The 55,275-nt window shown below is 32.9% G+C and carries 43 protein-coding genes; 34 read left to right on the top strand and 9 right to left on the bottom strand.

Annotated features, from left to right (window positions below):
* Positions 1 to 143: 143 nt before the first annotated feature.
* Both AB671_RS02425 and AB671_RS02420 read left to right on the top strand, forming a co-directional pair.
* The gene (locus AB671_RS02425; protein WP_066676295.1) at positions 144 to 2,639 is read left to right on the top strand and encodes an ATP-dependent Clp protease ATP-binding subunit; all 2,496 of its coding nucleotides are present in this window, start codon (positions 144 to 146) and stop codon (positions 2,637 to 2,639) included.
* Between the two features lie 354 nt (positions 2,640 to 2,993).
* On the top strand, positions 2,994 to 3,842 hold the full coding sequence (locus tag AB671_RS02420) for a lytic transglycosylase domain-containing protein (protein ID WP_066676297.1): 849 nt from the start codon (positions 2,994 to 2,996) through the stop codon (positions 3,840 to 3,842).
* Between the two features lie 150 nt (positions 3,843 to 3,992).
* Here AB671_RS02420 and AB671_RS02415 read toward each other — a convergent pair whose 3' ends face one another.
* Entirely contained in the window at positions 3,993 to 6,275 is a 2,283-nt protein-coding gene (locus AB671_RS02415) for a cation:proton antiporter (protein ID WP_066676299.1), read from the bottom strand.
* Between the two features lie 224 nt (positions 6,276 to 6,499).
* The gene (locus AB671_RS02410; protein ID WP_066676301.1) at positions 6,500 to 7,462 is read right to left on the bottom strand and encodes a Gfo/Idh/MocA family protein; all 963 of its coding nucleotides are present in this window, start codon (positions 7,460 to 7,462) and stop codon (positions 6,500 to 6,502) included.
* A 122-nt stretch (positions 7,463 to 7,584) separates the two neighbouring features.
* On the opposite strand from AB671_RS02410, the gene AB671_RS02405 reads away from it, so the two are divergent.
* The 4 genes from AB671_RS02405 (at position 7,585) to AB671_RS02385 (ending at position 10,482) form a co-directional block, all read left to right on the top strand.
* Positions 7,585 to 8,235 carry a protein-L-isoaspartate(D-aspartate) O-methyltransferase gene (locus AB671_RS02405; protein WP_066676303.1) on the top strand — a complete coding sequence of 217 codons (651 nt, stop codon included), beginning with the start codon at positions 7,585 to 7,587 and terminating at the stop codon, positions 8,233 to 8,235.
* A 343-nt stretch (positions 8,236 to 8,578) separates the two neighbouring features.
* Positions 8,579 to 8,974 (top strand): DUF1801 domain-containing protein, encoded by a 396-nt coding sequence (locus AB671_RS02395; RefSeq protein WP_066676307.1) that lies wholly within the window; start codon positions 8,579 to 8,581, stop codon positions 8,972 to 8,974.
* A gap of 146 nt (positions 8,975 to 9,120) precedes the next feature.
* Positions 9,121 to 10,089, top strand: coding sequence for a 2-hydroxyacid dehydrogenase (locus AB671_RS02390; protein WP_066676309.1), 969 nt, complete (start codon positions 9,121 to 9,123; stop codon positions 10,087 to 10,089).
* A gap of 93 nt (positions 10,090 to 10,182) precedes the next feature.
* Positions 10,183 to 10,482 carry a hypothetical protein gene (locus AB671_RS02385; RefSeq protein ID WP_066676310.1) on the top strand — a complete coding sequence of 100 codons (300 nt, stop codon included), beginning with the start codon at positions 10,183 to 10,185 and terminating at the stop codon, positions 10,480 to 10,482.
* 66 nt (positions 10,483 to 10,548) lie between these two features.
* Here AB671_RS02385 and AB671_RS02380 read toward each other — a convergent pair whose 3' ends face one another.
* Positions 10,549 to 11,406, bottom strand: a complete 858-nt coding sequence (locus tag AB671_RS02380; protein WP_185114070.1) for an FN3 associated domain-containing protein — start codon at positions 11,404 to 11,406, stop codon at positions 10,549 to 10,551.
* 161 nt (positions 11,407 to 11,567) lie between these two features.
* Between AB671_RS02380 and AB671_RS02375 the strand changes: the two genes are divergently transcribed.
* The 3 genes from AB671_RS02375 (at position 11,568) to AB671_RS02365 (ending at position 14,963) form a co-directional block, all read left to right on the top strand.
* The gene (locus AB671_RS02375) at positions 11,568 to 13,562 is read left to right on the top strand and encodes a S9 family peptidase (protein ID WP_066676318.1); all 1,995 of its coding nucleotides are present in this window, start codon (positions 11,568 to 11,570) and stop codon (positions 13,560 to 13,562) included.
* Positions 13,563 to 13,739: 177 nt separating this feature from the next.
* A complete protein-coding gene (locus AB671_RS02370; protein ID WP_066676320.1) occupies positions 13,740 to 14,225 on the top strand; it encodes a DNA-deoxyinosine glycosylase in 486 nt (161 codons plus the stop codon).
* A 57-nt stretch (positions 14,226 to 14,282) separates the two neighbouring features.
* Complete coding sequence (locus AB671_RS02365) at positions 14,283 to 14,963, top strand: hypothetical protein (protein ID WP_066676322.1); 681 nt, start codon at positions 14,283 to 14,285, stop codon at positions 14,961 to 14,963.
* 33 nt (positions 14,964 to 14,996) lie between these two features.
* Here the strand turns inward: AB671_RS02365 and AB671_RS02360 are convergent, their stop codons facing one another.
* Positions 14,997 to 15,689, bottom strand: a complete 693-nt coding sequence (locus tag AB671_RS02360; protein ID WP_066676324.1) for an AIM24 family protein — start codon at positions 15,687 to 15,689, stop codon at positions 14,997 to 14,999.
* A 202-nt stretch (positions 15,690 to 15,891) separates the two neighbouring features.
* On the opposite strand from AB671_RS02360, the gene queA reads away from it, so the two are divergent.
* The 4 genes from queA (at position 15,892) to AB671_RS02335 (ending at position 20,844) form a co-directional block, all read left to right on the top strand.
* Positions 15,892 to 16,941: a tRNA preQ1(34) S-adenosylmethionine ribosyltransferase-isomerase QueA gene (gene queA, locus AB671_RS02355; protein WP_066676326.1), complete on the top strand. Its 1,050-nt coding sequence runs from the start codon at positions 15,892 to 15,894 to the stop codon at positions 16,939 to 16,941.
* Between the two features lie 71 nt (positions 16,942 to 17,012).
* The gene (gene rlmN / locus AB671_RS02350) at positions 17,013 to 18,047 is read left to right on the top strand and encodes a 23S rRNA (adenine(2503)-C(2))-methyltransferase RlmN (RefSeq protein WP_066676328.1); all 1,035 of its coding nucleotides are present in this window, start codon (positions 17,013 to 17,015) and stop codon (positions 18,045 to 18,047) included.
* A gap of 505 nt (positions 18,048 to 18,552) precedes the next feature.
* Positions 18,553 to 19,431 (top strand): hypothetical protein, encoded by an 879-nt coding sequence (locus AB671_RS02340; protein WP_066676331.1) that lies wholly within the window; start codon positions 18,553 to 18,555, stop codon positions 19,429 to 19,431.
* Between the two features lie 435 nt (positions 19,432 to 19,866).
* Positions 19,867 to 20,844 carry a polyprenyl synthetase family protein gene (locus AB671_RS02335; protein WP_066676334.1) on the top strand — a complete coding sequence of 326 codons (978 nt, stop codon included), beginning with the start codon at positions 19,867 to 19,869 and terminating at the stop codon, positions 20,842 to 20,844.
* A gap of 130 nt (positions 20,845 to 20,974) precedes the next feature.
* Here the strand turns inward: AB671_RS02335 and AB671_RS02330 are convergent, their stop codons facing one another.
* Complete coding sequence (locus AB671_RS02330) at positions 20,975 to 21,271, bottom strand: hypothetical protein (protein ID WP_066676336.1); 297 nt, start codon at positions 21,269 to 21,271, stop codon at positions 20,975 to 20,977.
* Between the two features lie 138 nt (positions 21,272 to 21,409).
* On the opposite strand from AB671_RS02330, the gene AB671_RS02325 reads away from it, so the two are divergent.
* On the top strand, positions 21,410 to 23,842 hold the full coding sequence (locus AB671_RS02325; protein ID WP_066676338.1) for a thiamine pyrophosphate-dependent enzyme: 2,433 nt from the start codon (positions 21,410 to 21,412) through the stop codon (positions 23,840 to 23,842).
* A 63-nt stretch (positions 23,843 to 23,905) separates the two neighbouring features.
* On the opposite strand, the gene AB671_RS02320 is transcribed toward AB671_RS02325, so the two are convergent.
* A complete protein-coding gene (locus AB671_RS02320) occupies positions 23,906 to 25,039 on the bottom strand; it encodes a hypothetical protein (protein ID WP_066676340.1) in 1,134 nt (377 codons plus the stop codon).
* Positions 25,040 to 25,165: 126 nt separating this feature from the next.
* Between AB671_RS02320 and AB671_RS02315 the strand changes: the two genes are divergently transcribed.
* Together AB671_RS02315 and AB671_RS02310 are read left to right on the top strand one after the other, a co-directional pair.
* The gene (locus AB671_RS02315; protein ID WP_066676342.1) at positions 25,166 to 25,900 is read left to right on the top strand and encodes a class I SAM-dependent methyltransferase; all 735 of its coding nucleotides are present in this window, start codon (positions 25,166 to 25,168) and stop codon (positions 25,898 to 25,900) included.
* 33 nt (positions 25,901 to 25,933) lie between these two features.
* Positions 25,934 to 26,275, top strand: a complete 342-nt coding sequence (locus tag AB671_RS02310) for a hypothetical protein (RefSeq protein WP_066676344.1) — start codon at positions 25,934 to 25,936, stop codon at positions 26,273 to 26,275.
* Here AB671_RS02310 and AB671_RS02305 read toward each other — a convergent pair.
* The gene (locus AB671_RS02305) at positions 26,265 to 26,654 is read right to left on the bottom strand and encodes a winged helix-turn-helix transcriptional regulator (protein ID WP_066676346.1); all 390 of its coding nucleotides are present in this window, start codon (positions 26,652 to 26,654) and stop codon (positions 26,265 to 26,267) included. The genes AB671_RS02310 and AB671_RS02305 overlap by 11 nt on opposite strands.
* A gap of 264 nt (positions 26,655 to 26,918) precedes the next feature.
* On the opposite strand from AB671_RS02305, the gene AB671_RS02300 reads away from it, so the two are divergent.
* Entirely contained in the window at positions 26,919 to 27,980 is a 1,062-nt protein-coding gene (locus AB671_RS02300) for an NADH:flavin oxidoreductase (RefSeq protein WP_066676348.1), read from the top strand.
* 449 nt (positions 27,981 to 28,429) lie between these two features.
* On the opposite strand, the gene AB671_RS02295 is transcribed toward AB671_RS02300, so the two are convergent.
* Both AB671_RS02295 and AB671_RS02290 read right to left on the bottom strand, forming a co-directional pair.
* The gene (locus AB671_RS02295) at positions 28,430 to 29,632 is read right to left on the bottom strand and encodes an aminopeptidase C (protein WP_066681376.1); all 1,203 of its coding nucleotides are present in this window, start codon (positions 29,630 to 29,632) and stop codon (positions 28,430 to 28,432) included.
* Between the two features lie 297 nt (positions 29,633 to 29,929).
* Complete coding sequence (locus AB671_RS02290) at positions 29,930 to 31,759, bottom strand: T9SS type A sorting domain-containing protein (protein WP_066676727.1); 1,830 nt, start codon at positions 31,757 to 31,759, stop codon at positions 29,930 to 29,932.
* Positions 31,760 to 32,157: 398 nt separating this feature from the next.
* Between AB671_RS02290 and AB671_RS02285 the strand changes: the two genes are divergently transcribed.
* From AB671_RS02285 to AB671_RS02205, 17 genes are all read left to right on the top strand, one after another.
* A complete protein-coding gene (locus tag AB671_RS02285; protein ID WP_066676729.1) occupies positions 32,158 to 32,676 on the top strand; it encodes an RNA polymerase sigma factor in 519 nt (172 codons plus the stop codon).
* Between the two features lie 11 nt (positions 32,677 to 32,687).
* Positions 32,688 to 35,219 carry a vWA domain-containing protein gene (locus AB671_RS02280; RefSeq protein WP_066676730.1) on the top strand — a complete coding sequence of 844 codons (2,532 nt, stop codon included), beginning with the start codon at positions 32,688 to 32,690 and terminating at the stop codon, positions 35,217 to 35,219.
* 67 nt (positions 35,220 to 35,286) lie between these two features.
* Positions 35,287 to 38,052: a hypothetical protein gene (locus AB671_RS02275; protein WP_066676731.1), complete on the top strand. Its 2,766-nt coding sequence runs from the start codon at positions 35,287 to 35,289 to the stop codon at positions 38,050 to 38,052.
* A 3-nt stretch (positions 38,053 to 38,055) separates the two neighbouring features.
* Positions 38,056 to 42,612, top strand: a complete 4,557-nt coding sequence (locus AB671_RS02270; protein WP_066676732.1) for a TonB-dependent receptor plug domain-containing protein — start codon at positions 38,056 to 38,058, stop codon at positions 42,610 to 42,612.
* A 210-nt stretch (positions 42,613 to 42,822) separates the two neighbouring features.
* The gene (locus AB671_RS02265) at positions 42,823 to 43,323 is read left to right on the top strand and encodes a GbsR/MarR family transcriptional regulator (protein ID WP_066676735.1); all 501 of its coding nucleotides are present in this window, start codon (positions 42,823 to 42,825) and stop codon (positions 43,321 to 43,323) included.
* A gap of 91 nt (positions 43,324 to 43,414) precedes the next feature.
* Complete coding sequence (locus AB671_RS02260) at positions 43,415 to 43,783, top strand: hypothetical protein (protein WP_066676739.1); 369 nt, start codon at positions 43,415 to 43,417, stop codon at positions 43,781 to 43,783.
* A 68-nt stretch (positions 43,784 to 43,851) separates the two neighbouring features.
* Positions 43,852 to 44,196, top strand: a complete 345-nt coding sequence (locus AB671_RS02255) for a hypothetical protein (protein WP_066676741.1) — start codon at positions 43,852 to 43,854, stop codon at positions 44,194 to 44,196.
* 6 nt (positions 44,197 to 44,202) lie between these two features.
* On the top strand, positions 44,203 to 44,604 hold the full coding sequence (locus AB671_RS02250) for a hypothetical protein (RefSeq protein WP_066676742.1): 402 nt from the start codon (positions 44,203 to 44,205) through the stop codon (positions 44,602 to 44,604).
* 152 nt (positions 44,605 to 44,756) lie between these two features.
* A complete protein-coding gene (locus AB671_RS02245; RefSeq protein ID WP_066676743.1) occupies positions 44,757 to 45,539 on the top strand; it encodes a fatty acid desaturase family protein in 783 nt (260 codons plus the stop codon).
* A 141-nt stretch (positions 45,540 to 45,680) separates the two neighbouring features.
* Complete coding sequence (locus AB671_RS02240; protein ID WP_066676744.1) at positions 45,681 to 46,139, top strand: SRPBCC family protein; 459 nt, start codon at positions 45,681 to 45,683, stop codon at positions 46,137 to 46,139.
* 80 nt (positions 46,140 to 46,219) lie between these two features.
* Complete coding sequence (locus AB671_RS02235; RefSeq protein ID WP_066676746.1) at positions 46,220 to 46,930, top strand: YqjF family protein; 711 nt, start codon at positions 46,220 to 46,222, stop codon at positions 46,928 to 46,930.
* Positions 46,931 to 47,120: 190 nt separating this feature from the next.
* Positions 47,121 to 48,014, top strand: coding sequence for a TIGR01777 family oxidoreductase (locus tag AB671_RS02230; RefSeq protein ID WP_082987214.1), 894 nt, complete (start codon positions 47,121 to 47,123; stop codon positions 48,012 to 48,014).
* 90 nt (positions 48,015 to 48,104) lie between these two features.
* A complete protein-coding gene (locus AB671_RS02225; RefSeq protein WP_066676748.1) occupies positions 48,105 to 49,544 on the top strand; it encodes an alpha-L-fucosidase in 1,440 nt (479 codons plus the stop codon).
* Positions 49,545 to 49,788: 244 nt separating this feature from the next.
* Positions 49,789 to 52,449 carry a glycoside hydrolase family 3 N-terminal domain-containing protein gene (locus AB671_RS02220; protein WP_066676749.1) on the top strand — a complete coding sequence of 887 codons (2,661 nt, stop codon included), beginning with the start codon at positions 49,789 to 49,791 and terminating at the stop codon, positions 52,447 to 52,449.
* Positions 52,450 to 52,535: 86 nt separating this feature from the next.
* Positions 52,536 to 52,799, top strand: coding sequence for a hypothetical protein (locus AB671_RS02215; RefSeq protein ID WP_066676750.1), 264 nt, complete (start codon positions 52,536 to 52,538; stop codon positions 52,797 to 52,799).
* A gap of 217 nt (positions 52,800 to 53,016) precedes the next feature.
* Positions 53,017 to 54,405, top strand: a complete 1,389-nt coding sequence (lpdA, locus tag AB671_RS02210; protein WP_066676752.1) for a dihydrolipoyl dehydrogenase — start codon at positions 53,017 to 53,019, stop codon at positions 54,403 to 54,405.
* A 154-nt stretch (positions 54,406 to 54,559) separates the two neighbouring features.
* Positions 54,560 to 55,174: a PH domain-containing protein gene (locus tag AB671_RS02205; protein ID WP_066676753.1), complete on the top strand. Its 615-nt coding sequence runs from the start codon at positions 54,560 to 54,562 to the stop codon at positions 55,172 to 55,174.
* Positions 55,175 to 55,275: the final 101 nt, after the last annotated feature.

Here is a 55,275-nt window from a genome sequence, read left to right as displayed (position 1 = left end):
AAATAATATCATTACAAACTTGATTTTTCAGATTTAATAAATCCCTGCAATTGTAAATAAACATCATTTAATTTTAGTGATTGACAAAAAAAACTTATTTTAGTTATACCAAAAAAGTCAAAAATATTAATATTAAAATATAAATGGGAGTACTTGTTACCAACGAGACTGTAAAACAATTGTTTCATATTGCACAGTCAATTGCCAGAGAAAATTACAACGCTACTTACGATGGTCCGCATATTTTGCAGGCTTTAATGCATAAAGATATCGGCTTAAATGAGTTTCTGAAAACCATAGATAAAGATCCTGGATATTTTTACGAATGGGCAGATGTGCGTATTGAAGATTATCCTAAAACGACTCATCTTCCAGCAGAAGTTGGTGAAGGCGAATTTGTAGATCAAATACTTGAAGAAGCAGATGATATACGTTTAAAACTTGGTTTAGATGAGATTACTCCAATCTGTATTCTTACAGCAATTGTAAAACCACAGGTTGCTTTTACATTACAACAGTTGAAGTCGCTTCCTTTAAGAGAGCACGAAATTTTTAATTTATACCGAAAAGATACTCCTTTTGCAGCTTCAGAAAATGGAGATATTTCATCTTTGTTTGGAGGTTCTTCAGACTTTTCAGATTCTTCTTTTCCGTCGATTAAAAGCTATTGCGTCGACCGAACCGCACAGGCGAGAAATGGCGATATAGAAAATATTATAGGTAGGGATAAAGAGCTTAGAATGTTAGTAGAAATTCTTTGTCGTAGAAGCAAGCCCAATGTAATTATCGTAGGCGAACCCGGAGTTGGTAAAACAGCTTTGGTAGAAGGTTTTGCGACAGAGATTATCAAAGGAAATGTTCCTGAAATGCTTAAAAATGCTACTTTATTAGAACTCGATACAGGAGCTTTATTGGCAGGAACTTCTTATAAAGGTGAAATTGAAGACCGTCTGAAAAAAGTAATCAATGAATGCAAGAAAATTGAAAAAGCAGTTTTATTTATTGATGAAATTCACACGCTTTTAGACCCAAAAGGGAGCATCGGAAATATCGGGAATATCCTTAAACCTGAATTGGCAAGAGGTGAAATTACTGTTATCGGAGCGACTACTCAAGAAGAATACAGAAAAATTATTGAACCAGAACAGGCTTTTAACCGTCGTTTTGAAGTTTTAACTGTGCTTGAACCGGACGAAAAAACATGTGTGAAAATGATTGATGTTTTATTGGATGGTTATAAAAAACATCACGGAATTGAAGTTGAAAAAAATGCAATTCCTGAATGTGTACGTTTAGCAAAACGTTATGCAAAAGGTAAAAAACTTCCCGATGCAGCGATTGATCTTTTAGACCGAACAATGGCAGCAATAAAAATGCTTGATGAACTTTCTGAAAAGGAATTGGAAAGCTGGAAAGAAATTTATGAAAATATTTTACAAGAAGAATATTTTGATGATAAAGATAAAGCCGATGAATTAATTTGGAATTACAATTTATTAAGAGATAAAATAAGCCCGATTTTGTGGGGTTCTCTGAGCGAACAGCCGCAAATCGACAATTCTATGCCGGTAGAGCATATTCAAAAAACTATTGAAGATACTTATGCTGAACTTTTGGAACATGCGGCCAAGAAAAGAGAAAAAGTTGACCGTCTGGAATTGGCGGCAGTAATGGCGGCAAAAACCAATATTCCGATTGGTAAAATTCAGGCTCAGGAAAAAGAGAAATTGCTGAATATGGAAGGTCTTCTGATGAACAGAGTTGTTGGTCAGGATCATGCTTTGAAAATACTTTCAGACGCTATAGTTGAAAACCGAAGCGGTTTGAACAAACCGGGACAACCCATTGGATCATTCTTCCTTTTGGGACCAACCGGAACCGGAAAAACAGAATTGGCAAAATCAATGGCAGAATTGCTTTTTAACGATGAAAAAGCAATGGTGCGTTTCGATATGTCAGAATTTAAAGAAGAGCATTCTGCAGCACTTTTATATGGTGCGCCTCCTGGTTATGTTGGTTACGAAGAAGGTGGAATGTTGGTGAATAAGATTAGACAGCAACCTTATACGGTCGTTTTATTTGATGAAATTGAAAAAGCGCATCATTCGGTTTTTGATGTGTTTTTACAGATCATGGACGAAGGAAAAGTTCATGATAAGCTTGGAAAAGAAGGCGATTTCAGCAATGCTTTGATCTTGTTTACTTCAAATATTGGAAGCGAAGAAATTGTAAAACAGTTTGAAGAAGGAAAAGTTCCTGAATCTAATTCATTGATGCAGATTATGTCGAATTCCGGAAAATTCAGACCAGAATTTTTGGCAAGAATTACTGAAATCATTCCTTTTGCACCGATTACAGAATCGATTGCTGAAAGAATTTTTAATATTCAGTTAAAATCGCTTCATAATTCATTAACGAGATTAGGAATGAGTTTGAAAATTAGTGATGAAGCCGTGAAAAATTTAGCTTTAAATGGATTCAGCAGTAAATATGGAGCTAGACAAATTTCAGGAGTGATCAGATCGCAATTGGCAAGACCGATCTCGAAAATGATTGTAAGAGAAGAAATAAAATCCGGACAAAACCTTTCAGTAGACTGGAACGCCGAAGAAGGAAAAATCAGCTGGAAAGTTGATTGATTTCAGAAGTCTGTATAAATTTTCTCGCAGATTTAGCTAATCAAGCTGATTTATTAAAATCTGCAAAATCTGTTTAATCTGCGAGAATATTAAAAAGTGTTGAGCTGTTGTCAAATATTTAACATTAAGAAGTTAAGACTTCAGTTCATATACTTAATGAAATTTAATCAAAATCAAATTATTGATTTCTTAAATTTATTGATTATTAAAGAACTTCTTAATTACTTAATGTTTTAAAATAAAGAATAAACAATGTTTATTTAAGTGAAGAAAATTAAGAATATGAATTTTAAACAGGTTTTAGAAATAATCAAAAGATAGTTATGATTTTTAGGCTATATTAGAAACATAAAAATGAAACCAAATTTCAAAAATATCATTTTAAGCGTCGTATTCCTAAGTTGTTCGCATTTTGCGAATGCTCAGTTTCTTGCAGCTTCTGATACTTCAGAAAGCAGCGTGAGGAAATACAAGAATATCATAGAAGCCAATAAAGAAATTGTCACTTTTATTGAATTTTCTATGGTTGAAAAAGGTTTGCCAAAGCATTTGAGGAATTTAGCTTTAATTGAATCTCATTTCAATAGAAATATTACTTCAAGCGCTGGGGCAGTGGGAGTTTGGCAGTTTATGACGGCTCACGCCAACCAATATGGTTTAACAGAAGACCGCAGAAGTGACCTATACAGAAGCACAAAAACAGCTGCCGTTTCGTTGAAAAATTTATATAAAAAATACAACAATTGGGTAACCGTAGTTGCAGCTTATAATTGTGGAGAAGGAAATATTGCTAAAGCAATGCAGGCTGCTAATTCTACACAGTATCATGTTTTTTCTAAATATTTGCCTGCAGAAACCATCAATCATGTGAAGAAATATCTCAATGCATGTTATGCAACAGGAGAATTAAATTCGGTATTATCCAATTACAATGATGCAAGAACCATCTCTCTTCTGAATTCGAGGAAGACAGATTCTCAGGAAATTGCTTTGTCGGAAACGGAAATTAATGCGGGATTTAAGCTGGGTATAATTGCTGAAGAATTAAAAATTGATATGAATGATCTCTTGAGTTGGAACCCCGAGATTGTAAGCATTTTAGAGAATGATGGGGAAAGCAAACTCTTTCTTCCCACCGATTTAATGCCCGATTTTTTAATGAAAAAAAATGCAATTCTTTCTAAGTCGATACGTACAAAATAATTTTAGATAAAAATCTTTCACGTTCTATTAAAGAAGGAAACAGAATTTTTTAATGATTCTATTTTCATTTAAATATAAAAAGCCCGAAACTCATCAAGTTTCGGGCTTTTTTAGTAAAATATCAATATCTAAATTTATGAAAATTATTTATCAAGGATTTGAGATAATCAACGTTGAAGGGATGTCTGACAACCAAAGACTTTTAGAGTCAATCAAACCTCTCCAGCTTTTTTTGCTGATCAGCATTAGATCCTGAGATTGTAAAAACTCTTTCTCGATTTGCTTTTCGTTATATAAAGTAATGTGATTGGGGGCAACCTGTTCGATGCTTCTAATCAGTTCTTTCACTTCAATATTATTTCTAATCTGTCCTGCAACATCCAAAATAATAATTTGTGAATTGTTATTGTTAATCAGTCTTTTTGCATATTCAAGCAAATAAAAATCACTTAAATTAAAGATGGGAATAAACACTCTGTCTGCAGAATTAAAATCTCTGTCTACCAAAACTCCCACAGGAATATTCGTGTTATCGAGGATTTGTAGTGTAGAATCATCAAATGGAGAATTGTTGAAAATATTACCTTTCCCTTTTACGGTATTTAACAATTTTTCAGGATTAATGATTTTGGTGGTGAAGCCTAAAAGCCTTCCCAGCAAACTTCCTTCGTACATCGATTTTCCGAGCATGATCAAAAGAAGATCATAATTTCCTTTGTTCGAAATATTCGTCAGATCATTTTCAATATCTGTGGAAGCTTTGAAAAGGGTAGTGACCTCAAGCTGAAGTTCCTGTGAAGTTTCGATCACGTTTTTAAACTGTTCTTTCTCAAAATTATCGATATCAAAGGCATGCAATTCGTCTACAGGAGCGATATTCATTGCGGTTACGTTTTTGTTGCCATTCATTTTATGCGTAAGATTATCGGCAAGTTTCAGTAATGTACTTCCTGATTCCGGAGTTTCAAAAGATAAAAGAACTCTGTATTTTGCATCGTTTTCATCATGCTCCTCTTCTTCCAGTGATGATTTTTTGCCTTTAAAGAAATAATTAATAATGTCAAGACAAGGTCCGGTCATAAAGGTGGTGAATAACGCCATGATGACCAACATTGTAAACAATTCAGGACCTAAAACTCCAAGGTCATAACCGATGTTCAAAACGATAAGTTCGGTTAAACCTCTTGTATTCATCAATGCACCAATGGTGAGACTGTCTTTCCAGCTTAGTTTTAAAAATTTAGCGGTCAATGCACTTCCTACAAATTTTCCGATAACGGCTGTAAGAATAATAAATCCTCCTATTTTCCAAAGATGTGGATCATTTAATAATCCCACTTGTGTTCTTAAACCTGTAAATACAAAGAAAAGCGGAAGTAATAAAACCAACGCAACATCCTCTATTTTTTCGATGAATAAGTTTCTGAATTTTACATTTTCAGGCATAATTGCTCCTGCCATAAAAGCTCCGAATAATGCGTGAATCCCTATAACTTCTGTTGCGTATGAAGAAATAATAAGGATTAAGAAGAATACAGCAACCAATGCTTTGCTGATAAAACCTTTTCCTTTCTGAGATTCTGCAATTCTATGTAAGAATGGTCTTACCGCTTTAATCATGATGAAAACATAAACAATCGCCATGATAATCACGAAAATTGATCCCGAAAAAGATCCTGCTTTTACCACTGCAATTACGGCCGCTAAAATACACCAGGCTGTAATATCATCGGCTGCAGCACAGGTAATAACTACGGTTCCTATTTTGGTTTTATGTAAATTTCTTTCCTGTACAATTCTGGCGAGAACCGGAAATGCGGTAATACTCATCGCAATCGCTATAAATAAAGCAAAGGAACTGAACTGAATTCCTTCCGGAGCAAATTCTTTATAAATGAAATAAGACAGCCCAACTCCCAAAGCAAAAGGAATGATGATACTTGCGTGGCTGATCACGATTGCATCGTGTGCCTTTTTTCTTAAAACACTTAAATCAAGCTCCATTCCGACAATATACATGAAGAGAATTAAACCAATCTGACTTAAAAACTGTAAGTTTCCTAATGATTCTTTCGGAAAAATAAACGCCGAAAGCTCAGGAAAGTATAATCCAAAAAGTGATGGCCCTAAAACAATTCCGGCAATCATTTCTCCAATTACTGAAGGCTGTTTTAGTTTCACGCAGATCCAGCCAAATAATTTTGCAACCAAAATAATGGTAACGATCTGTGCCAGTAAAAGAGCTAACGGATGATGCAGATTAGATAAAAAAGAATCGGTGAAATTTTCCCACATTGTATTCCCAGTAACTTTGCTTGGCGGAATATTTTCCCCTATCTCTAGGGTTTTTCCTTCCACAAAGAACCAGTACATTAATGCAGAAAAAAAGATAATTGTTGCTACATAAAAAATAATATTTCTGTATCTCCCCATAATCAATTGTCATTTATTTGAGTGTAAATTTCTAAAGAATAAACGGATGTAAAAACTTGTTTTTTTTGAAATGTAATGAATCTACAGAATAATGTAATGAAAAGAATAGATCTGTAATTTAACCTTGGTGATAAAAAATCCCTTTCAGAAACTAAAAGGGATTTGCAATGTTTTTATAATTATATTATCAAAATGATAAATGTAAATTGTAATCTGATTAAAAATTAAGAAATCAATTTCATAATTTCTAAAGCTACTTTCAACGCTTCGGTTCCGTCTTCCAAAGAAACTTCTACATTTTTATCTTCTAAAATAGCATCAGCAAAAGAATTTAATTCATCCAAAATCGCATTGTTTGCCTGAATATTTGGGTATTCAAATAAAATCTGATTTTTCTCACCTTCCGCATTTTCAATGATCATATCAAACGGAGTAGGATTTTCAGGAGCATCTTTCATTCTGATGACCTCAGCTTTTTTCTCTAAGAAATCAACAGAAATATAAGCGTCTTTCTGGAAAAAACGGCTTTTTCTCATCGCTTTCATAGAAATTCTTGATGTTGTTAAGTTGGCAACACAACCGTTTTCAAACTCAATTCTTGCATTGGTAATATCCGGAGTTTTGCTTACGACACAAACGCCACTAGCATGAATGTTTTTTACTTTTGATTTTACCACGCTCAACAAAATATCAAGATCGTGAATCATTAAGTCTAAAACTACAGAAACATCAGTTCCGCGAGGATTAAATTCTGCCAAACGGTGAATCTCAATAAACATCGGATTCTGAATATAATCTTTTGCTCCAATAAATGCAGGATTGTATCTTTCAACGTGACCAACTTGTGCTTTGATGCCGTTCTCACGACATTTTGAGAGAATTTCTTCAGCCTGTTCAAGGGTTTGAGTCACTGGTTTTTCAATGAAAAAATGAAGACCTTTTTCGATAGCTTTTAGAGCATAGTCGTAATGATAAAGTGTTGGAGTAACAATATCCAACATTTCGATCTGATCTAATAATTCATCAAAATTTTCAAAATATTTATATCCGAATTCAGCTTCTAGCTTTCTTCCGTTTTCTACATCTTTATCGTGGAAACCTACAAAATCGTATTTATCTGACTGATTAAGAAGTCTTAAATGTATTTTTCCCAAATGTCCGGCGCCTACCAAACCTGCTTTTAACATAGCGTTGTAATTTTTGTAAAGATAATAATTTTAGGTGTTAGGAAATAGATGATAGTTTTTAGGTTGATACGTATTGATTGTTTTTTTACTTTTGTAGCTACACTATCTAATAACTGTTGATGATGCATGATTCGTTTGTACATAAAGGGAAAAGAAAAAATTTGGTTGAATATCTCAGACACAAAATGGGAATTTCGGATGAAAATGTACTTTCTGCCATAAATGAAGTTCCGAGACATCTTTTTATTGAAAGCATTTTTGAAGATTATGCTTACGAAGACCGTGCTTTTCCGATATTGGCGCATCAGACGATTTCTCATCCTTCAACAGTGGCAGAGCAGTCTGAGCTTTTGCAGGTGAAACCAGGAGAAAAAGTGCTTGAAATAGGAACCGGTTGTGGTTACCAAACTGCAGTTTTATTAGCTATGAAAGCTTTAGTTTATACGGTGGAAAGACAGAAAGATCTTTTCGATTTTTCTAAAAAGAAATTGAGAGAAATGCATTTGTATCCCAAGTTTCAGAGTTTTGGTGATGGTTTTGCCGGACTTCCTACTTTTGCCCCTTTCGATAAAATTATCGTGACGTGTGGAGCATCGGTTTTGCCAACAGAGTTATTAAAACAATTAAAAGTTGGTGGGAAAATGGTCATTCCATTAGGTCCTACAGATGAACAGGTTTTATATCGATTTACCAAAATTTCTCCTACAGAAATTGAAAAAGAGGAATTTGGAGCGTATAAGTTTGTACCGATGTTGAATAATACGAATCAGTAAGCTGAAAGATTAGTTCTCATAACTTGTAAATATATATGAGTCAAGAAAAAAAGAATGCACTAAAATCAATAATGTTTTATTTAATAGCAATATTGACAATAATTGTAATAAATGTTTCTGGGAAATTTAAATCTGGGCCATGTACGCCAAACTTAGATGTTTTATTGGTTTTCATTTTAGCTATACTAAACGTTATTTTATTAATCATTAATGGAATAAAAGCATTTATAATGAAAAAAGAAACGAAACTTTCAACTATTGTACATCTTGCTGTTCTAATAATTTGGATTATTTACATTAATATAAAGTAGTTTGAAGCAAGCAAATTTTTAACCAAAATGATATGATTAACCCTGATATTTTTGATTATAACGAAAAACAATCAGATTCAGATAAAGAAATTTGCATAAAACTTTCTCAATTGATTGATGCTGGGCTGAATGATTCTGAGAATAAAATCTGGCATGCACATCCGGTCTGGTTTTTAGAAGGAAATCCGATTGTGGGTTACAGCAAACAGAAAAAGGGAATTCGCCTGATGTTTTGGAGCGGAAAATCTTTTAATGAAGAACAGTTGAATGTAGAAGGTGAAAAATTTCAGGATGCATCTGTATTTTATAAGAATGTGAATGAAATTAATGAAACTGATATTCTACGTTGGCTGAAAAAGTCTGTGGAAATTCAGTGGGATTATAGAAATATTGTAAAAAGAAAAGGCGAATTGATCAGATTAAAATAATTTATTTAAAACCATTAATCCGAACTTTTCGGAACGAAAATTGGACTTTAATTTGAATGAAATCAAAAAAAATAAGTCAATAATAATTAATAGGAGCCTCACTTGTAAAAGTAGTGAGGTTTTTTATTTGTCTAAAAAATAAAATAATGAAAGTTTTTATAAACAAAAGAATTCCCGAAACAGGAATTACAATGCTGAAAGAAGCCGGTTTGGAAGTTACCATTCCCGAAAACGATGATTTGTCACATGAAGAATGGTTAGAATACTGCAAAAATACCGATGCCATTTTAAATGTTGGTGGTAATAAATTTGATCAGGAATTTTTTGAGCAATGTCCCAATGTAAAAGCAATTGCATTGTTTAGTGTAGGTTTTGATCATGTTGATATTAAAGAAGCTACCAAAAGAAATATTCCGATAGGAAATACACCGGATGTTTTAAGTCGGGCGACTTCTGATATTGCATTTTTATTGATGCAATCGGTTTCCAGAAGAGCGAGTTTTTATTTTCAAAAAGTAAAAGATGGAAATTGGGGGAATTTTGATCCGCTTTATGAACTTGGACAGGAATTGTATGGTAAAACTTTGGGGGTGTTCGGTTTAGGTAGGATCGGTTTTGAAATGGCTGAAAAATGTAAGAAAGCTTTCGGTATGAATATCATTTATCACAACAGAAATCATAATGACGAAGCCGAAAAAGAACTTAATGCAAAATATGTTTCTTTCGATGAATTGATCGAGCAATCGGATGTTTTGAGTATTCATGCGAATTATAAACCTGAACAAATCAATCTTTTTAACGCTTCAGTTTTTGAAAGGATGAAAAAAAATGCAATTTTTGTGAATACGGCAAGAGGAGGTTTTCATGATCAAAAAGATTTGTATCAGGCTTTAGTTTCCAGACAAATTTGGGGAGCAGGTTTGGATGTTACTAATCCGGAACCTATTGAAGATAATGATCCTATTTTACAATTGTCGAATGTATGTGTTCTTCCACACATCGGTTCGGCCACGATAGAAGCCAGAAACGGAATGGCAAGACTCGCTGCAGAAAATATTATTGCTTTTTCTAAAGGTGAAAAAATGCCGCATATTGCAAATCCGGAAGTATATTAAATTTAAAACTTGAATCTTTCAACTTTTTCCTTGTCTCTTATCCAATTGGAACCATTTTTGTCTATTCTATATCAACACTAAAATAAAATTATTATGATCACTGAAGATAACAAAAACGAACAAGACAGAAAACTGGAGGAAATGGATTATAAGCCAAGTGAAGATATTTTCAACAAAGAGCAGCATATTCCTTTGGACGGAGACGGAAATCCCATAACCAATCCCGGTCACGTCAACGACGGAATGCCTTATGGTTTAGATATTCCTGGAGCAGAAGATGATGATAATTTCGAACAAATCACAGACCAGCTTCCAGATGAAGAAAATAATCTTTACAGCATCAGCGACAACGAAGATGATTATGAAGAAGAAAATGAAGATATCGTAAATTAAAATATAAATCCCAGCTAATATATAGTTGGGATTTTTTGATATTGATATTATGATTTGAAATTAAAACTACTTCTTTATAAATTTAACAAGAACAAAATCATTTTTGTTATCAATTAATTTCACAAAATAATTTCCAGAAATTAAATGATGAACAGCTATTGACTTTAAGAATTTTTCTTTTGAAATTACTCTTCCAGTTCCATCCAAAATTTCATATTCCACGAAATCTTTATCAGTATTGATTTGTAGAACATCTGCAACGGGATTCGGATAAACTTTAACTAAAGTAATATCTTTCTGTCTAACATCTTTTGTGCCTAATAAACAAGATGGAGGATTAGTGATAACTCCACTGCTAAAATCATAATAAATGCTACTTCCCATAGGAACTGGTGGAGTGTCTATATTACCAGGAAAATTTTGATATAAATAACAGTTAGTGAAACTTACATTTGCGGTTTCGAAACTTTTGGTGATTTTGTACCAGCCATTACATCCGGTGTTGTTCATAGAATATCCGGAACCAAAATTGTCTATAACAAAACCATCAATTGAATTCGGATTGAGCATTTCAACTCTTACACAAGCTCCGTTTGCCCATCCTGAAGGAGGTTTAAAGAAAATATGTGCATCAGGAATTGCTCCTGTAAAATATTTTTTGGTGAAAACAACAGAGGTATTTCCTGTACTGCTTACCAAAAAAGCTTTAATTTCTTTATTTTGATCAATTAAAATATTGACACTATTAACTGCTGAGCTTGAGCTTAAAGTTGGCGTAGTTCCATCTTGTGTGTAATATATTGTTCCGTTTCCCTGAATGTTCATTTGGTAAGGATTATAAAAATGGGTAGCCACTGACATATTTATCTGCGAAAAAAAGAAAGCAGATGAAAATATAGAAATAAAAAATAGAAGTTTTTTCATGGTTGTGAGATTTTTTTCGAACATAAAATTAAGCATTGTAATTTTAAACTCAACATTAAATTTGAAGTTTAATCACATTTACATAACTTTGGCAATCTTAGAATAATAAAAGAGCCGAGGTGATTTCAAAATCCCGAAAGTTCATAAAAATAGTACAGAATATGAAACTTAAGTACAGTCTGCTCGCTTTGGCAGCGCCTTTCTTAATGAATGCACAACAACTCATGACACCTGAAATTCTTTGGACTTTGAAAAAAGTTGGAGTACAGGCCGTTTCTCCCGATCAATCATCACTGATTTATAAAGTCGGACAGGTTGATCTGAAAACTGAAAAAACAAAAAACGAAAACTATTTCCTGAATGTTATCAATAATCAGTCTTCTAAAATTGATTTAGGTAAAAAAGCTCTTGTTCAGTGGGATAAAAACGGACTTTACGCTCAGGAAGGTGAGAAAATTTATCTTTCAAAAGACAGCGGAAAAACCTGGACAGAATTTTACACCATCGGTGAAGCAGATAATATCGTTATTTCTCCAGATGGAAAGAAAATTGCTTTCAGCAAACAGGTTTTAGTTGAAAAACTAATGGGGAAAGATAAATATGCAGATACTCCAAAAACGACTGCACAGGTTTACACAGATTTAAACCACAGACATTGGGATTATTTTAATGAAGGGAAATACAATCACGTTTTTGTGGTTGATACTTCTTCAACTGTAGATTCTGCAAAAGATTTATTGGAAGGGAAAACCTGGGATTCTCCACAGAGACCTTTCGGTGGAGCGGAAGATTTCGTTTTTAGCCCGGATTCTGCAAAGCTTTTATATGTTACCAAACCTAAAAGTGGTAAAGAATATTCTACAAGTACAAACACCGATATTTTCGCTTACGATTTAGCTTCAGCAACTACAAAAAATTTAACAGAAGGAATGATGGGTTACGATGTTAATCCAAAATTTTCTCCCGATGGAAAATGGTTGTTGTGGCAAAGTATGGAACACGAAGGATACGAAGCCGATAAAAATGATATTGTGGTAATGGACTGGAAGACCGGTGCAAAAAGCAATATGACAGGAAGCTGGGACGAAAGTGTGACCGGAACAACGTTTTGGAGCAGCGATTCTAAAAGTATTTATTTTAATGCAGCGTTTCGTGGAACCGTTCAGTTATTTTCTGTAGACCTTAAAAATGCAAAAGTAAGCCAAATTACGAAAGGGAATTTTGATGTAAATGATATTTTTGCACAAGGAAAAAAATCTCTTTTGGTTTCAAAAACAGATATTAATCATGGTGCAGAATTGTTCTCAGTAAATCTTAAAAATGGAGAATTAAGTCAGGTTACAGACGTCAATAAAGATACTTATGCAAAATTAGCACAAGGAAAGTCTGAATTAAAAATGGTGAAAACTTCAGATGGAAAAGAGATGGGAGTATGGTTTCATTATCCACCCAACTTCGACCCGAATAAAAAATATCCTACATTGGTATATTGCCAGGGAGGTCCACAATCTGGATTGACTCAGTTTTTCAGCACAAGATGGAATTTTGCTTTAATGGCAGCCAACGGTTACGTTGTTGTGGCACCAAACCGTCGCGGAATGCCAGGGTGGGGAACCAAATGGAATGAAGAGATTTCAAGAGATTGGGGTGGACAGCCAATGAGAGATTATTTGGCAGCAACAGATTATGCTAAAACTTTACCTTATGTAGATGGTGAAAGAGTTGCAGCTGTTGGAGCAAGTTACGGTGGTTACAGTGTATTTATGTTAGCTGGAATTCACGAGAATAGATTCAAAACGTTCATTGCTCACGACGGATTGTTTGATATGAAATCTTGGTATTTAACAACAGAAGAACTTTGGTTCGCGAACTGGGATTTAGGTTCTCCTTGGGAAAAACCACTTCCAAAAGCATATACAGAATTTAATCCAAGCAACTTTGTTGATAAATGGAATAAGCCAATTATGATTATTCAGGGAGGAATTGATTTTAGAGTTCCTTACGAGCAAGGTCAGGAAGCTTTCCAGGCTGCAAGATTAAAAGGTTTAAAATCTAAATTGGTTTATTTCCCGAACGAAAATCACTGGGTTCTTCATCCGCAAAACGGTTTAGTTTGGCAGAGAGAATTCTTTGATTGGTTAAAAGAAACTTTGTAGAAAAAAATTACCTCAAAAATTCCCCTCCTTTGGAGGGGTGGCGAAAATTCAAAGAATTTTTGACGGGGTGGTTTTAATATTCTCAATATTTATAATATATCAATAGAAGCGAGCTAAGGCTCGCTTTTTGTTTTTTAATATCATCAAGACTTTAGTCAAAATTTATATATTTGAATTATGCAAAACCGAATCTCATCATTCTCACCATTTATTGATAAAGGATCTAAAATTTTAATTTTAGGTTCAATTCCGGGTATAAAATCGCTCGAAAAGCAACAATATTATGCTCATCCACAAAATAAATTCTGGAAAATTATTTTTGAATTGTTTAGCGAAGAATTTACAGAAGATTATTCAGTACGAATTAATATTTTAAAGAAAAATCACATCGCAATTTGGGATGTCATCGATTCTTGTGAAAGAAAAGGAAGCCTAGATTCTGAAATTAAAAATGAAGAAGCCAATCAGATTGAAGAACTTTTGGAAAGCTATCCCAATATTCAGGCAATATTTTGTAATGGTGGAAAGTCATATAAAAATCTGCAAAAGTTATTAGGCAAAAACTTTAGAATCCCAATACATTTATTGCCTTCTACAAGTCCGCTTCACACGATTTCTTTTGAAAGAAAATTTGAGGAATGGAAAAAAATATTAGATTTTTGATAAACTTTAAATATTTCTAATAAAAAAGATATATTTGCCTTTCACAAATACTTTTATATGAAGAAAAATTTTTTGCTACTGTTTTGTTTTATTTCAAGCTTTGTTTTTTCGCAGGAATATCATTTTGATTATTTTATAAGAGAACAATCTATACGAGTAAAACCGGATAAACAAGAATGGATTAGCGAATCATTTTATGATTCCGTCAATAATAAAAGTTTAGTTTTAAGAACTCAAAATAATAAAATAATAGCTACGATTTATGAGAAAGAGAATCGTATAAGACATGTTTTTAAAGTGAATAAATCGAACGGTAATCTAACATTTGTTTATAAATATTCAAATCAATTTCCAGAGCCAAAGACAAAAGATTATGATAAAGGAAATGTAATTAAAGTCGAAAAAATAGATTCTTTACATTATAATATTATTGTTTTCAAAAATGCGAGATTAAAAAGAAAGAAAATCTCAGGAATTGTAAAAATTGAAAAATCTCAATTCGATTACGTGAACTTTAGTGCAGACTATAGTAGAACTGACGAAATTAATGAAAAAATAAAATCATTTCTAAATCCTAAATTCAAATACATTGTAAGTAGTCAGCAAACAAATTATTATACTTCTGGTTATGCTTTTGAAGAATCAACTCAAAAGATTGAGAAAACTGATTTAGGTATAGTTTTACCTGAAAAATTAATATTTAAAGAATATAATTATTGGTCAGATTTTGAAGAATAAAAAATGCGATTCTATTGAATCGCATTTTAATATTTATTTCTCAACTCTATAAACTTCTTCATAAGGTTGTATCAAAACCCATCCATTTCCGGAAAACTTCATCTGAAACTCTTCACCGCTTCCTCTTCCCATTAAACTTTTGAAAGAAACATTGGTTTTTAGTTCAGGGGTTAAATTTCCAGACCAGGCTACAGTAGCATTCGGGTCTGTAAAAACTGGTGAATCCGGGGTTACCATTAAAGTTAAAGGTTCGCCATGAGTAGTTATGGCGATATGCCCTGTTCCGGAAAGTTTTACCTGAAAAAGTCCTCCAGACATCATTCCTGCAATGCTTTTCAGCATGGTGATATCACTTTTTATGCTTTGTTCGTGAGCTAAAACATCATTTCCGTTTACACAAACTGTTTCATTATTTAGATATAAAATTCTCACTTTTTTTCCTGAATCGGCAACATATAGCTTTCCGGTTCCTTCGGCTTTCATCAGCTTAGAGCCTTCTCCACTAATGGCTTTTTTTAATAAATTTCCAAGTCCGCCAGAAAGCATTCCCTGTCTTTCAAAATTGATATTACCGACATAACCAACCATACTTCCTGTTTTTGTCCAGACCGCTTGGTTATTTAAGTTGATTTCTAAGAGGGCAGGCTTTTCAAGTTCGAAATAATCTCTCTCAAGAGGGTTTTCTTTTGTTTCATGTACAAAAGATTCAATAGAATATTTGCTCATCGTTTACTATTTTGATTAAGCCAAAATAATCATTTTTTCATTGATAATATAGTAAAAATAATAAAATTTAGGCTCTGTAACCACCATGAATAAAGTGGAGCGAAATAAAGACTTGACAAAGGGGTATAGAATGTTGTATATTTGCACCTCGAAAATTACACCATGTAATTTTACATAAATTTTTAAACCATAATTTAAAATAATGAAAACATCCGATTTTAATTTCGACCTTCCTGAAGAATTGTTGGCAGAATATCCTTCAGAGCATAGAGATGAAGCTAGATTAATGGTTCTTGACAGAAAAACGCAAACTATTGAGCACAAAATGTTCAAAGATGTAGTAGATTATTTTGATGAGAAAGATCTTTTCATCTTTAATAATACTAAAGTTTTTCCTGCTCGATTGTATGGAAATAAAGAAAAAACCGGAGCTAAAATTGAAGTTTTCTTATTAAGAGAGCTTGATAAAGAAACTCGTGTTTGGGATGTTTTGGTAGATCCTGCAAGAAAAATAAGAATTGGTAACAAATTATTCTTTACAGAAGATGAATCTTTGGTTGCTGAGGTAATTGATAATACAACTTCAAGAGGTAGAACTTTAAGATTCTTATTCGATGGTTCTTATGAAGAATTCAGATCTAAATTAAAAGATCTAGGAGAAACACCACTTCCAAAGTATATCAAAAGAGAAGTAGAGCCGGAAGATGCTGAAAGATATCAGACAATTTACGCAAAAGTAGAAGGAGCTGTTGCAGCACCTACTGCAGGTTTGCATTTCTCTAAGCATTTGATGAAGAGATTAGAAATCAAAGGAATCGATTTTGCAGAGGTTACCCTTCACGTAGGATTAGGAACTTTCAACCCAATCGAGGTAGAAGATTTATCTAAACATAAAATGGAATCTGAAGAAGTTATCATTGATGAGAAAAATGCTGAAATCATCAACAGAGCAGTTCAGGAAAACAGAAGAGTTTGTGCAGTAGGAACAACTACAATGAGAGCAATTGAAACGTCTGTTTCTTCAAACAGAAAAATTTCAGCTTTCGATGGTTGGACTAATAAATTCATCTATCCGCCACACGATTTTGGAATTGCTAACACAATGATTACCAATTTCCATACGCCAAAATCAACTTTAATGATGATGATTGCTGCATTTGCTGGAAAAGATTTCCTAATGCACGCCTATGAAGAAGCCGTAAAAGAAAAGTATAAATTTTATTCTTATGGTGACGCAATGCTAATTATTTAATTAAGATATAAGGTAAAAGGTTGCAGATAATAGTTATCTGCGACCTGAAACCTAAAATCTACAACCTTACAATGAAAGATATCCGTACATTATCACTCGACCAGCTTAAAGATTATTTTGGATCTTTAGGAGAAAAACCATTCCGTGCGAAACAGGTTTATGATTGGTTGTGGAGTAAAAATCTGCATTCAATAGAGGAGATGACGAATCTTTCAAAGCAGCTTCGAGATAAAATTTCCGAAGAATATACCATTAATCCAGTTTCTGTAGATCAGCTTCAGAAAAGTACAGACGGAACCATTAAAAATGGAGTGAAACTTCACGACGGTTTATTGGTAGAATCTGTTTTAATTCCTACAGAAACCAGAACAACAGCTTGCGTTTCTTCACAAGTGGGATGCTCTTTAAATTGTGAATTTTGTGCAACAGCAAGACTCAAGAGAATGAGAAATCTTGAAGTTGCAGAAATCGTAGATCAGGTTGCCTTAATCGACAGCCAAAGCAAAATGTATTTCAACAGACCGCTTACCAACATTGTCTTTATGGGAATGGGTGAGCCGATGATGAATTACAAAAATGTAGTTGAAGCCATCAGAAAAATTACTCAGCCAGAAGGTTTGGGAATGTCACCTAGAAGAATTACTGTTTCTACATCCGGACTTCCGAAGATGATCAAAATGCTTGCGGATGATGAGTTGCGTGTGAAATTAGCTTTATCACTTCACTCAGCAATTGAAGTGAAACGTAACGAAATTATGCCGTTCTCGGATAAATTTCCTTTGACTGATATTATGGAATCTCTTCAGTATTGGTATAAAAAAACAGGCTCAGTTATTACTTTCGAATATTGTGTCTGGAAAGGAATTAATGATGGAGATGAAGATATTAAAGCTTTGATCAAATATTGCAAACAAGTTCCTTCTAAAGTGAATTTGATTCAATACAACCCAATTGGTGACGGAAAATATGACCAGTGTAACAAAAAAGCAGAAGACAATTACGTTCGTCAGCTTGAAAATGCAGGAATTACGGTGATGATTCGTAAAAGCCGTGGTGGTGATATTGATGCAGCTTGTGGGCAGTTGGCCAATAAAGAGGCAGAATAGTGATATTTTTTTTGATATTTTTATTCTATTTCAGTACTGCCTTTTGTGTATTTTCTTTACTATATCTTATTTATGAAAAATTAAAAAAGAAAGATAGTTTCAAAGGTTTATTGTTTTTTATTATAGGTTTTTTATTCCTGTTTTTTTCTGAAAACAGAGCATCTAATTCTATTATTAATGAAATCATATTTGATATAAGAACAGGTCGACTGATTCTTGAGGAAAATAATTTTATTACAAAATCAGATCTTTTAACATTACAATACTCTTCTCAAAAACACAATTTTTCTAAGAAAACTTATGGCGTTACAGTTTTACCCACAAAAGATGACTTGCTATTTAAAAAAGATATTACAAACGGGAAATACTGGTTGTTTTACACAAAATATTTTTTCAGTAATAAAATAGCGATAGGTTATATTGAAAAAAAATAGCTCATCTTTGTTTCCGGGACAAACATTTTAAATTAACGACCCATTCACATCAAAAACCTTATTTTTGTTATATGAAGAAGGTTTTTCTACTATTTACTCTATTCTTTTTTCAGACTGCTTTTTCTCAACAGTCAGAAATTTTTAAGCTTAAAAAATATAGGATTTCAGTTCTCAACGATTCGATTCAGGAAACTTCAGGATTGAATTTTTTTGATGGAAAACTATATACGTTCAACGACAGCGGAAACCCTGCAGAATTGTATGAGATTGATAAAAATTCAGGAAAAATTCTAAAAGTTTTAAAAACAAATGCTGAAAATAAAGATTGGGAAGCATTAACTAATGATGGCAAAAACTTCTACATTGGTGATTTTGGAAACAATGCAGGAACTCGACAACATTTAAAAATTTATAAAATTCCTTTTCAAAACAATCAGCTGCAAAATGATTCAATGAAAACAATCTCATTTTATTATCCTGAGCAAAAAGATTTTACGTCAAGAAATATCAACACCGATTTTGATTTGGAATCGATGATCTATTTAAACGGTAAAATTCATATTTTCACAAAAGAATGGGCTTCAAAATCGACTACTCATTACACGGTTGATCCAGGAAATTTCGAAAATCAAGCTGCCGAAAAAATTGAATCTTACAAGACAAATTTTGTCGTTACAGACGCATCTTATTTTGATAAAAAGCTTTATGTAGTAGGGTATACCAAGAAAACTGAGGTTTTTCTAAGCATCTTTAATGAATCTGAACCTGGAATTTTCTTCAGAGAAAAACCAAGACATCTTTATTTGGGAAGCGCTTTAACGATTGGTCAAATCGAGGGAATTACTGTTGATGAAACCGGAGTTTATATTTCAGGAGAAAGATTTTATTCGCCCATCAAGAAAACCAAACCATTTTTTTATCTTATTCCTAAAGAAAAACTCAAACTTTAAAATGCTTAAATTTTTGGTTCTTCACCACAACCTATAAAAATCTTGATAGTAACGTTACCAATTACAACATGAGTAAACAACTTATCCAAGTACAATGTCATCTTTAACGCAATGTTCACAAGGTCTTATTGATAGTTGCTTTTCTTTTTTTTGTTCGCAAAGGCACTCTGTTCAGCAAATGAAACCAATACCTTAGCTGAGTGAAACGCCGTTGCGAACTAAAAATGTTTTCGAGGACTTAAAATTTTTTGCGAACTTTAGCGTTTAGAAGTTTTCCATCTTAAATAGCTAAGAACCATAATTCTTAATCTTTTCAATTTCTTAATAACTGAATTTTTTCAGAATAACTTTAAAGACTTGTAATTTCTGTTAAAATTGGCGGAAAAAAATTATCTTTGTGAGAATTAATAAATACTCACCCATCATTCTTACTTCGTGGCAAACATTGTAGAAGAAATCAAGCAACCAATTAATGAGGAAATGAAACTTTTTGAACAGAAGTTTTATGAATCTATGCAGAGCAGAGTTGCTTTACTCGATAAAGTAACCCGTTTTATTGTTACTACAAAAGGAAAACAAATGCGTCCGATGTTTGTATTTTTGTGTGCAAAACTGATTGGAGACGTTAACGAAAAAACGTATCGTGGCGCTTCAATGATAGAATTGATCCACACGGCAACTTTGGTGCATGATGATGTAGTGGATGAAAGCTTTAAACGTCGTAATTTTTTTTCGATCAATGCGTTGTGGAAAAATAAGATCGCGGTGTTAGTTGGTGATTTTTTATTATCAAAAGCGGTTTTACTTTCTACAGACCATAAAGATTACGATCTGCTTTCCGTGATTTCCAGAACCATCAGAGAAATGTCTGAAGGTGAACTTCTTCAGCTGGAAAAAGCAAGAAAACTCGATATTACGGAAGATGTTTATTATGAAATTATCCGTCAGAAAACGGCTACTTTAATTGCTGCATGTTGCGAAATTGGTGCTTTATCAAATAATGCTGATGAAAATTTAGCAAAAAAAATGATGCAGTTTGGTACGTACACCGGAATGGCTTTTCAGATTAAAGACGATTTATTCGACTATTTAAGTTCAAATGTCATAGGAAAACCAGTTGGAATTGACATTAAAGAACAGAAAATGACTCTACCTTTGATTCATACTTTAAAAATAGCAAGCGAAGCCGACAGAAAGTATTATTTCAATACGATTAAACGTTATAACAACGACCAAAAACGTGTAAAGGAGCTAATTGCTTTTGTAAAAAGTTCGGGCGGTTTAGATTATGCAATTACCGTAATGAAAGATTTTCAGCAAAAAGCTAAAGATATTCTTAACGAATTTCCAGATTCTCAGGTCAGAGAATCTTTACATAAAATGCTTGATTACGTTATCGAAAGAAAGTTCTAAAAGATTTTTTTGTTTATTTTAAGGCTCACAGATTAAGGAAATTTAGCAGATTTAAAATAGATCAGCGCAATCTGCAAAATCAGCGAGAGATATTCATTGGTTAAATTTTAAAAAGATTTTAAATAATTTCTTAATCTAAAATCATTGTTGTAATCATAATCACCGACAAAACAATACAAAATAAAGCGGTTAAAAATAAATAATCCGCAATCTGCTCGTACCTATTCTCCATCTTTTCCTTCTTTGATCTTATTGACATAAATGATAAAAAACAGCTGCATGCAAAAAGTACACATGCAACTCCCGCAAATTCATCTAAATAAGTGTTGTGGCTCGTTTTTGTGATTTTAAGTGAGGTGATAATCAGCATAGAAAAACCCAGTAAATTGCTGGATGCATTCAGAATATGGGACGATTTTTTTTCCATTTTTTTATATTATGTAAAATTAAGATAGAATAATCTTGATTATCAAATTTTTAAAAAACATTATTGAAAATTAAAATTAATATAAAAAGTGTATATTAGCAAAATACTTCATTAATAAAATTAATTTAATATTTGGCAATGCAAACAACCTATATTGAAACTCAACAGATTTCCTTTCAAGATTTTAAAAATCAAATACTTGAAGACTATAAGTTAGGAAGAATCTCTCGTGAAATGTCTTATCTTGGCAGAAGAGAAGTACTTACCGGAAAAGCTAAATTCGGAATTTTTGGAGACGGAAAAGAGCTTCCGCAGCTTGCAATGGCAAAAGTTTTCAAAAATGGAGATTTCCGTTCAGGATATTACAGAGATCAAACCTTTGCTTTGGCAGCAGATGCTTTGACAGTTGAAAGTTTCTTTGCACAATTGTACGCCGATACAAGTGTAGAAAGAGAACCTGCTTCAGCTGGAAGACAGATGAACGGTCATTTTGCTACAAGAAGTTTGAATGAAGACGGAAGCTGGAAAGATCTTACAGCTCAGAAAAATATTTCTTCAGATATTTCTCCAACGGCTGGTCAAATGCCTAGATTATTAGGATTGGCGCAGGCTTCAAAAATATACAAGACCGTAAAATTTGACGGTTCTGAAAAATTCTCAAGAGAAGGTAACGAAATTGCTTTCGGAACAATTGGAGATGCTTCTACAGCAGAAGGTCATTTCTGGGAAACTTTGAATGCTGCTTGTGCGCTTCAGGTTCCTATGATCGTTTCTATTTGGGATGACGGGTACGGAATTTCTGTTCCAACAAAAAATCAGAGAGCAAAAGCTGATATCGCTGAAATGTTGAGCGGTTTCCAAAGAAAAGAAGGTGAAAACCAAGGTTGTGAAATTATTCAGGTGAAAGCTTGGGATTATCCTGCATTATTGGATGCTTATGCAAGAGCTGAACAGTTTGCAAGAATGGAAAGCGTTCCTGTGGTAGTTCACGTCATTGAAGTGACGCAGCCTCAAGGTCACTCAACTTCAGGTTCTCACGAAAGATATAAGAATGAAGAGCGTTTGTCTTGGGAATCTCAGTTTGACGGATTATTGAAATTCAGAGAATGGATCTTGAATTATTCAATCGAGATTGAAGGAAAAGAAGAAGTTTTGGCAACTGTTGAAGAACTAGATTCAATAGATGATGAAGCTAAAAAAACGGTAAAAGCCGGGCAGAAAAATGCTTGGGAAAATTACCAGAAAACAATTACAGATCTGATCAATTCAGTTTTACCTTTGGTTGAAAATCTTAAAGGACAGAATACTGAAATTGAAAATTATATCAGCCAGTTCAATAAATTGGTTTCAAAAGCGAAGAAAGATGTTTTCCATTTGGTAAGAAGATCTTTATTAGCGACAAGAGGAACTAATTCTGCAGAAAGAAGCCAATTGATGCAGAAATATAATGAGATTTTTGAGGTTGAAAAAGACAATTATTCTTCTCATTTGTATTCTCAGTCTCAGTGGAAAGCTGAAAATATTCAGGAAATCAAGCCAATCTATTCTGATGCTTCGGAAGATGTAGACGGAAGAGTAGTGGTAAGAAATAATTTCGATAAAATATTCGAAAAATATCCTCAAACTTTAGTCTTTGGTGAAGATGCCGGAAATATCGGTGACGTAAACCAAGGTCTTGAAGGAATGCAGGAAAAATACGGTGACGTTCGTGTTGCCGATACAGGAATCCGTGAAGCTACAATCTTAGGTCAGGGAATCGGAATGGCAATGAGAGGTTTAAGACCAATCGCAGAGATTCAGTATTTAGACTATATTTTGTATTGTTTACAAGGGATGAGTGATGATTTAGCGACGGTTCAGTACAGAACAAAAGGTGGTCAGAAATCACCTCTAATTATCAGAACGAGAGGTCACAGATTGGAAGGAGTTTGGCATTCAGGTTCTCCAATGGCGGGAATTTTGAACCTTTCTAAAGGTATTTTGGTGTTAGTTCCAAGAAACTTAACGAAAGCTGCAGGATTCTACAACACAATGCTTCAAAGTGATGATCCAGCTGTAATTGTTGAATGTCTGAACGGATACAGATTAAAAGAAAAACAACCTGATAACTTAGGTGAATTCACTGTTCCTGTTGGAAAAATTGAAGTTACAAAAGAAGGAAAAGATGTTACTTTGGTAACTTACGGTTCGACTTGGAGAATTGTAATGGAAGCAGCTGAAGAATTAGAAAAATTAGGAATTTCTGCAGAAGTTATTGATGTTCAGTCTTTAATTCCTTTCGATTTAACGAACGAAATTGCTGAAAGCGTGAAAAGAACCAACAGATTGGTTGTCATCGACGAAGATGTAGAAGGTGGAACTTCAGCGTTTATTTTGCAACAGATTTTAGAGAAGCAAAAAGCTTTCAGATTCTTAGATTCAGATCCGTTAACGATTGCTGCGAATGATCACAGACCTGCGTATGCAAGTGACGGAGATTATTTCTCTAAGCCATCTTCTGATGATATGGTTGAAAGAATTTACGCCCTATTTAATGAAACAAATCCTCAGAAATATCCTGCGATATTTTAATTGAGATTTTAGATAAATTTTGAAACCGCTTTCTTTTGGAGGCGGTTTTTTTATAGAAGAACATCAACTTTTTAAGTGTAGCTTACTCTCGATAAAATCTAATAAATATTCTGCTGAATTTCCTGAAGTATCGTATTGTATATGAAGGTAAAATACAATGAAAAATAATACAATTACTATCGACAATGGAATATTAAACTTTCCCTCAATACAAAATCTTTTTCCGTTGTTATCTGGTAAAGCAGAAATAATTAAGATAATGAGTAAGAACGAATAAATATGGTTCCAGCGAAACCAATCTGCTCCTAAATAATAAAGCGGGCTAACCCATGCCATAGAAATTAGGATGAATATTTTAAAAACATTTTTGTGCTGAGGTAAATATTTTTTTACAAAAAAGAATGATAGAAAAGTCATAAAAAATAACTCCAATGCAAATAAAATATACGATTGATAGGCAAGGATTATATTTCTTCTTTCTTCTACAGCATCATATGTGAAAATATTCCATTTGCTCAGTTCAATTCCGCGGTTATTCAATATTTCAATACTTTGTCCCTGATTAATTTCGCCACCGAAAAAGAACAAAAATGTAATTACGAGTGTTGATGCTAAAAAAAGACTTCCTAAATATTTTACATCTGTTTTTTTTGTTTTTAAAATGTAAGCAGCCATTATAAATGGTAAATAAAAATAAAAAAGCTCATGCAGGAATAAGCCTAAAAGAAAACCACCGAAAAGAAAATACTTTTTAAATTGTGTAGGTTTTCCAGACAAGAAAAATAAAATTAATGCTAATAAAATGATTTCTTTTCTCCCAGAATTGAAAATGTTTACGGGTAAATACAAAAGACAAAGTGGTGAACAAATTAATAGTAAAATATGCCAATTGATCTTTTTTGCTAAGATTATTCGGATTAAAAAATAAAAAATAAGCCCAATAAAAATTGCCTGAATGCAAAAAATCTGCATTTGTAGCGAAATATGAAATTGATCCTGGATAAAGAACAGAAAGCTTCCAGATAAGCCTCTTCTTTTAAACCCACCGTCTTGATAATTAATTAGCCAGTCCGAAGCGGTCCAGCTAATTTGTGAAAGTTTAGATTTTATATACAACTGTATAATAACGTAAGCCAAAACGCTTAGAAGAAAACCTAAATAGGCGTAAAATTTTATCTCTTTTGAAGCTTTTATCATTCGAATAGGATTCAAGCTACAAAAAAAAGAAATATATTAGATAAAATCATCTCATTATAAAGAAATTGTTAAAGAAATCTGTAAATTCAATATTTATAAAATTCCAAAATAATAAGAATTCAACTCATGAAAATCACAAAGCTTGTCATTCTCTTCAATTACCAGAAAATCCTTTTAGGAATTATCGTTTCTATTGTTCTTTTTGGATTGTCATTTTTTATTAATTCGAGCCTTTTTGTTTTGTTATTCAGAATTTTAGGTGTTCTTATTATTCTGAATATTATTGCTTCACTCGTGGCTTCTTACATTTTGTATGATAATTCAGACCTATACGAATTAAACAATTTGAAAGGAATTATAAATTGGAATAAAACTAAAAATGTTGTTTTGGTTCATGCCAGTTTTGATCCTTTGTCTAAAAGTCTGGAAGAGAAATATTCAAATTTAAATTTAACAGTTTGTGATATTTTCGGAAACCGTCACGAGCAAGAAAAAGGAATTGAAACTTCAAAAAAAATATTTCCTCCGAATCCTAAAGAAATAAAAATAAAAGCTCATCAATTACCTTTTGAAGATCATTCTCAAAATGTAATTCTTGCCATAACCGCACTTCACGAAATTTTGGATCATGAGCAAAGAGTTCTATTCTTTAAAGAAGCTAAAAGAGTTTTAAAAGATGATGGATTGATTATTGTTTCAGAGCAGTTCAGGGATTTTACCAACTTTCTTTTCTTCAATATCGGAGCCTTTCATTTTTTAAGCAAAAAGCAATGGCAAAAAGCTATTTCTGAAGCTGGTTTGGAGGTTGTTGATAATCAGAAAATTACACCCTTTGCAAATATGTTGATTGTGAGAAAGTAATATTTTTGAAATTATAATTTTAAATATAACCGAATGAAAATCAGGTTTTTATATTTTTGTCTTATACTAATTATTCTAAGTTGTAAAGATGAAAGAAAAGAAGTTTTGCTAGCAGATAGAGAAGCTCCTTTAGGTTGGATATATTTGAAAATGTATGATGATAAAAGTTTTGAATTTATTTCTCAAGGAATGATGAGAGATAAAGATATCTACACGGGAAATTATGAATTAAAGAATGATACTCTTTATTTTAAATATATCGATTCCATTCCAAAAGCAGGCTCAAAAGCTATCATTCAGAATGGTTATGTGAGTTATATAAACGGAAGTTATCCAGAAAGTGTTCAAATTAAACTTAATAAGCTTAAACAATAACATTTTTCTTCTCCCTTTTTTCCAAAAGCATTTTGCAATCCTTCTCTTTTTCAGGGTCATAAACATGATATTTTGTTTCCCATTCTTCCAATTGGTATAAGATAGGTAAAAGTGCCAATCCTTTTTCTGTCAAAGAATATTCTACTCTTGGCGGAAGTTCTTTAAACTCTTCACGAATAATCAATCCGTCAGTTTGCATTTCTTTTAGCTGATCGGTCAGAACTTTTCTTGAAATCACATTAATGCGCACGGCAAGTTCTCCAAAACGTAGTTTTCGGTCTTTAATAACCAATACGATAATCGGTTTCCATTTGCTTCCCAATGCAGACATTGCTTTGCCTAAAGGACAGCTGTATTGCATCAATTCGTTTTGTTTCATAATAGGCTAAAATTAATTAAGCTATTAAAAATTCAGAGAAATAAGATCTTTGATTTTAAAAATAACTTAAGTGTTCTTAATTTACATACAACTATTAAACTTAAAATAACTTAGGTGTTTAATCTTTTGTGGTTAAACTTATACGTTACTTTCAGGTTACTAATATAAGTTACTGCGAAGTTACCACTATTTTTTCATTGAAAGATACAAAAACAAACTATTATTAGTTACTTTGTGTAACAATTACAAACAAATACTTTAAAAATGAGTACAGAATCATTGTTTAAACCTTTTCAATACAAAAATTTACAACTAAAAAATAGAATAGTAATGGCTCCGATGACGAGAGCACAATCTGATAACGGAGTTCCCACTCAGCAAATTGTAGATTACTATGCAAGAAGAGCCGCTTCGGAAGTTGGATTGATTCTTTCTGAAGGAACGGTAATCAATAGGCCTGGATCTAAAAACCTACAAAACATCCCAGATTTTTATGGAACTGAAGCATTGAACGGTTGGAAAAACGTCATCGATGCAGTTCATCAAAATGGAGGAAAAATGGGACCACAGATTTGGCATGTTGGTGATACCAGAATGGCAGAAGACTATCCTTTAGTGGATATGGAAAAAGCTTCTACAATGACTTTGGAAGATATTCAGGATACAATTGCTCAGTTTGCAGCTTCGGCAAAATCTGCAAAAGATTTAGGATTTGATGTTTTGGAAATTCACGGCGCTCATGGCTATTTAATCGACCAGTTTTTCTGGGAAGTAACCAATACCAGAACCGATGAATACGGTGGAAAAACCTTAAAAGAAAGAAGCAAGTTTGCAGTGGATGTTGTAAAAGCAATGCGAGCTGCAGTTGGGGAAGATTTTACTATTATTATCCGTCTTTCTCAGTGGAAACAACAGGATTATAAGAGCAGATTAGCTTTAAATCCTAATGAAATGGAAGATTGGTTATTGCCATTAAAAGAAGCCGGAGTAGATATTTTCCACTGTTCACAAAGACGTTTTTGGGAACCTGAATTTGAAGGTTCAGATTTGAACTTCGCAGGTTGGGCAAAAAAACTGACTGGTCAACCGACAATTACCGTAGGTTCTGTAGGATTAAACGGTGATTTCATGGCAGCTTTTGCAGGAGAAGGTTCTGAAAAAGCAGACCTTAAAGAATTGGTAAGAAGACTTGATCGTGAAGATTTTGATCTGGTTGCTGTAGGACGTGCTTTGTTGAGCGATTACCAATGGGCAAAGAAAATTAAAGACGGCAGAGTAGAAGAGCTTACAGATTTTGCTGGTTCTAGTTTAGGAGTGCTTTATTAAAAAAAATTACAGTGAATTGCAGGTTTGCTTCGTGGGCAATTTATTATTTAAACTTTTTTCTACTATTACCTGAGAAGTAAAATAAGCAGTTCACTTTTATTTTATACATAATTTTACCTATAATTTTTTTAATTTTTAGAGAAACCGTTTTCAATTTTTTTTGAAAGCGGTTTTTTAAAATTTATTTTAACGCAAAGTCTGCAAAGATTTTTTTAATGATTGAAAATATTCTTCGCTCGCAAAGGCGTTTCACTCAGCAAAGAAATGGAAGCCTTCGCTGAACGAAGTGCCTTTGAGAACGAAAAATATGCAGTATGTGAGAAAAAATACCTTTGCGGACTTTGCGTCAAAAAATTTTAGCTAAAACAAAAACCGCCTGAAAAAATTCAGACGGCCTATTAACAAGTTTAAATATCTAAAATTGTCACCTAGTAGACAATAATGATTTCTTACAAACCAATGCTTTTGCTTGGTTTCAATTGCTTTCTGATGTTCTTAGGAATTGCATTTTTGTGAACCAAAATTGCTGTTGATTTATATTCAACATAAGGTCTTGTTACATATAAATATCCTTCAAAATCATTGGTTACACCCCAAGAATTTTTTACCATATAATATTCTTTACCCGACTGGTCTTTTGCCAAACCTACGATGTGCATTCCGTGGTCATCGGTGGTAGAAAGATTGTTTAAAGCTTTCTGACGCATATCTTCAGTAATGGTTTTATCTTTTTTAGGCTGAGTGAATAAATCTTTTTTTACGTCAGCAGTAATTTGATCAAGATCTACATCAGGAACGTAAGCAACACCATTTTTGTATGAAAAATAAGGCTCAGAAACGTCTGTTGCCCAACCTACAGAATATCCTTTGTTAACAGCATTATCGATAATGGCAGTCAATTCATTCATTGGAATATTCCAGTCAGAATCATGGCTCCAGTTATCAGGAATCGGAACTACAAATTTCTGGTAATAAGGATAATCTTTGTATGAAGACAACTCAACATAATCTTCAGGATTAATTCCTACCACTTCCTTAGCAAAAGTTTTTGGAGTGTAATTTTTTCCTTCGTAGGTAAAATTAGTAGGTACTTTTCCTAAATATTCATCTAAAATAGCATCCACAGAAGCCATCCAGTTATCAGATAATTTTCCTTTTGAAGAAGCTTCAACCAAGCTGTCTAAAACCGGCTTTAGTTTGCCCTGCATTTCTTTAAAATTATTTAAAGACTGTCCGGCTTTCAAACCTGTATAAACATCTTGTGGAACTGCACCGTATTTTTTGTACATATTAACCACATCATGAAGCTCACCTCCGTCTCCCCAACTGATTGCTCCGCTGTTTAAAACGTATAATTTTGCTTTATCGTGATAAGAATTTCTTGCGGTAAAGATTTCAGCCAAATCAACTGGCTTTTTGCCCATCCTCTGCATTTCAGACTCCAGGAAAGAGTTTCCAGAATAGCTCCAACAAGTTCCTGATGAACCTTGGTTTTTTACCGAAGTTGCCCCAACATCTGTTAATGTGGTAAACTGGAAATTAGCATTTTGAGAGTGATTGTTCTTCAACTTGTTGATCAGATCATCCTGAGCAAACATCATACTTCCTGCAGACAAAACAAAAAGTAATGACGCAATTTTGGTATTTTTCATTACTATAAAAGATTATTTATATGAATAGTCGTTCATATAACAGATTTGTTACAAAGGTAAAGGTTAAATTTAATACTGAGTTTTTATGAAAAATAAAATTTTTATTTATGATTTACCCGTTTTTCTCAGAAATAATACCTTCGCAATTTTTATCATTTATGATAGTGGAAATTTCGCAAAGCAATAAATTGTAATTTACTGTAGTTAATAAGCTAAATTAAAGAACTTTAGTAGTTTATGCTAAAAAAAGAACTCTCCGTAGAGAGTACAATATTATGAAAGTTTATCTGCAAGATATTATTTTTTTACGATTTTCTCTGTAATTATGGCAGAGTTGGTTTTAAGCTTTATATAATATATTCCTGTTTGCAAAGAGGTTAGAATTAATTTTTCCTGTTTTGAATTAAGACTTCCTTGTTTTATAAGCTGTCCTGTTGCGCCGTAGATTTGGTAGTCAACCAATGTCTCTTTACTTTTAATATGAAGAATATCCTCTATAGGATTGGGGTATAATTGAATTCCTGCCTGAGCGGCAGTTTCTTCTACAGACATCTGGCTGCATGCAGATTTAGCATATTTTGTGAAAAAAGATTGAGATTTTCCAGCTGTTACATTAACAGCCATTGTGTTGACGTTATCATTGGAATCTGTAAATAATTGATTATGGAAAAAGCCTCCTAATAGATAGTTACCATCTTTATCTACTGCAATAGCCGTGAATTCATCTATAAATCCATAAGGACTAACAATTTCTGCGGCTCCTATTACTGCACCGGTATCTTTATTCAGACGAACTAATAAAGGATCTGATCGATCTCCGTTAGATCGAGTCATTGCATAGTTATCCCAGATATCTGACCAACTTCCTTTGGCAAATCCTATCTCGTTTCCATTAATAGCAATCACTCCTTTTGTGAAACGGTATCCAAACTGAAGACCAGACATTCCATTAGGAGTTTTTGCCCATTGTACTACGCCGTTTTCATTCATTTTCATAACAAACGGAACAGTTTCAACATAACTTCTCGATGGGAAAGTATAATTTCCAAAAGTTGCAGCTGTTGGCATTCCATTGAAATAACGTCCGGAAATATAAATATCCGAAGAATTTGGATCTTTTATAATCGAATGAATTTCATCATCGGGACTTGTGGAGCCGTTATCGAGTTCTTTTCTCCATAGTTCTGCCCCATTACTGCCATTAATAGCCAGTAAATAGGCTTCTTTTGTGAAAGGTATATTATTATAGGAAAGATCTGCCATATTGCCGTACCCTGGATACATTTTCTTACCTGCAAGATAATAACGGTTTAAACTCTCATCATACACTAAATTTGCTTTTCCTTCTGCTCCTCCTGCGTTTATACCGTCTCCAGTTATGGGAAGAAGTAATGGCGTGCTCAGAGTCATGTTACCATTGTCATAATTAAATTTAACCAAATAATACTGATAAGATGTAGTGTATGTGGAAGGCACCGTAATACTTCCATTTAAATGTGTTCCAGCTCTGAACCCCATAATAGAATGAATATTTTTGCTAGAATCCATATACATCATCTGAATATCACAATATCTTAAAGCTAATGAAACGTCTCCTTGTAAAGGTTTACTCCAAGCCAATGTTCCATCAGAAGTATTATATTTTAGCATATAACCTGTTCTGTTACCAGGATCTGGTGTATTCATATCAACATAATTTACCAAAGGCAAAACATGAGTGTCATCAAAATGTACAGGAACGAGAGATCCCGGACTTCCATAATATGAACCATTAACAACAGTTGCTAACATATATAACCCCCCATTATTATCTACTGCAATTTGCCATGCACTTTCGTCACCTGTACCACCTATCGTCCTGGTCCATCTAATATTTCCTTGACAGTCTGTAGAAAATAAGAGAAGATCTTTATTCCCATAATGAGTAATGGCAACTCCATTTAGATTTTGTTCTTGAGGTTGTACAGTTGCCAAATAATAAGTATTATTATTGTTGTCTACTACAATATCCCGTATAGATTCGTCGTGTAAATAAGCGAATCCAGGATCAGCAGATCCCATCGCTCCTCCTGCTTGTTTTCCCCATTGCCATTGATAAGTTTGACTACAATATAATACAGGTAACATCAGTAAAAATGTCCACAATTTCTTACTTTTCCCATTTATGAGACAATTTTTGTTGGATTTTTTTAGCATTAAAAAAAGTATTTTCTCCAAAAATTGATTTTGGAAACAGGATACACTAAAATTTTTCTGCCAAATTGTACTAGAATAAATGTTTTTCATGATTATTAAAATGGTATTGTTTTTCCCAAAAATAACAAATAAAAACAAATGAAATCATTATTAAGTGAAGTATTTGTAATGAGAAACCACAATCTTTTTTGTAAATATTTAATGATAGCTTTTCAACTATCAACTATCAACTAAAAACTATCAACAACTTTCCTTATTTTTAAAAAAAGTTTACCATGTTTCCAACCTGCCCGAAGTTTCCTGCATCTATAAGAGTATAAAGCCTGACTATGGAAAAAGAATTACTGATAGAATGCCAGCGAAACGACCGCAACGCCCAGCGGAAAGTTTACGAAAAAATGGCGGGCAAGCTGTACACAGTCTGCAAACGCTATCTGAAAAACGATGAAGATATACAAGAAGTATTGGCAGATACTTTTTATAAAATATTCACAAAGTTGAATCAATTGGAAAACCATGATATTTTCGAAGCTTGGGCTAAGAAAATTGCAGTGAATGAATGTTTACAGAAACTGAGAAGTATGAAAGCTTTGAATGTTTCGTTAGAAGAAGATTTTGTAGAATCGACAGGCTCTCCAACCGACAGTATTTCGTTCGAGAAAGATATTTTGAAGCTTTTGAATTTTCTTCCAGAAGGTTGTAGGGCGATCTTCAATCTTTTTGCCATTGAAGGTTATCCACACAAAGAAATTGCAACAATGCTTTCAATTAGCGAAGGAACATCAAAATCTCAGCTGAATTTTGCAAGAAAAAAATTGCAGGAACTTTTGGTCAATCACAACATTTAAACTTTTACACAATGGAAAATAATCACGATATCGATAAAAAATTCAATGAGGCTTCTCAATTTTTGGAAGAACCTGCTACTTTTCCGGGTTTTGATAAAGTTTGGGCTAAAGTTGAAGAAAAATTAAATAAAAAAGAAGACAAGAAGAAAATCATCCCAATCTGGTTTCCTTATGGAATTGCTGCAAGCTTAATTATTGGTTTAGGAGCATTTTACTTTATTAATAAAAATGATGTTTCTGAAATTAATAAACCTGCAATTGCTCAAAATACGGTTTCTCCTAAAGTAAATTCTAGTGTTCAGGCAATTGACAGTACAGTGAAATCTAATATTGAAAAAGAAATTGTTTCTCAAAAAAAGATTCAAAAACCTGAAGTTTTAGTATATGAATCAGTTGTTCCTGTACCTACAATTTCTCCGATTTACCATAATGAAATACCCTCACAGAATTCAAATATAGCACAAGGAAATGTAGTTTATACGGAACCAGATGGCGATGGTATTTTGGATAAAGATGATGTGATTGAAAGAGTTGAATTAAGAAATAAAAATACTGTACCTATTATTTCTATTCCTGAAGGATTTTTATCAAATACAAATTCAGTATTGCAAGGAAGAACTGCCGGAGTTCAAATTTCTCAAAGCAAAGAGAAAGCTTTAGAAGAAGTAGTTGTTTTAGGATATTCCAAAACTTTAACGAAAAAACAATCAACGGTTGCCTCAAATACAATTGGAAGTACATTTTTGGAAAATAGACCGAATAGTAACATTTTGAAATCTTTGCAAGGAGCTACTCCAGGAATTAATGTGACTGTCGGATCTGGAGTTCCGGGTTCTTCGAAACCACTTATAATTAGAGGGATAAGCAGTTTAAATACAAATAGTCAACCTTTATATATTATCAACGGAAAAGTTTCAGACAGTAAAGCTTTTAGCAATTTAAATCCAAATACAATTGAAAGTGTTTCTGTTTTAAAAGATGCTTCTGCTACAGCAATGTATGGTAGCAGAGGCGGAAATGGAGTTATTGTTATCACAACCAAAAGACTCTCCCGAAAAGAAAGAAAAGCTTTTGAAAAACTGCAGAAAGTTCAGGATAGCATCAATGCATCAAAACAAATTCAACAAAGAAATAATGAAGAATATGATGCTTTTGTAGAAAATCCTTTTGAGTTGACGAAAAATCAGTCTGTTTCTACGTTTTCGATTGATGTGGATAAAGCTGCCTATTCCAACATCCGAAGAATGATTAACAACGGGGAACATGTGAATAAAAATGCGGTGAGAATTGAGGAAATGATCAATTATTTTAAATATGATTATCCACAACCGAAAAATAATGAGCCATTTTCTATCAATACAGAATACAACGATTCACCTTGGAATAACAAACATAAATTATTGAAAATCGGTTTGCAGGGAAAAGAAATTCCGATGAATAAACTTCCAAATTCAAACTTTATTTTTCTGATTGATGTTTCAGGTTCTATGAACGAGCCGAATAAATTACCACTGCTAAAATCGTCTTTTAAAGTTCTTTTGGATCAATTAAGATCAACTGATAAAGTAGGAATTGTAGTTTACGCAGGAAGTGCAGGAATGGTTTTGCCACCAACTTCAGCTAAAGAAAAAGGAAAAATCATTGAAGCCTTAGATAAACTTCAGGCAGGCGGAAGTACAGCGGGTGGACAAGGAATTGAATTAGCGTATAAACTCGCTCAGGAAAATTTCATCAAAAATGGAAATAACCGTGTTATCATTGCAACAGACGGAGATTTTAATGTGGGAACATCTTCTACGGGCGATCTTCAGACTTTAATTGAAGATAAAAGAAAATCAGGCGTGTTTCTAACCTGTCTAGGTTTTGGAATGGGAAATTTCAAAGACAACCTCATGGAAACTTTAGCGAATAAAGGAAATGGAAATTACGCATATATTGATAATCTTCAGGAAGCCAATAAGTTTTTAGGAAAAGAATTTACTGGAAATATGTATGCCATTGCAAAAGATGTGAAAATTCAGATTGAGTTTAATCCGAAATATGTGAAATCCTATCGTTTGATTGGTTATGAAAACCGAAAACTGAAGAATGAAGATTTTACCAATGATAAAATTGATGCAGGAGAATTGGGAAGCGGACATACGGTTACCGCTTTATATGAAGTCATTCCGAATGATGTGAATTCTGAATTTTTGCCTAAAGAAAATGATTTAAAATATACTAAAAACACAAATGATGAAAATTTTAATGATGAATTGGCAACGGTAAAATTCAGATATAAAAAGCCGGATGGCGATACAAGTTCTGAAATTATTCAGGTGGTTAAAAATACCAATCAATCTTTTTCATCTTCAAGCGATGATTTTAAATTTGCTTCTTCGGTTGCGTGGTTTGGCTTGGTTTTAAGAAACTCTGCTTTAATTAAAAATAAAGATTTGAAAGAAGTTGAAAAGCTTGCTAAAAAGGGAAGAGGAAAAGATGATGAAGGCTACAGAGCAGAATTTGTGAGATTGATAGAAACCTACCAATCGACACAGAAATAACAGTCGTAAAAAAGAAATTTCTTCGGAGATTTCTTTTTTTTCTCTATTTTTAGAAATATTATCAAAGATGAAAAAAGTTTATCTGTTATTGCCTGTTTTTGCGGTACAGTTTGCCTTTGCGCAGGATTCTCAGCGTTATTATTCGGGAACGTTTTTTAATGAAAAGAAAAAGCCTCAGAATTTTCTTAAAATTTTCAACAAAAACAGCGGAGTTTACGAATTGACCGATGAAAAAGGCTATGCTATTATTGCTGCAAAAGAATATGATACTTTGGTTTGGAACAACGGTAACAACATTGAGGTCGTTCGAAATGTGTATGAGCTTAAATATCTTTTAGAGAGAAAGATACCAAGAGAGACCGTTAAAAATGTTATTTCTAAAGACTACGAAGATTTAATTGAGAAGCCTGAAAATGATGAATTTAGTATTGAAAATTCTTACGATTCTGTAAGAAAAAATTCAGACCGTCAATTTTCTGCGGTTAGAAAACTTAAATTAAAGTCAGTTTCTCTATATAAAATTAAAAGTCAGCCAAAAAAATCTCTTGTTTTCAACGGTAGTTTCAGTACAGCTTTAGATATCAAAAGCAGAAACAGAATTCCACAGACTCAAAGCAGATATGTTCAGGGAAGGTCAGAAAATGGCTCTCTCGTTTGGAAAGGTCCCGAAACCGATGAAATGTTTAGCTTCGGACCGGATATTTCTACTTTAGGTTTCAATGGACAGCCTTATGAATATGATGTAAACGGACAATTAGTTGGTTTATCAAATGCGGTTTCTCCTGCAAAAGCTTACAATAACAATATTTTCAAAACAACGGTTGGTTACAGCAATCAGTTGAATATAAACGCAATGATTAAAAGAGGCGACTACAAAGAAGATGCAAGACTTAGTTTCAACTTAGGACAACGAAAAGACCAGATGTATTTTATAGATCAGTATGATGTGACGAATTCTTTTAAAACTAAATTCAGCACAAAAATTTTAGATTTTAATATCAATGCAGGATTCAATTACGAAGAAAATAAAGCAACCAATACCAATAGGATCGGATTATTTAACAGAGCATATCAAAATTCTTTATTAACTCCGGTTTCTTTTTCAAATCAGCAGAATGCTTATCTAAGCAATGGTTTGCAGAGAAGTTACAGTTTGTATGCAGATAATCCTGATTTTCTTTTTGATCAAGCAAATAAATACAATTATTACGAAAATATCCGCCAGTTTAATTTTGATGTAAGCAAAAATTGGGATGATTTTAAACTGAATATCAGTCAGGCTTACGATAATCAGGATATTGTGCATCGTGATGTTTATAAGGCTTCTACGACAGGTTTCATCAATGGATTGTACAACAGGAGAGATCAGAAGAATGAGTTTTATAATTCAAATATTTTATTGTCTTATAATTTGAGAGATTCAGATTTGAAGCACGGATTTAGCTTAAATCATATTCTAAATGACAGAAAAGTAAGTGTTAATCATAGTTTAGACCGAAACTATATTTATCAAAGAACTTCACAGGATTATATTTTTAATTATAATTTAGATTACGAGGATTATAATGATATAGAATTTGGGGCAAATCTTGGGAATTCTTTCTATATCTCAAACACTTCGCTCAAAAACAGTTATTGGATTCCGAAGGCAAATGGATATTTTACTTTTAAAAATATATTCAATTGGTATAATAATGATTTTCAACTATTGGGAGCATACACTCAGCTATCTGCAGAGCCGGAAATTGCAAAATCTTATTCTTCTTATGCCACGACACAGTTTTCTGCACAAAATTCTTATCAATATTTTCCTTTAAAAGAAGTAGAAACCTTTAATAATCTTTCGAATATCAATATCAAAGAATGGAAAGCCGGTTTTAAATATATTGTCAATCGAAAAATAAATCTTACCGCAGAATATTTTAAGCGAAAAATTTCCGACGATGTTTTCCCCGTTTTTGAAGGAAATAATTTAGTGCTTAAAAATTTGGCAGATCATACGTATAAAGGTTACGAAGTAAATTTTAATTACGACAATATCATCGCTAATCAAAATTTTAAAGTAAGCAGTAAGGCTTCCTTTTTTAAATATCAGGACGTTGTAGATCGGGTAAATTCGGGGTATAATAATCTGATGATTTCAGGGTTTAATGATATTCATAAAGTTTTATCAGAAGGTCAGGTTTTGGGTGCAGTAACGGGAAGTTATTATGAAAGAAATGCAGACGGAAAAGTAATAATCGATGATTATGGTTATCCCGTAAAAGCTTCTGGAATGAAAATAATTGCTGATCCTACACCCGATTTTGTGGTAAAATTTACTCATAACTTCAATTACAAAATGTTTGCTTTAGACATCAATTGGGAATGGAAAAAAGGCGGACAAACCTGGAATGGAACACAAGCTGTTCTCGATTATTATGGTCGTTCCCAAACTTCGGCAGATGAAAGAAATATTAAGAACTATGTTTTTGAAGGCGTCAATTATAATGGAAATGTAAACCAAATTCCTGTAGACTTTTATAATCCCAATCAGTCGATAAGTGACAATCGTTGGACGAGGTATGGTTTTCTTGGCGTAGCTGAAAATTATGTTGAAAAAGCAGATTATATCAGAATTAATGATATTACACTTTCAGCCTACTTCGATATAGGAAAACTCAGAAGAGCTTTAGGAGTGAGCTTTTATGTGAATAATATTTTCCTTTGGCAGGCAAACAATGGGGTAGATTCTGACCAGGATTTTTATGATTTTGATAACAGCCGAGGTTTAGATTTTTTCAATTTGCCATCTTTTAAAACATATGGTTGCACGGTTTCTTTTAAATTTTAAACTATGAAATTCAGATTTTTATTCAATATAGCTTTTGCTTTTACTCTGTTTTCATGTCTGTTTTTCAATGGACAGACTAAATTCAGTGATTTTAAAAAAGAGAAAACATATATTCAGACCAACCATGTTTTTTATAAACCTGGAGAGGAAATGTATTTCAAAATATTCATTGTTCAGGCTGAAAATAACCATCCTGCCAATCAAAGCAGAACGGTGAATGTAGAATTGATTGATCCAAGCGGAGCCGTTGTAAAGAAAAATAAATATGCAATAAAAAATGGCCATGCAGAAGGTGCTTTCAGTTTTTCTGAAGATATGAAAGGGGGACTTTACAAGATCAGGGCTTTTACAGCTTGGATGCAAAATGAAACCGGGAAAAATGTTTTCGAAAAAGAAATTACGCTCCAAAAAATAGTTTCTCCGAGAATATTAATGAAACTCGATTTCCCTAAAAAAGGCTATGGAGCAGGAGATGAGGTTTTGGCAAATTTCTCGATGAGAAGTTTAAGCAACCTTCCGATTCCGTTTTATGAAGCCTATTTTACAGTGATGCATGAAGGTGAAAAAATCACAGAGGGTTCATTGATAACAGATAAAGAAGGAAAATATTTACTGAAATTTAAACTTCCTGAAGTATTGAAATCTTCGGATGCTTTATTGAGCATAAAAGTAAATTACGATGGTTTTACAGAATCCATTTCGAGAAATATTCCAATTGTTTTAAATAATTTGGATTTAAAATTCATGCCTGAAGGCGGAACTTTCATCAATGAAATTGAACAAAATATTGCTTTTAAAGTTCTAGATGAATTTGGAAATCCTGTTGATGCAGTTTTAGAAATTTATAACCAAGATCATCAAAAATTAACTGAAGTTTCAGCCTATAATTTTGGGATGGGAAGTGTCCTTTTTACACCTAAAAAAGGTGAAATGTATTATGCAAAAGTTCTTAAGCCCGAAAATATCAGTAAAATATACCAACTTCCAGTCGCAAAAGAGGATGGAATTGTTTTTAATACTAAAAAAGAAAACCAAACCATCAGTTTGATCATCAATACAAAATCTGAAAAAAATGTTTTGATAACAGGTAATTTCAGAGAAAAAGAAGTGTATTCTAAATTATTAAACTTAAAGCAAGGTTTAAATTTTCTTGAGATCTCTGAAAAAGAACTTCCAATCGGAATTATCAGATTTACAGTGATCGAGAATCATATTCCTTTGGCTGAAAGAATTGTCTTTGCGAATGAAAATAAGCAGATGAAGGTGAAAATTACTCCAACAAAGAAAAATTATTTACCGAGAGAAAAAGTGCTTGTCAATATTGAAACTACTGACGAAAATAACCAGCCGATTCCTGCCAATCTTTCGATGAGCGTAGTTGATGATAAACTCTGGACGTATGCAGATGATAAGCAAAACCATATTCTTTCCTGGCTTTTATTGGATTCTGAATTGAGAGGAAAAATCGAAAGACCTCAGTTTTATTTTGATAAAAAAGAAGAAAAAGCAACAAAGAGTTTAGACTTAGTCATGTTGACCAATGGTTACCGATATTTTGAAATCAATTCTGAAGTTGAAAAAACAGGAAACTATAAATATCTTCCTGAAAAAATAAACCCAATTTACGGAGTTGTAGAAGATGAGAATAAAAAGCCTATAAAAGCAGAAGTGTATTTAATTGAAAATTACTCTAAAATTAAAAAACAAATTACCTCAGAGAATGGCTTGTTTTATTTTTCAGATTTGGAAGGTAAATATCAACACGATGTTATTGCAAAATCTTTAGACCCGAAACAGAAAGTTAATATTAGAATGCTTTCTTATCAATTGAATATTAATCCTTTAGTTAAGAAATCTTTAGAAAATATTAATGTTGAGGAAATCATAAAAGAAGCTGGAATAAAAAAAAAGCCGTCAATTTCCCAAGGTATTCAAGAGATTTTAAAAAAATTACCATCAATTAGAAAATCAGATTCTAGTAATGTTGAAAAGAGTATTGAAGAAGTTGTAGTATTAGGTTATAATAGGACATTAACTAAGTCTTTAACAACAAGTTCTATCACAACAATAGAATCAAAAATGTTTGAAAATAGACCTAATGTATCATTTTTACAATCTTTACAGGGAGCAGCAGCAGGATTGTCTATAAATTCTAGTTCAGGTTTCCCTGGATTAAGTAAAATTGATGTTGTTATTAGAGGTGTTGGATCCATCACAGCTTCTGCTAATCCTTTGTATGTTATTGACGGAGTTGTTTCTAATGCTACTCAATTCAGAAATTTAAATTCGAATGATATCAATTCTGTTTCTGTTTTAAAAGACGCTGCTGCGACTTCCATTTATGGGAATAGAGGTTCAAACGGAGTCATTATCATCAATTCAAAAAATGGAAGAAACTCAAACATCAAATTTGATATCACTCCCAAAACTTTTTTTGCGGTAAAAAATATTCCAAGAGATAGCTTGACGATTTACGATAAATCTTATCATTATGATGGTTATCGTAAATTTTCCTATCCTGTTTATGAAACAACCAATACTTCATACCGCCACGATTACCGTGATACTATATATTGGAATCCTATTGTTGAAACCGATAAAAATGGAAAAGCACAGGTAGAATTTTATCAATCTGATGCCAATTCAGCTTTCAGAGTAATGACGGAAGGTATTTCTGCATCGGGATTAATTGGAAGAGATGAAACAACCTATGCTGCACAAAGTCTAATTTCAATTGATGCTAAAATTCCGCAATATCTCACGCGAACTGACCAAATGATGATTCCTGTGGTCATTAAAAATAATTCTTCGGAGACGAAAACATTAACGATGAATGTCATTGTTCCGAATCATATTAAGCTAATGAAAGCTGACAGCTTGATTACTTTAAAACCATTAGAATCTGGAAGATTGTTTGTGAAAATACAGACAGATAAATTAATTAGTTCGAACATTCAGTTTACTGTAAAGTCTGGAGATTTCAGAGAAACAATGATTTTACCGTTGAAAGTAGAAGAAAAGGGTTTTCCGCATCGTTTTTCAATTGTCAATAACAAACCAGAAAACGCGAAAATCAATATTCCGGAATATGTAAACAGCAGTTTTGAAGCATCTTATTATGTTTACGAAAATTCGGCATTGCAAATGTTTGAAGATATTGAAAGATTAAAACGAGAACCTTACGGATGTTTCGAGCAGCTTTCTTCTACTGTTTACCCCAATGTTTTTATTCTTGATTACTTAAAATCTACCCATAAAATTAATTCAGGGACAGAATACAATGTTGTTCGAAATATGAAAAAAGGATTCGAAAAAATGCTGTCTTACAAAAATAGAGACGGCGGATTTTCTTATTTTGGTGATAGCGAATCTGATGTTGCTTTGTCCGCTTTTGCTTTACTTCAGTTCAGAGATTTAAAGAAATATGTAAATGTAGATGCGAAATTGGTTCAGAATCTTTCTTCATTTATTCTTTCGAAGAAAAATTCTAACGGACTTTTTGAGGTAAGAAGAAATTATGAATCGAAAGCAGAATATTCAGAATATTCATGGTCCAGAAATATGTATGTTTTGTATGCTTTGTCTAAACTTGGTATTAAAAATGAAATTCAGAATACTTACGAAATCAGCCTAAAAAGAGCTTTGGCCACAAAAGATTCTTATCAGTTGGCGTTAATGGCAAATACATCTTCAAATCTTGGGAAAAAGGAAGATTACAATCAATTACTTTCTATTTTAAACGAACAGTACAAAAATAAAGATGTAAAAACCAAAACCACATTTACAGGTTCACAAGGAATTTCAGCCAATGCAGAAACGCTTTCCTTGTACATGATGGCTTTACAAAAAAATGAAAAAAATAATCAGTTGGAAATTGCAAAAGTTGCAGATGAATTGATTAATTACAACGGATATTACGGATTTGGTTCAACACAAGCTACAACAGTTGCTTTAGAAGCATTATCAGATTTCTTCGCTAAAAACGAAAAATTATTTGGAATTGATAAACCGGAAATTAAAATCAATAATGCCAAAGTATCACCAAATATTATGTTTTCTTCAGCTTTCAGGAAGGGTGAAAACGACTTGAGTGTTGAATATTTATGTGACAAAGGTTTACCTTATAAACTAGATTACCAGTATTACACTTTGGAAGCTCCAAAAAGTGAAAATATTCCTGTGACTTTAGAAACAAAACTAAAATCTGAAACTTCAAAAGTAGGAGAGACCAACAGAATGACGGTAATCGTGAAAAATAAAATCAACGGAGATTTACCGATGACTACCGCAAAAATCGGAATTCCTGCCGGATTGACTTTACAAAATGCATTGTTGAAAGATATGATTGATAAGAAACAGGTATCTTATTATGAAATCTTTGATAATTATCTGGTTTTATACTGGGAACATTTTGATGCCAATGAAACGAAGATCATTAATCTTGATCTAAAAGTAGAATTTGCAGGAGAATATACCGGAAAAGCAAGCAATGTTTATCTTTATTATATGCCTGAATCTAAGTTTTGGAGTGAAGGAATTAAAGCTAAAATAGAACCTTAATTAAAAAAGACTAAACGAATTTCTCTACAATTTTCAAATGTTTCATCGGAACAATACCTGTGTAGAAATAGCAACATAATTTTTAGATGGCGTTCCATAGGAGCACTATCTTTTTTTAGAAATTAAAAATAAAAAACTAAACTTTCAAAAATTATTGAAAATTCAAAAATTATAATTACATTTGTATTAGAAATTTAAAAGAAGACGGAAATGCAACTTTCAGAAGCAAAAGAAAAATACATTCAAACTTGGGGAACTTTAGCCACAAACTGGGGGATTAACCGTACGATGGCACAGGTTCATGCTTTACTTTTAGCGGAAGGAAAAGCACTTTCTACAGATGAAGTAATGCAAATGCTGGAGATTTCAAGAGGAAATGCCAATATGAATCTCAGAAACCTGATGGAGTGGGGGTTGGTAAGAAAAGAGCTCATGAAAGGCGACCGAAAAGAATATTTTTTTGCCGAAAGAGATATGTGGTATTTGTTTAAGCAATTGGTGAAAGAACGTAAGAAAAGAGAAATAGAACCGGTTTTGAATTCAATCTCAGAGCTTAAAAATGTGGAAGAAAATACTGAAGAAGCCAAAAAATTTACAGCTTTGATGGAGGAAATGGAAAACGTTACAGGAAAAGTTTTCAACATAATGGATCTGGCAATAAAGAGCGATGATCATTGGTTGGTAGGAAAAATAACCAACTTATTAAAGTAGAGAAGGACTTCAAAAATCCTTTTTTATTTCAAATTAGTTTTCAAAAATTATTGAAAGTATAGTAAAATTAAAACCCTAAAAAAACTATAAAATGAAACTGAATATTTTAAAAACAGAAGTTGCTTTTCAAATTTTGTTAAGCTTAGGAAGTTTTCTTTACTTGGTCATAGATCACAATAAACAAAATCAGGCATCAGATTTTTTTATTGCACTTTTCTTTATTGGTGTTGCAAATCTATTGGGTTTTTTAATTAGAATCTCTGTTGTAGCAAGTAAATTACATAGATATTATTTCTTCGGAGTTATTTTATTCTTTCTTTTATTGTTTGGAATAAGTTCATTAACTATAGATTCTAAAGTTGATTTTGTTATGAATTTTATGGGAATTGGCGGTATTCTTTTCAATATTTATTATCTGGTTTATGGTTTTTATTTAATAAGAAATCATTCAAAAAAATAGGAAAGGAGATGAACCTTTTTTATTTCAAATTATCTTTCAAAAATTATTGAAAATATAATATTTATAAAATGTTTAATATTATTTCATATCTGTTATTTCTAGGAATCAGCTCGTATATCACAATTGATGTGGGAAGAAGATGTTTCAATTCCGGGAAAGTATATTTGGAATATTTAATCAAAGACAATGATTTTTGCCTTACGGTCAACAGAATTCTTCTTGGAAGTTATTATTTGGTAAATCTAGGCTACATCGCATTAAATCTGAGTTTCTGGAAAAATATTTCGAATTGGGAAGCACTTTTAACTACCGTTTCCGTTCGTATCGGAATGATTGTTTTAATTCTCTGTGCGCTGCATTTTATCAATATCCTAATGCTTTATGTTTTAAGAAAAAAATTAACAATAAAATAAATTATCATGACTGCAACTATCCTTACCCAAACGTACAACCTCTCAGCGTACATCATTTACTTACCAATTGTGATCACGCTTACTGTACTCGTTTCACAATTTCTGTTTAAAAACTCAAAAACATTTATGATTGATATTTTTCATCAGAAACAAGACATTGCGATGGCAACCAACTCATTGTTTAAAATAGGTTTTTACCTTTTAAATATCGGTTTCGCCCTTTGTATTATTGAATTTTTTCAGATTGAAACTGTTGAAAAATTAGTTGTTGCATTAAGCAAAAAGATTGGCGGATTTTCAATTTATCTTGGTGTAATGATGCTTCTGAATTTACTTTTATTTCTAAAAGGTCGTAAACATGCAATTAATAAAGACAAAATCATACACGAAGAAATTATAGAATCTTAAACTTTAAAATCAATTATTATGAAAAATTTAATCATTCATTTAGTTCTGATTTTTTATTTCGGAGGAAAAACGAAAAGAATAACTTTTTAAAATCATAATTCCATGAAGGTTTTTTGAAAAATTGACTATTATCTTATCTAAAAACTCAAAAAATGAACCATACCGAATTAATAAAAAAAGTAGAATGGAAAGACCTCAAAAAACTTTCCGTCAAAGAAATGCTGATAGAGAATAATATCTCTTTGCCATGGTTTTTTATCTCTCTGTTTTTGGCGTACAAAGGATATTATTGGGCGGCTCTTCCGTTCTCTGGATTTTATTTTTTGACAGCATTAAGACAGGTTCACAACGGATTTCACAATTCTTTAGGAACGGGAAGATTCCTGACTTGGCTTTCGATGTATTTAAACAGTATTTCAATGATGGCATCGATTCATGCGGTGAAATTTAATCACATCAGGCATCATAAATTTTGTCTCTCAGAAGAAGATTACGAAGGGAAGTCTGCCTCAATGAAATGGTATGAAGCTATTTTATACGGCCCAAAACACATGTTTCTTATTCATTGGGTGATTTTTAAATTAGCCAACAAAAATTATAAAAAGAATATGTTTTTAGAACTCATTTCGATTGCTGTTTTTGTTTTCATTGCTTTCTATTTCCAGATTGATTTTTTAATATATCATATTTTAATCATGTTTTTTGGTGAATTTTTAATGGCATTTTTCGCAGTTTGGACGGTTCATCATGACACAAACGAAAACCCAAACATTGCTAGAACACAACGTGGATCTTGGAAAAATAAATTAACGTTCAGTATGTTTTATCATATGGAGCACCATCTTTTTCCTGCAGTTCCAACCATAAAATTACCTGAATTGGCAGATAGAATCGATAAAGTTTTACCGGAACTGAATAAGAAACAAACATTTTAAAAGTTATAAAATAAAGTCCCAAAGGGACGGCCTACCAAAGGATAGGATGAAATCCTATCAACCATCAACCATCAACCATCAACCATCAACCATCAACCATCAACCATCAACCATCAACCATCAACCATCAACCATCAAAATATGTCAATAATAATTCTAAATACAACCATTCAAGCTGATGTTCATAAAGTGTTCGATTTGGCTAGAGACATTGATTTGCACCAAAAATCAACCTCAAAAACCAATGAAAAAGCTATCGCAGGAAGAATTTCAGGTTTAATAGAATTGAATGAAACCGTAACTTGGAGAGCAAAACACCTCGGATTTTACCAAACCCATACTTCAAAAATTGTAGATATGAAGAAACCTTATCAATTCACAGATGTTATGCTGAAAGGAAGATTTAAATCTTTTAAGCATCAACATATTTTCAGAGAGGATGGCAAAAACACGATAATGACAGATATTTTAGAATTTGAATCACCTTTTGGAATTATCGGTCAATTGTTCAATTATTTTTTTCTGAAAAATTATATGAAAAGATTTTTATTAAAAAGAAATGAGATAATTAAAAATGCAACAGAAAATAATAAACAGTGAGTACTAAAACTGTCATGCTGAGCGAAGTCGAAGCATTTCACGCAAAATCATTAACAATCAACTAACAACAAGCATCAATCATGAAATTCCTAAAAGCCGAATGGCGAAAATTAGCCATCATCAATTACGAAGTGAATCCGGAAATCTTATTAAAGTACCTTCCCAACGGAACAGAAATCGACTTTTACCAAGGCAAATGTTATGTTAGCCTGGTAGGATTTATGTTTTTAAATACCAAATTATTGGGACTTCCGATTCCGTTTCATAGAAATTTTGAAGAGGTAAATTTAAGATTTTATGTCAGAAAAAAAGATGGAAAAGAATGGAAAAGAGGTGTTGTTTTCATTAAAGAAATTGTTCCGAAATATGCATTGAGTATTATCGCCAATTGGGTGTATAAAGAAAATTATAAGACCCGAAAAATGAAAAATGAAATGCATTACAGCGGCAGTGATTTGATTGTAAAATATTTCTGGAAAGAAGAGCACTGGAATTTTATTCAGATTAATGCAGAAAGCAAAGCACAAAAAATGAAAAATGATTCGGAATTCGAATTTATCATTGAACATTATTGGGGATTTACAAAACGGGGAAATAAAACCTCAGAATACGAAGTTTGCCATCCAAAATGGGATTGGTATCCTGTAAAAGACCATCATGTGAAAATAGATTTTAAAAAAGTCTACGGACAAGATTTTGAATGTATAAATCATCAAAAACCAATTTCAGTAATGCTTGCCGAAGGTTCTGAAATAGAAGTAAGAATGAAAAAGTATTTGCTGGAAAAGTAAAAAGCAAGGTGAATTTTTTAAAAGAAATTGAAACTTGTTAGGATGAAAATCTTAGATTTTCAAAACTTATGTGTTCTAAATTTTCTCAAACTATTTAAACTAAAAACTAAAGTGTTCTAATGTGTTTAAAAGATACTATTACTTAGAATTTCACCTTTAATTATTAACCTAAGCCTAAGCCTTAAAAATAATGAAAATAATCATCGCTGCCGGAACCGGTTTCCTCGGAAAAAATCTCGAAAAATATTTTACCGAAAAAGGAAATCAAGTGTATATTTTAACGAGAAATCCAAAACGAAAAAACGAAATTTTATGGGATGCAAAAACGTTAGGTGAATGGAAAACTTTGCTTGAAAATTCAGATGTTTTAATCAATCTGGCGGGAAAATCTGTCGATTGTCGATATACAGACAAAAACAAACAGGAAATTTACGATTCAAGAATTAATAGTACAAAAATACTTCAACAAGCGGTTGACAATTGTATTAATAAACCAAAAATATGGTTGAATGCAAGTTCGGCAACAATTTATGTTCATTCAGAAACACATTTAAATACAGAAGAAAACGGAATAATCGGCGATGATTTTTCAATGAATATCTGTAAAAGCTGGGAAAAAGAATTTTTCAAAACTGAAAATAAAGACATCAGAAAAGTTGCATTAAGAACATCGATTGTTTTAGGAAATAATGGGGGAGCTTTTACCAAATTAAAATTAATTACAAAATTGGGTTTAGGCGGAAAACAGGGAAGAGGAAATCAGAATATAAGCTGGATTCATATTAATGATTTTTGCAAAGCTGTAGAATATATTATTGAGAATAAAAATCTTTCAGGAGGAATTAATGTGACTGCTCCAAATCCTTTGTCTAATGAAGGATTTATGCAAAAATTAAGAAAAGAAATGAAAATTCCCTTTGGTTTAAATGCCGCAGTTTGGCAACTGGAAATCGCCTCTGTATTGTTAAAAACAGAAACCGAATTATTACTAAAAAGCCGAAACGTTTATCCTGAAAAATTAATGAAAAGTGGTTTTAAATTTACCTATCCAAATGTTGAAACTGCATTTAAAGATTTGGTTTAGCAAAGAATGAAGACTGAGGAAGAAAACTCGAAAAAACTACCGTTTGTGAATTTATCAAATGATGATTAAATTAGCGAAAAACTAAACTTTATGTTAAGTAAAAAAACTAAAACTGTATTTTTCTCATCATTACTCATATCATCCACTTTTTTTTCACAAGCGCATAATGTTTCGGAAGGTTATCAAAAACCTACGGACCCTTTAGTTGTTCAAAATCTCGAAAGCTGGCAAGATCTAAAATTTGGTTTGTTCATGCATTGGGGAACATACAGCCAATGGGGAATTGTCGAAAGTTGGAGTCTTTGTCCTGAAGATGAATCGTGGACGCAGCGTAAACCCGAACACGGAAAATCTTACAATGAATATGTAGAAAATTATGAAAATCTACAGAAAACTTTTAATCCTACACAGTTTAATCCTCAAAAGTGGGCAGATGCAGCAAAGAAAGCGGGCATGAAATATGTGGTTTTCACTACAAAGCATCATGATGGTTTTGCGATGTTTGATACGAAGCAGTCTGATTACAAAATAACTTCCCCAAATACACCTTTTTCCAAAAATCCAAAAGCAGATGTGGTAAAAGAAGTGTTTAATACATTCAGAAAAGATGGTTTTAAAATAGGAGCTTATTTCTCAAAACCCGATTGGCATTCTGATGATTATTGGTGGTCATATTTTCCGCCAAAAGATAGAAATGTGAATTATGACCCTAAAAAATATCCTGAAAGATGGAATAGCTTCAAAAATTTCACCTTTAATCAACTTAACGAAATCACTTCAAACTATGGTAAAGTAGATATCCTTTGGTTAGACGGAGGTTGGGTGCGCCCGTTTCATACGATTGACCAAAGTGTTGAATGGCAAAGAACCATCAAGGTTGAGCAAGACATTGACATGGATAAAATCGGTACAATGGCTCGCAAAAATCAACCGGGAATTATCATTGTAGACCGTACTGTTCCAGGAAAATGGGAAAATTATGTAACACCCGAACAAGCCGTTCCCGAAAAGCCGCTTACAATTCCTTGGGAGAGCTGTATTACGATGGGCGATTCGTTTTCTTATGTTCCCAATGACAATTATAAATCGTCTCAAAAAATCATTGAAACTTTGGTTAAAATAATTTCACGAGGGGGAAATTACCTGATGAATATTGCTCCCGGACCAAACGGAGATTACGACCCGATTGTGTATGAAAGATTAAATGAAATTTCAGGCTGGATGGATAAAAACCAATCGGCGGTTTTTGCAACAAGAAGCATGGCTCCTTATCACGAAGGAAATTTTTATTATACTCAAAGTAAAGACGGTAAAACAGTGAATATTTTCCATTTAGAAGATAACAAAAATTATCAGTCACCATCAAGTTTAAGCTTTCCAATTCCTGAAAATTTTAAACCAAGATCTTTGAAAGTTTTAGGTTTAAAAAATAAAATTCAATGGAAAAAAACGGGCAATTCGATTGAACTCATCTTACCAAAAGAAAGAAGCCAGTTAAAATATTCAACTGTAGTCCAAATTACACAATAGTTGAATTTGTAATTAAAGTGACCTAGGAAATCGGAGCGTTAAGAAAATTAAAACTTAATCCGTTAAGAAATTCCCATTGTTTGAAGCGCGACACAAATATTGAACCGAAGAACGAATATTGAATTCGCGCAAGTTTTGGAAATTTTAGGATTAAATTTTAATTTTTAGCGGAGAGTTCCAAGTCTTGAACTTTTGGTTCTTTTGTTTCAAGACAAAAGAACATATTTAAACTAAATTATTTACGATGTTTAAACTCAGATTTAAAATTATAGTAATTTCATTATTGAGCACAACATTTATTACCGCTCAAAAACCTTTATATAAAGACCCAAAACAACCCATTGAAGCTCGAGTTCAGGATTTGCTGAAACGTATGACTCCCGAAGAAAAATTCTGGCAATGCTTTATGATTCCCGGAGATTTGGATAACGTTCCGAAAGGTCAATATGTTCACGGAATTTTCGGATTGCAGGTGAGTGCAGGAAATCAAGGCGGTGGCGTTGCCGGACAATTGTTGAAATACAATGCCAATGAAGATGCGGAAAGATTAGCAAAAAAAATCAATGCCATTCAAAAATATTTTGTTGAAGAATCCCGATTAGGAATTCCTATTATTCCTTTTGACGAAGCCTTACATGGATTGATGCGTGAAGGTGCAACCGCTTTTCCACAGGCAATAGGTTTGTCGGCAACCTTCAATCCTGAGTTAATGAAAGAAGTTTCGACAGCCATTGCAAAAGAATCTAAATTGAGAGGAATTCGTCAGATCTTGACTCCGGTTGTTAATTTGGCGAGTGATGTTCGATGGGGAAGAACGGAGGAAACGTATGGTGAAGACCTATTTTTGACCTCCGTGATGGGTGTGAATTTTGTCAGTTCTTTTGAAAATATGGGAATTATTACCACTCCAAAACATTTTCTGGCAAATGTTGGTGAAGGCGGTCGTGATTCTTATCCAATTCACTGGAGCAAAAGATATTTGGAAGAAACGCATTTAATTCCTTTTCAAAAAGCCTTTACTCAAGGAAAAAGCCGTTCGGTGATGACTTCTTATAATCTGTTGGATGGAAGGCCTTCAACGGCAAATCATTGGTTATTGACCGAAAAACTAAAAAACGAATGGAATTTCAAAGGTTTTGTCATCAGTGATGCAAGTGCGGTTGGTGGAGCAAATGTTCTGCATTTTACAGCAAAAGATTATGATGATGCTTCTGCACAGGCTATCAATGCGGGACTTGACGTAATTTTCCAGACCGAATATCAACATTATAAATTGTTTATTCCGCCGTTTTTGGATGGAAGAATTTCTAAGGAAAGAATTGATGATGCGGTTGCAAGAGTTTTAAGAGCGAAATTTGAACTGGGTTTGTTTGAAGATCCTTACGTATCAAATAAAAATATTGAAGAATTAAAGAAAATAAATCATAAACCGTTAGCCGAAAAAGTAGCTGTTGAATCTTTTGTTTTGCTTCAAAATACACATCAAACACTACCGATTTCGGAAAATACTAAAAAGATTTTGGTTGTTGGAACCGATGCGGTTGATGCAAGATTGGGAGGTTATTCCGGACCGGGAAATAAGAAGGTAAGTATTTTAGACGGAATTAAAAATTTCGTTAAAAATAAAAATATTGAAATTACTTATTCAAAAGGAATTGATTGGAATCTAAAGAATTTTGTCACTGTTCCGAGCGAGTTTTTATCTTCCGAAAATAAAAAAGGATTAAAAGGAAATTATTTTTCTAATTCAGATTTAAAAGGAAATCCTGCTTTTGAAAAACAGGATGAACAATTGAATTTCAAATGGACTTTATATTCTCCAAACCCTGAAAAGCTACAATCAGACAATTACAGCGTTCGTTGGACAGGAAAACTGGAAGCTCCAAATTCTGGAAAATATAAATTAGGTTTAAGAGGTAATGACGGTTTTAGATTATATTTAAACGGAAAATTATTAATTGACAATTGGGAAAAGCTGAGTTATTCAACAAAAACGGTTGAGCTTGATTTTAATAAAGGTCAAAAATCAGATATTGTTGTTGAATTTCATGAAAATAGGGGAGAAGCAAATATTGAATTGGTTTGGAATTACGGTTTGAATAATCCTTGGGTTGATTTTAATACAGCCTTCAATTTAGCTCAAGATACAGATTACATAATCATTGTAGCTGGAATTCACGAGGGGGAATTTCAGGACCGGTCTTCATTGAGCCTTCCCGGATATCAGGAACAATTTATAGAAGCAGTTTCTCTTCTAAAGAAACCAATAACCGTTGTTTTGGTGGGTGGTTCTGCAATAAAGACGACAAATTGGAAAGATAAAGTAGGTGCAATTTTAGATGTTTGGTACCCCGGCGAAGAAGGCGGAAAGGCGGTCGCAAAAGTTCTTTTTGGAGCTGAAAATCCTTCAGGAAAATTACCGATTACGTTTCCAATCGAGGAAGGTCAGTTGCCTTTAACATACAACCATCATCCTACAGGAAGAGGAAATGATTATCACGATTTGAGCGGTGAGCCATTGTATCCGTTTGGTTTTGGATTGAGTTATACGACTTTCGAAATCTGTGATTTACAATTAAATCAAGCAAAATTTTCTGAAAGTGAAACGATTGTGGCAAAAGTGAATGTGAAAAATACAGGTTCAAAAGCTGGAAGCGAAGTTGTTCAGTTGTATGTAAAAGATTTGCTGGCTTCAGTTTCAAGACCCATTTTAGAGTTGAAAGGTTTAAAAAAAGTATATTTAAAACCTGGAGAATCTAAACAGATCTCGATTGAAGTTCCGGTAAAAGAATTACAGTTTTTAGATGAGAAAATGAACTGGATCGTAGAAAAAGGAATCTATAGGATTTTTGTAGGAAATTCTTCAAAAAATCTGCCTTTGAAACAGAATATTGAAGTTCAATAAAAAAATATGGTACGATATCTGTAATAATGACTTTAAACCTGAATGAAATTAATTGGTTTTAAGATCATTCAAAAAATTTAAATGTTATGAAAAAGCTATTGATATCAACCATTTTATTAGTAGGATTGTCAACAGGTGTTATGGCACAGAAACATCCAACTCCGCCGCCACATCCTTCGAAAACACAATTATACAACAGTAAGCTGAATGAATTGAATAAAAGGTATAACACTGAAAAAAAACTGATCATAAATCATCCGATTGCTACCAAAAAAATGAAACAAGATCAGCTTAAAGCTTTAAATGTACGTTATCAAAACGAAAAGAAATTGTTGAGAGCTGCTAAATAGATGCAAGAAATATTGTTAAAATGAAAATTTGAACAACTGTTTAATTTTACGATATTTTTAATATTAAATAAATTTATTAAAAGAGAATACGTTTTTGTGTTCTCTTTTTTATTTATAATTAAATGAAAACCATATTCATTATGCATTGCTTCACGAATTTTCAGAAACGCAAAACATCCAATATTTTTCCTTAAATTCGCATAAAAATTTTAAGCTAATGAATTACGATATTATTGTCATCGGAAGTGGACCCGGTGGATATGTTACAGCAATCAGAGCGGCACAATTGGGTTTTAAAACTGCAATTATCGAGAAAGAAAATTTAGGAGGAATCTGCCTTAACTGGGGATGTATTCCAACCAAAGCTTTGTTGAAGTCGGCTCAGGTTTTTCATTATATTAATCATGCAGAAGACTATGGTTTGAATAAAGTGGAAGCAAGTTTTGAGTTTCCAAACGTTATTCAGAGAAGCCGTGGTGTAGCCTCTAAAATGAGCAAAGGGATTGAGTTCTTGATGAAAAAGAACAAAATCGATGTGATTTTAGGAACTGCAAAAGTACAAAAAGGGAAAAAAGTTTCTGTTACAGATAAAGAAGGAAAAGTAACTGAATACACAGGAACTCACATTATTTTGGCTACAGGAGCTCGTTCTAGAGAGTTGCCAAACTTACCTCAAGACGGTAAAAAAGTAATCGGATACAGACAGGCATTATCTCTTCCTGAGCAGCCAAAATCTATGATCGTTGTAGGTTCTGGAGCTATCGGAGTAGAGTTTGCTGACTTCTATAACACAATGGGAACGAAAGTAACTGTTGTAGAATTTTTACCAAACATCGTTCCTGTAGAAGATGAGGATATTTCTAAGCACTTAGAGAAATCTCTGAAAAAATCAGGAATCGAAATCATGACAAATGCTTCTGTAGAAAGTGTTGATACAAGCGGAAACGGTGTGAAAGCTACTGTGAAAACTGCAAACGGAAACGTAATTCTTGAAGCTGATATCTTGCTTTCTGCTGTTGGAATTGCTGCAAATATCGAGAACATTGGTCTTGAAGAAGTGGGAATTCAGACAGATAAAGGTAGAGTTTTGGTAAACGAATGGTACGAAACTTCAGTTCCTGGTTACTATGCAATCGGAGATATTATCCCAACTCAGGCTTTGGCACACGTTGCTTCTGCTGAAGGTATTACTTGTGTAGAAAAAATCAAAGGAATGCACGTTGAGAAAATCGACTATGGCAATATTCCTGGATGTACTTACTGTCACCCGGAAGTTGCTTCTGTTGGTCTTACAGAAAAGCAGGCTAAAGAAAAAGGTTACGAGCTTAAAGTTGGTAAATTCCCTCTTTCTGCAAGTGGAAAAGCTACTGCAAACGGAAACACAGACGGTTTCATCAAAGTGATCTTTGACGCTAAATACGGTGAGTGGTTAGGTTGTCACATGATTGGTGAAGGGGTAACTGATATGGTTGCTGAAGCGGTTGTTGCTAGAAAATTAGAAACGACTGGTCACGAGATCATTAAGTCAATTCACCCGCATCCAACAGTTTCTGAGGCAATTATGGAAGCTGCTGCTGCTGCTTATGGTGAAGTGATTCACATTTAATTTTTCGCTTTGACAGAGATGTAGATCTTTGACGAAGTTCAATAATATTAAAACCACAGATTTTGTCTGTGGTTTTTCTTTGTCTTAAATAACTTTTTTCATTTTTATTTCGCATATTTTATTAATTTTATCCACTTAATAAAGTACAAATTTTATGTTTAAAAAATTAGCTGCTGAAGCTTTAGGATTGGGTGATATCGGTAAAATCATTCCATCTCAGGATTATGATAAGGTAGATTCTGATGATTATATTTTATCTGAGGATAATGAGAAAATATTCTTTTTAATTAAATCTAAAAGAGATGAATACTGTTTTACAAACAGAGCATTGATTCATATCGACGGAGCAAGTGCTTTGGATAGAAAACGAGTTTTGAGAAGATACGAATATTATCAGTTTCCTTTTTCAAATATAGCTCTTCAAACTGCGGGAACGATCGATTTAGATGTTGAAATTTCATTTGATATCGGAAATATTCCTTTGATGATCAGTGTTGCAAAAGGTCAGATCGATCAGTTGAAAGACTTGTATAAAGCGCTTTTGGCTATTCAGCAGGAAGTTCATCACAATCATTCTTTGCTGAATTTTTCGAATGACAGTATTCAGAAAGCGATTGGTAGTGTTGCATCAGGAAAACAGGAAAATGTTTCAAAAAGTCAGGAATTAAAGGCAATCAATGAATATATTTTTGCCTGGAATACCAATAGTTTTGACAGATATACCCAAAAAGATTTCTCTAAAATTTTTGAAAAGTATATCAATAATTAACTTTTCAATTCTATTGTAATCTCACCCATCTTAAGTACACTCAAAAGTAGAGCTTTTGGTTAATAATTTCTTGTTGTCGTTGTTAAAATTTTGTTGAAATG

The organism is Chryseobacterium sp. BGARF1 (genome assembly GCF_001677955.1).
Taxonomy (GTDB): domain Bacteria; phylum Bacteroidota; class Bacteroidia; order Flavobacteriales; family Weeksellaceae; genus Chryseobacterium.
This window is presented reverse-complemented; position numbering and strand designations above follow the sequence as displayed.

Excerpts from the sequence above, each read along its gene's own strand:
- AB671_RS02305 (WP_066676346.1), bottom strand. The coding sequence starts at position 26,654 with ATGAAACAAAACGAATTGATGCAATACAGCTGTCCTTTAGGCAAAGCA.
- AB671_RS02325 (WP_066676338.1), top strand. The coding sequence starts at position 21,410 with ATGCAAACAACCTATATTGAAACTCAACAGATTTCCTTTCAAGATTTT.
- AB671_RS02300 (WP_066676348.1), top strand. The coding sequence starts at position 26,919 with ATGAGTACAGAATCATTGTTTAAACCTTTTCAATACAAAAATTTACAA.
- AB671_RS02340 (WP_066676331.1), top strand. The coding sequence starts at position 18,553 with ATGAAGAAGGTTTTTCTACTATTTACTCTATTCTTTTTTCAGACTGCT.
- AB671_RS02380 (WP_185114070.1), bottom strand. The coding sequence starts at position 11,406 with ATGAAAAAACTTCTATTTTTTATTTCTATATTTTCATCTGCTTTCTTT.
- AB671_RS02265 (WP_066676735.1), top strand. The coding sequence starts at position 42,823 with ATGCAACTTTCAGAAGCAAAAGAAAAATACATTCAAACTTGGGGAACT.
- AB671_RS02295 (WP_066681376.1), bottom strand. The coding sequence starts at position 29,632 with ATGAAAAATACCAAAATTGCGTCATTACTTTTTGTTTTGTCTGCAGGA.
- AB671_RS02235 (WP_066676746.1), top strand. The coding sequence starts at position 46,220 with ATGAAATTCCTAAAAGCCGAATGGCGAAAATTAGCCATCATCAATTAC.
- AB671_RS02415 (WP_066676299.1), bottom strand. The coding sequence starts at position 6,275 with ATGGGGAGATACAGAAATATTATTTTTTATGTAGCAACAATTATCTTT.
- AB671_RS02390 (WP_066676309.1), top strand. The coding sequence starts at position 9,121 with ATGAAAGTTTTTATAAACAAAAGAATTCCCGAAACAGGAATTACAATG.
- AB671_RS02225 (WP_066676748.1), top strand. The coding sequence starts at position 48,105 with ATGTTAAGTAAAAAAACTAAAACTGTATTTTTCTCATCATTACTCATA.
- AB671_RS02255 (WP_066676741.1), top strand. The coding sequence starts at position 43,852 with ATGTTTAATATTATTTCATATCTGTTATTTCTAGGAATCAGCTCGTAT.
- AB671_RS02205 (WP_066676753.1), top strand. The coding sequence starts at position 54,560 with ATGTTTAAAAAATTAGCTGCTGAAGCTTTAGGATTGGGTGATATCGGT.
- AB671_RS02370 (WP_066676320.1), top strand. The coding sequence starts at position 13,740 with ATGCAAAACCGAATCTCATCATTCTCACCATTTATTGATAAAGGATCT.
- AB671_RS02290 (WP_066676727.1), bottom strand. The coding sequence starts at position 31,759 with ATGTTACCTGTATTATATTGTAGTCAAACTTATCAATGGCAATGGGGA.
- rlmN (WP_066676328.1), top strand. The coding sequence starts at position 17,013 with ATGAAAGATATCCGTACATTATCACTCGACCAGCTTAAAGATTATTTT.
- AB671_RS02410 (WP_066676301.1), bottom strand. The coding sequence starts at position 7,462 with ATGTTAAAAGCAGGTTTGGTAGGCGCCGGACATTTGGGAAAAATACAT.
- AB671_RS02280 (WP_066676730.1), top strand. The coding sequence starts at position 32,688 with ATGGAAAATAATCACGATATCGATAAAAAATTCAATGAGGCTTCTCAA.
- AB671_RS02285 (WP_066676729.1), top strand. The coding sequence starts at position 32,158 with ATGGAAAAAGAATTACTGATAGAATGCCAGCGAAACGACCGCAACGCC.
- AB671_RS02260 (WP_066676739.1), top strand. The coding sequence starts at position 43,415 with ATGAAACTGAATATTTTAAAAACAGAAGTTGCTTTTCAAATTTTGTTA.
- AB671_RS02315 (WP_066676342.1), top strand. The coding sequence starts at position 25,166 with ATGAAAATCACAAAGCTTGTCATTCTCTTCAATTACCAGAAAATCCTT.
- AB671_RS02220 (WP_066676749.1), top strand. The coding sequence starts at position 49,789 with ATGTTTAAACTCAGATTTAAAATTATAGTAATTTCATTATTGAGCACA.
- AB671_RS02420 (WP_066676297.1), top strand. The coding sequence starts at position 2,994 with ATGAAACCAAATTTCAAAAATATCATTTTAAGCGTCGTATTCCTAAGT.
- AB671_RS02320 (WP_066676340.1), bottom strand. The coding sequence starts at position 25,039 with ATGATAAAAGCTTCAAAAGAGATAAAATTTTACGCCTATTTAGGTTTT.
- AB671_RS02250 (WP_066676742.1), top strand. The coding sequence starts at position 44,203 with ATGACTGCAACTATCCTTACCCAAACGTACAACCTCTCAGCGTACATC.
- AB671_RS02215 (WP_066676750.1), top strand. The coding sequence starts at position 52,536 with ATGAAAAAGCTATTGATATCAACCATTTTATTAGTAGGATTGTCAACA.
- AB671_RS02230 (WP_082987214.1), top strand. The coding sequence starts at position 47,121 with ATGAAAATAATCATCGCTGCCGGAACCGGTTTCCTCGGAAAAAATCTC.
- AB671_RS02360 (WP_066676324.1), bottom strand. The coding sequence starts at position 15,689 with ATGAGCAAATATTCTATTGAATCTTTTGTACATGAAACAAAAGAAAAC.
- queA (WP_066676326.1), top strand. The coding sequence starts at position 15,892 with ATGAAAACATCCGATTTTAATTTCGACCTTCCTGAAGAATTGTTGGCA.
- AB671_RS02330 (WP_066676336.1), bottom strand. The coding sequence starts at position 21,271 with ATGGAAAAAAAATCGTCCCATATTCTGAATGCATCCAGCAATTTACTG.
- AB671_RS02375 (WP_066676318.1), top strand. The coding sequence starts at position 11,568 with ATGAAACTTAAGTACAGTCTGCTCGCTTTGGCAGCGCCTTTCTTAATG.
- AB671_RS02270 (WP_066676732.1), top strand. The coding sequence starts at position 38,056 with ATGAAATTCAGATTTTTATTCAATATAGCTTTTGCTTTTACTCTGTTT.
- AB671_RS02385 (WP_066676310.1), top strand. The coding sequence starts at position 10,183 with ATGATCACTGAAGATAACAAAAACGAACAAGACAGAAAACTGGAGGAA.
- AB671_RS02310 (WP_066676344.1), top strand. The coding sequence starts at position 25,934 with ATGAAAATCAGGTTTTTATATTTTTGTCTTATACTAATTATTCTAAGT.
- AB671_RS02240 (WP_066676744.1), top strand. The coding sequence starts at position 45,681 with ATGTCAATAATAATTCTAAATACAACCATTCAAGCTGATGTTCATAAA.
- lpdA (WP_066676752.1), top strand. The coding sequence starts at position 53,017 with ATGAATTACGATATTATTGTCATCGGAAGTGGACCCGGTGGATATGTT.
- AB671_RS02405 (WP_066676303.1), top strand. The coding sequence starts at position 7,585 with ATGCATGATTCGTTTGTACATAAAGGGAAAAGAAAAAATTTGGTTGAA.
- AB671_RS02275 (WP_066676731.1), top strand. The coding sequence starts at position 35,287 with ATGAAAAAAGTTTATCTGTTATTGCCTGTTTTTGCGGTACAGTTTGCC.
- AB671_RS02425 (WP_066676295.1), top strand. The coding sequence starts at position 144 with ATGGGAGTACTTGTTACCAACGAGACTGTAAAACAATTGTTTCATATT.
- AB671_RS02395 (WP_066676307.1), top strand. The coding sequence starts at position 8,579 with ATGATTAACCCTGATATTTTTGATTATAACGAAAAACAATCAGATTCA.
- AB671_RS02365 (WP_066676322.1), top strand. The coding sequence starts at position 14,283 with ATGAAGAAAAATTTTTTGCTACTGTTTTGTTTTATTTCAAGCTTTGTT.
- AB671_RS02245 (WP_066676743.1), top strand. The coding sequence starts at position 44,757 with ATGAACCATACCGAATTAATAAAAAAAGTAGAATGGAAAGACCTCAAA.